General features: G+C 54.6%; 56 protein-coding genes and 1 pseudogene (2 of these 57 running past the window's edge). 36 read left to right on the top strand and 21 right to left on the bottom strand.

What is annotated here, in order from left to right; genetic code table 11:
* Positions 1–890, bottom strand: the 5' portion of a protein-coding gene (locus tag PGR79_RS19105; protein WP_087858016.1) for a Kdo(2)-lipid IV(A) acyltransferase. It extends 31 nt beyond the left edge of the window; the window shows 890 of its 921 coding nt (coding positions 1–890); it begins with the start codon at positions 888–890; its stop codon lies beyond the left edge, outside the window.
* Positions 891–1,097: 207 nt separating this feature from the next.
* Here PGR79_RS19105 and PGR79_RS19100 point away from each other — a divergent pair, with 207 nt between their 5' ends.
* Positions 1,098–2,162: a rhodanese-related sulfurtransferase gene (locus tag PGR79_RS19100; RefSeq protein WP_087858015.1), complete on the top strand. Its 1,065-nt coding sequence runs from the start codon at positions 1,098–1,100 to the stop codon at positions 2,160–2,162.
* On the opposite strand, the gene PGR79_RS19095 is transcribed toward PGR79_RS19100, so the two are convergent.
* From PGR79_RS19095 to mdtH, 7 genes are all read right to left on the bottom strand, one after another.
* Positions 2,148–2,261, bottom strand: coding sequence for a YceO family protein (locus PGR79_RS19095; protein ID WP_015367210.1), 114 nt, complete (start codon positions 2,259–2,261; stop codon positions 2,148–2,150). The genes PGR79_RS19100 and PGR79_RS19095 overlap by 15 nt on opposite strands.
* A 58-nt stretch (positions 2,262–2,319) precedes the next feature.
* On the bottom strand, positions 2,320–3,438 hold the full coding sequence (gene solA, locus PGR79_RS19090) for an N-methyl-L-tryptophan oxidase (protein ID WP_430922280.1): 1,119 nt from the start codon (positions 3,436–3,438) through the stop codon (positions 2,320–2,322).
* 124 nt (positions 3,439–3,562) lie between these two features.
* A complete protein-coding gene (bssS, locus tag PGR79_RS19085; RefSeq protein WP_045393644.1) occupies positions 3,563–3,817 on the bottom strand; it encodes a biofilm formation regulator BssS in 255 nt (84 codons plus the stop codon).
* Between the two features lie 305 nt (positions 3,818–4,122).
* The gene (gene dinI / locus PGR79_RS19080; RefSeq protein WP_087858013.1) at positions 4,123–4,368 is read right to left on the bottom strand and encodes a DNA damage-inducible protein I; all 246 of its coding nucleotides are present in this window, start codon (positions 4,366–4,368) and stop codon (positions 4,123–4,125) included.
* A gap of 73 nt (positions 4,369–4,441) precedes the next feature.
* On the bottom strand, positions 4,442–5,488 hold the full coding sequence (pyrC, locus tag PGR79_RS19075; RefSeq protein WP_113374203.1) for a dihydroorotase: 1,047 nt from the start codon (positions 5,486–5,488) through the stop codon (positions 4,442–4,444).
* Positions 5,489–5,618: 130 nt separating this feature from the next.
* Complete coding sequence (locus PGR79_RS19070; protein ID WP_087858011.1) at positions 5,619–6,179, bottom strand: lipoprotein; 561 nt, start codon at positions 6,177–6,179, stop codon at positions 5,619–5,621.
* A 114-nt stretch (positions 6,180–6,293) separates the two neighbouring features.
* A complete protein-coding gene (gene mdtH, locus PGR79_RS19065) occupies positions 6,294–7,502 on the bottom strand; it encodes a multidrug efflux MFS transporter MdtH (protein ID WP_015367204.1) in 1,209 nt (402 codons plus the stop codon).
* Positions 7,503–7,729: 227 nt separating this feature from the next.
* Here mdtH and rimJ point away from each other — a divergent pair, with 227 nt between their 5' ends.
* The 4 genes from rimJ to murJ all read left to right on the top strand — a co-directional run bounded on the left by rimJ (position 7,730) and on the right by murJ (position 11,546).
* Complete coding sequence (gene rimJ / locus PGR79_RS19060; protein WP_087858010.1) at positions 7,730–8,314, top strand: ribosomal protein S5-alanine N-acetyltransferase; 585 nt, start codon at positions 7,730–7,732, stop codon at positions 8,312–8,314.
* Positions 8,315–8,323: 9 nt separating this feature from the next.
* Positions 8,324–8,971 (top strand): YceH family protein, encoded by a 648-nt coding sequence (locus tag PGR79_RS19055; protein ID WP_042892208.1) that lies wholly within the window; start codon positions 8,324–8,326, stop codon positions 8,969–8,971.
* A 2-nt stretch (positions 8,972–8,973) separates the two neighbouring features.
* Positions 8,974–9,897, top strand: coding sequence for a Gfo/Idh/MocA family protein (locus tag PGR79_RS19050; RefSeq protein WP_113374202.1), 924 nt, complete (start codon positions 8,974–8,976; stop codon positions 9,895–9,897).
* A gap of 113 nt (positions 9,898–10,010) precedes the next feature.
* A complete protein-coding gene (gene murJ / locus PGR79_RS19045; RefSeq protein ID WP_015367200.1) occupies positions 10,011–11,546 on the top strand; it encodes a murein biosynthesis integral membrane protein MurJ in 1,536 nt (511 codons plus the stop codon).
* Positions 11,547–11,601: 55 nt separating this feature from the next.
* On the opposite strand, the gene PGR79_RS19040 is transcribed toward murJ, so the two are convergent.
* A complete protein-coding gene (locus tag PGR79_RS19040; RefSeq protein WP_113374201.1) occupies positions 11,602–12,816 on the bottom strand; it encodes an MFS transporter in 1,215 nt (404 codons plus the stop codon).
* A 109-nt stretch (positions 12,817–12,925) separates the two neighbouring features.
* Between PGR79_RS19040 and PGR79_RS19035 the strand changes: the two genes are divergently transcribed.
* Positions 12,926–13,864: a LysR family transcriptional regulator gene (locus PGR79_RS19035; RefSeq protein WP_113374200.1), complete on the top strand. Its 939-nt coding sequence runs from the start codon at positions 12,926–12,928 to the stop codon at positions 13,862–13,864.
* A gap of 39 nt (positions 13,865–13,903) precedes the next feature.
* Here PGR79_RS19035 and rne read toward each other — a convergent pair whose 3' ends face one another.
* Positions 13,904–17,128: a ribonuclease E gene (gene rne, locus PGR79_RS19030; protein ID WP_430922277.1), complete on the bottom strand. Its 3,225-nt coding sequence runs from the start codon at positions 17,126–17,128 to the stop codon at positions 13,904–13,906.
* Between the two features lie 825 nt (positions 17,129–17,953).
* Between rne and rluC the strand changes: the two genes are divergently transcribed.
* Positions 17,954–18,907 (top strand): 23S rRNA pseudouridine(955/2504/2580) synthase RluC, encoded by a 954-nt coding sequence (gene rluC, locus PGR79_RS19025; RefSeq protein WP_072205245.1) that lies wholly within the window; start codon positions 17,954–17,956, stop codon positions 18,905–18,907.
* A gap of 40 nt (positions 18,908–18,947) precedes the next feature.
* Here the strand turns inward: rluC and PGR79_RS19020 are convergent, their stop codons facing one another.
* Positions 18,948–19,532, bottom strand: coding sequence for a Maf family protein (locus PGR79_RS19020; protein WP_087858005.1), 585 nt, complete (start codon positions 19,530–19,532; stop codon positions 18,948–18,950).
* Positions 19,533–19,673: 141 nt separating this feature from the next.
* Here PGR79_RS19020 and yceD point away from each other — a divergent pair, with 141 nt between their 5' ends.
* From yceD to PGR79_RS18910, 22 genes are all read left to right on the top strand, one after another.
* The gene (gene yceD / locus PGR79_RS19015; protein WP_015705036.1) at positions 19,674–20,195 is read left to right on the top strand and encodes a 23S rRNA accumulation protein YceD; all 522 of its coding nucleotides are present in this window, start codon (positions 19,674–19,676) and stop codon (positions 20,193–20,195) included.
* Between the two features lie 16 nt (positions 20,196–20,211).
* Entirely contained in the window at positions 20,212–20,385 is a 174-nt protein-coding gene (gene rpmF / locus PGR79_RS19010; RefSeq protein WP_000290724.1) for a 50S ribosomal protein L32, read from the top strand.
* A 146-nt stretch (positions 20,386–20,531) separates the two neighbouring features.
* The gene (gene plsX / locus PGR79_RS19005) at positions 20,532–21,632 is read left to right on the top strand and encodes a phosphate acyltransferase PlsX (protein ID WP_087858004.1); all 1,101 of its coding nucleotides are present in this window, start codon (positions 20,532–20,534) and stop codon (positions 21,630–21,632) included.
* Positions 21,633–21,685: 53 nt separating this feature from the next.
* Positions 21,686–22,639: a beta-ketoacyl-ACP synthase III gene (locus tag PGR79_RS19000; protein ID WP_045393676.1), complete on the top strand. Its 954-nt coding sequence runs from the start codon at positions 21,686–21,688 to the stop codon at positions 22,637–22,639.
* Between the two features lie 15 nt (positions 22,640–22,654).
* Complete coding sequence (fabD, locus tag PGR79_RS18995; protein WP_087858003.1) at positions 22,655–23,584, top strand: ACP S-malonyltransferase; 930 nt, start codon at positions 22,655–22,657, stop codon at positions 23,582–23,584.
* Between the two features lie 12 nt (positions 23,585–23,596).
* Positions 23,597–24,331, top strand: coding sequence for a 3-oxoacyl-ACP reductase FabG (fabG, locus tag PGR79_RS18990; protein ID WP_015367190.1), 735 nt, complete (start codon positions 23,597–23,599; stop codon positions 24,329–24,331).
* 210 nt (positions 24,332–24,541) lie between these two features.
* Positions 24,542–24,778: an acyl carrier protein gene (gene acpP / locus PGR79_RS18985; protein ID WP_000103754.1), complete on the top strand. Its 237-nt coding sequence runs from the start codon at positions 24,542–24,544 to the stop codon at positions 24,776–24,778.
* Positions 24,779–24,866: 88 nt separating this feature from the next.
* The gene (gene fabF, locus PGR79_RS18980) at positions 24,867–26,108 is read left to right on the top strand and encodes a beta-ketoacyl-ACP synthase II (RefSeq protein ID WP_015705037.1); all 1,242 of its coding nucleotides are present in this window, start codon (positions 24,867–24,869) and stop codon (positions 26,106–26,108) included.
* Positions 26,109–26,236: 128 nt separating this feature from the next.
* Positions 26,237–27,046, top strand: coding sequence for an aminodeoxychorismate lyase (pabC, locus tag PGR79_RS18975; protein WP_113374198.1), 810 nt, complete (start codon positions 26,237–26,239; stop codon positions 27,044–27,046).
* A gap of 2 nt (positions 27,047–27,048) precedes the next feature.
* The gene (gene yceG, locus PGR79_RS18970) at positions 27,049–28,071 is read left to right on the top strand and encodes a cell division protein YceG (RefSeq protein ID WP_113374197.1); all 1,023 of its coding nucleotides are present in this window, start codon (positions 27,049–27,051) and stop codon (positions 28,069–28,071) included.
* Entirely contained in the window at positions 28,061–28,702 is a 642-nt protein-coding gene (gene tmk / locus PGR79_RS18965; RefSeq protein ID WP_113374196.1) for a dTMP kinase, read from the top strand. The genes yceG and tmk overlap by 11 nt, the downstream gene beginning before the upstream one ends.
* On the top strand, positions 28,699–29,703 hold the full coding sequence (gene holB, locus PGR79_RS18960) for a DNA polymerase III subunit delta' (RefSeq protein ID WP_087857998.1): 1,005 nt from the start codon (positions 28,699–28,701) through the stop codon (positions 29,701–29,703). Before tmk ends, holB begins: the two co-directional genes overlap by 4 nt.
* Before the next feature lie 10 nt (positions 29,704–29,713).
* Positions 29,714–30,508, top strand: coding sequence for a metal-dependent hydrolase (locus PGR79_RS18955; RefSeq protein WP_087857997.1), 795 nt, complete (start codon positions 29,714–29,716; stop codon positions 30,506–30,508).
* 297 nt (positions 30,509–30,805) lie between these two features.
* A complete protein-coding gene (gene ptsG, locus PGR79_RS18950) occupies positions 30,806–32,239 on the top strand; it encodes a PTS glucose transporter subunit IIBC (RefSeq protein WP_045393695.1) in 1,434 nt (477 codons plus the stop codon).
* A gap of 257 nt (positions 32,240–32,496) precedes the next feature.
* A complete protein-coding gene (gene hinT, locus PGR79_RS18945; RefSeq protein WP_087857996.1) occupies positions 32,497–32,853 on the top strand; it encodes a purine nucleoside phosphoramidase in 357 nt (118 codons plus the stop codon).
* Between the two features lie 4 nt (positions 32,854–32,857).
* On the top strand, positions 32,858–33,232 hold the full coding sequence (locus PGR79_RS18940) for a YcfL family protein (RefSeq protein ID WP_087857995.1): 375 nt from the start codon (positions 32,858–32,860) through the stop codon (positions 33,230–33,232).
* A 21-nt stretch (positions 33,233–33,253) separates the two neighbouring features.
* Positions 33,254–33,892: a penicillin-binding protein activator LpoB gene (lpoB, locus tag PGR79_RS18935; protein WP_213316802.1), complete on the top strand. Its 639-nt coding sequence runs from the start codon at positions 33,254–33,256 to the stop codon at positions 33,890–33,892.
* Complete coding sequence (gene thiK, locus PGR79_RS18930) at positions 33,873–34,700, top strand: thiamine kinase (protein WP_113374194.1); 828 nt, start codon at positions 33,873–33,875, stop codon at positions 34,698–34,700. The genes lpoB and thiK overlap by 20 nt, the downstream gene beginning before the upstream one ends.
* Before the next feature lie 23 nt (positions 34,701–34,723).
* A complete protein-coding gene (nagZ, locus tag PGR79_RS18925; protein ID WP_183269023.1) occupies positions 34,724–35,734 on the top strand; it encodes a beta-N-acetylhexosaminidase in 1,011 nt (336 codons plus the stop codon).
* Positions 35,735–35,770: 36 nt separating this feature from the next.
* A complete protein-coding gene (ycfP, locus tag PGR79_RS18920; RefSeq protein WP_087857991.1) occupies positions 35,771–36,313 on the top strand; it encodes an alpha/beta hydrolase YcfP in 543 nt (180 codons plus the stop codon).
* A 244-nt stretch (positions 36,314–36,557) separates the two neighbouring features.
* A complete protein-coding gene (locus tag PGR79_RS18915; RefSeq protein WP_430922274.1) occupies positions 36,558–37,862 on the top strand; it encodes an NAD(P)/FAD-dependent oxidoreductase in 1,305 nt (434 codons plus the stop codon).
* Positions 37,863–38,067: 205 nt separating this feature from the next.
* Positions 38,068–38,607 carry a glycine zipper 2TM domain-containing protein gene (locus tag PGR79_RS18910; protein WP_020079139.1) on the top strand — a complete coding sequence of 180 codons (540 nt, stop codon included), beginning with the start codon at positions 38,068–38,070 and terminating at the stop codon, positions 38,605–38,607.
* Between the two features lie 56 nt (positions 38,608–38,663).
* Here PGR79_RS18910 and PGR79_RS18905 read toward each other — a convergent pair whose 3' ends face one another.
* The 3 genes from PGR79_RS18905 to PGR79_RS18895 form a co-directional block, all read right to left on the bottom strand.
* Positions 38,664–40,853 carry a TonB-dependent siderophore receptor gene (locus PGR79_RS18905; RefSeq protein ID WP_113374193.1) on the bottom strand — a complete coding sequence of 730 codons (2,190 nt, stop codon included), beginning with the start codon at positions 40,851–40,853 and terminating at the stop codon, positions 38,664–38,666.
* A 225-nt stretch (positions 40,854–41,078) separates the two neighbouring features.
* Complete coding sequence (locus PGR79_RS18900) at positions 41,079–41,714, bottom strand: TetR/AcrR family transcriptional regulator (RefSeq protein ID WP_213793799.1); 636 nt, start codon at positions 41,712–41,714, stop codon at positions 41,079–41,081.
* Positions 41,711–41,830, bottom strand: coding sequence for a hypothetical protein (locus PGR79_RS18895; protein ID WP_430922272.1), 120 nt, complete (start codon positions 41,828–41,830; stop codon positions 41,711–41,713). The genes PGR79_RS18900 and PGR79_RS18895 overlap by 4 nt, the downstream gene beginning before the upstream one ends.
* A 133-nt stretch (positions 41,831–41,963) precedes the next feature.
* Between PGR79_RS18895 and bhsA the strand changes: the two genes are divergently transcribed.
* Complete coding sequence (bhsA, locus tag PGR79_RS18890) at positions 41,964–42,221, top strand: multiple stress resistance protein BhsA (RefSeq protein ID WP_045375056.1); 258 nt, start codon at positions 41,964–41,966, stop codon at positions 42,219–42,221.
* A 230-nt stretch (positions 42,222–42,451) separates the two neighbouring features.
* On the opposite strand, the gene ldtC is transcribed toward bhsA, so the two are convergent.
* Together ldtC and mfd are read right to left on the bottom strand one after the other, a co-directional pair.
* On the bottom strand, positions 42,452–43,411 hold the full coding sequence (gene ldtC / locus PGR79_RS18885; protein ID WP_087857987.1) for a L,D-transpeptidase LdtC: 960 nt from the start codon (positions 43,409–43,411) through the stop codon (positions 42,452–42,454).
* Positions 43,412–43,576: 165 nt separating this feature from the next.
* Positions 43,577–47,023, bottom strand: coding sequence for a transcription-repair coupling factor (gene mfd / locus PGR79_RS18880; RefSeq protein ID WP_430922270.1), 3,447 nt, complete (start codon positions 47,021–47,023; stop codon positions 43,577–43,579).
* A gap of 338 nt (positions 47,024–47,361) precedes the next feature.
* On the opposite strand from mfd, the gene lolC reads away from it, so the two are divergent.
* From lolC to PGR79_RS18850, 6 genes and pseudogenes are all read left to right on the top strand, one after another.
* A complete protein-coding gene (gene lolC, locus PGR79_RS18875; protein ID WP_087857985.1) occupies positions 47,362–48,561 on the top strand; it encodes a lipoprotein-releasing ABC transporter permease subunit LolC in 1,200 nt (399 codons plus the stop codon).
* Positions 48,554–49,255 carry a lipoprotein-releasing ABC transporter ATP-binding protein LolD gene (gene lolD / locus PGR79_RS18870; protein ID WP_015367168.1) on the top strand — a complete coding sequence of 234 codons (702 nt, stop codon included), beginning with the start codon at positions 48,554–48,556 and terminating at the stop codon, positions 49,253–49,255. Before lolC ends, lolD begins: the two co-directional genes overlap by 8 nt.
* Positions 49,255–50,499: a lipoprotein-releasing ABC transporter permease subunit LolE gene (gene lolE, locus PGR79_RS18865; RefSeq protein WP_113374189.1), complete on the top strand. Its 1,245-nt coding sequence runs from the start codon at positions 49,255–49,257 to the stop codon at positions 50,497–50,499. Before lolD ends, lolE begins: the two co-directional genes overlap by 1 nt.
* Before the next feature lie 103 nt (positions 50,500–50,602).
* Positions 50,603–51,514: an N-acetylglucosamine kinase gene (gene nagK / locus PGR79_RS18860; protein WP_087857982.1), complete on the top strand. Its 912-nt coding sequence runs from the start codon at positions 50,603–50,605 to the stop codon at positions 51,512–51,514.
* A gap of 14 nt (positions 51,515–51,528) precedes the next feature.
* Positions 51,529–52,359 (top strand): Sir2 family NAD+-dependent deacetylase, encoded by an 831-nt coding sequence (gene cobB, locus PGR79_RS18855; protein WP_087857981.1) that lies wholly within the window; start codon positions 51,529–51,531, stop codon positions 52,357–52,359.
* 91 nt (positions 52,360–52,450) lie between these two features.
* Positions 52,451–52,537: pseudogene (locus PGR79_RS18850) on the top strand (hypothetical protein); the annotation flags it as partial.
* Between the two features lie 142 nt (positions 52,538–52,679).
* On the opposite strand, the gene PGR79_RS18845 reads toward PGR79_RS18850, so the two are convergent.
* The 5 genes from PGR79_RS18845 to potB all read right to left on the bottom strand — a co-directional run.
* Positions 52,680–53,567: a DUF6708 domain-containing protein gene (locus PGR79_RS18845; RefSeq protein ID WP_430922268.1), complete on the bottom strand. Its 888-nt coding sequence runs from the start codon at positions 53,565–53,567 to the stop codon at positions 52,680–52,682.
* 56 nt (positions 53,568–53,623) lie between these two features.
* Positions 53,624–54,487 (bottom strand): DUF6708 domain-containing protein, encoded by an 864-nt coding sequence (locus PGR79_RS18840; protein ID WP_430922266.1) that lies wholly within the window; start codon positions 54,485–54,487, stop codon positions 53,624–53,626.
* A gap of 315 nt (positions 54,488–54,802) precedes the next feature.
* Entirely contained in the window at positions 54,803–55,849 is a 1,047-nt protein-coding gene (gene potD / locus PGR79_RS18835) for a spermidine/putrescine ABC transporter substrate-binding protein PotD (protein ID WP_020079135.1), read from the bottom strand.
* Entirely contained in the window at positions 55,846–56,631 is a 786-nt protein-coding gene (potC, locus tag PGR79_RS18830) for a spermidine/putrescine ABC transporter permease PotC (RefSeq protein WP_012968557.1), read from the bottom strand. Before potC ends, potD begins: the two co-directional genes overlap by 4 nt.
* Positions 56,628–57,105: the 3' portion of a spermidine/putrescine ABC transporter permease PotB gene (gene potB, locus PGR79_RS18825; RefSeq protein ID WP_113374186.1), read on the bottom strand. The gene runs 380 nt beyond the window's last position; 478 of the gene's 858 nt are visible here — the last part of the coding sequence; the start codon falls outside the window, past its right edge; its stop codon occupies positions 56,628–56,630. The genes potC and potB overlap by 4 nt, the downstream gene beginning before the upstream one ends.

The following is a 57,105-nucleotide window of genomic DNA, read 5'->3' as shown; positions in this document are numbered from 1 at the left end:
GTCTTAAAGCGACGATGCAGCCACATATATTGCTCTGGCGCCATCATGATGCATTGTTCGACGATTTTGTTCATCCATGCGGCGGTGGTCTCCGCGTTATCCAACGGCGGATCGCACTCCGGCGGCAGCATGATGAGCTCATAGCCTTTGCCGTTTGGTTTGCGGCGCGGAACAAATGGCACAATGCAGGCTTTGGACATTTTCGCCAGCATCCAGGTACCCGAAGTGGTGGCGGCCTGGTCGACGGCGAACAGCGGCGCGAAGACGCTGGCGGTCGGGCCGTAGTCGTGATCCGGGGCGTACCAGACCACTTCGCCTTTTTTCAGCGCGCGGATCATGCCTTTGAGATCTTTACGGTCAATCATATCTTTGTTGGAACGCAGGCGGCCCCAGGTCTGCAGCCAGTCGATAACCGGATTGTCATTCGGGCGATAGACGCCGATACCGGGCTCGTTCATGCCGAACATGCGCGCGCCCATTTCCAGCGTCAGGAAATGAATACCAATCAACAGAATGCCGCGCTGTTGTGCCTGCACGTCGCGGACATATTGGAAGCCGATGGTGTCTGTCCAGCGCGCAATGCGTCGGGTTGGCCAGAACCATGCCATCCCGGTTTCCATCAGGCCCATGCCGACGGACTCAAAGTTTTGTACTACCAGCTGATGACGCTCTTGCTCGCTCTTCTCAGGAAAGCAGAGCTCAAGATTGCGATAAGCGATTTTTGCGCGGCGTTTCATAAAACGCATTGCCAGGCGACCAATGGCATTACCGAGACGGTAGATAACCGGATAAGGGAGTTGGACAACTAACCACAACAGGCCTATGCCCAGCCAAAGCAGCCAGTAGCGCGGATGGAGCAGCGCGGCGGAAAATTTCGGTAAATGGGTCATTTCATACCTGTCTGATTTAACAACGCGTTCTATTATCGCATTTTTTTGCGCTGCCGCCAAAAGCAGTCTCCTGCTGAAGCAGATTGTTAACGGCTGAAAATTGCGTGGCTGAAATGTAGCGTAAAATGTAGGGATGTAAATTAACGGTGTTTGCTATATGATGCCCGCCGTTTATTTTACTCATTTCCTATGTCGAGCAGGTACACCATGCCAGTGTTACACAACCGCATTTCAAATGAGACGTTAAAGGCGCAGATGCTGGCTGAAACCGAGCCGCGCACGACGATCTCGTTCTATAAATATTTCACTATCGTTGACCCGAAAGCGACCCGCGACGCCCTGTGGCTGGCGCTGACTAAGCTGAATGTCTTTGGCCGCATCTATCTGGCCCATGAAGGTATCAATGCGCAGATCAGCGTGCCGGAAAGCAAGGTCGCGGCGTTACGTGAGTTTCTCGATGGTTTTGACCCGGCGCTGAAAGGGTTACGTCTGAATATCGCGCTGGATGATGACGGTAAATCCTTCTGGGTCCTGCGCCTCAAGGTTCGCGACCGTATTGTGGCCGACGGTATTGATGACCCGACTTTTGATCCCTCTGACGTGGGCGAGTACCTGAAAGCGGCGGAAGTGAACGCGATGCTGGACGATCCGGACGCGGTATTCATCGATATGCGCAACCATTATGAATACGAAGTCGGTCACTTCGAGAACGCGATGGAAATTCCGGCGGATACCTTCCGCGATCAATTGCCGAAAGCGGTTGAGATGATGCAGGAGTACAAAGACAAGAAGATTGTCATGTACTGTACCGGCGGCATTCGCTGTGAGAAAGCTAGCGCCTGGATGAAACATAGCGGTTTCAATAAGGTGTGGCACATTGAAGGCGGGATTATCGAGTACGCGCGCCGCGCCCGTGAACAGGGATTGCCGGTACGCTTTATCGGTAAGAACTTTGTTTTTGACGAAAGAATGGGCGAGCGTATTTCTGATGATGTGATTGCCCACTGCCATCAATGCGGCGCACCGTGCGACAGCCACACCAATTGCCTCAACGACGGCTGCCATTTGCTGTTTATTCAGTGCCCGGCTTGTGCCGAGAAATTTGCCGGTTGCTGCAGCGAAGCCTGTATGGAAGAGCATAAACTGCCGGAAGAGGAGCAGCGCAAATTGCGGGCGGGGCGAGAAAATGGCAATAAGATTTTTAATAAATCCCGCGGCCGTCTTAATACCAAACTAGGTATCCCGGATCCCGACCCGTCAGTAAAACCATAACCAGATGAGGTCGATTACTGCTAGCAGCAGCCACAGCGCGAGATAAATCATAAAGTGCTCGCGTACGTTGTTGACTAACCAGTGGTACAGGCGACGCATACACGCTCTCTGAGATGAAACGGCCTCAATCGAGGCCGTTTTGTTTTATAGCTGGCTATTATTGTGAAAATCGCGCCAGCGAGAAGGGAGTCAGATCAAACTCCGTCGTTTCACCTTGCGCAAATTGCGTCGCAATTTCGCCAAGTACCGGCGCAAACTTGAAACCGTGACCGCTTAAACCGGTAATGAGTAATGTATTGTCGTGACCGGGAAGGGTATCAATGATGAAATCTTCATCTGCCGTATTATCGTAAGTACAGGAGGCGCCGTGCAGGCAGCCGCCGATTCCGGGCAGTACATTGCGCAGGAAGTTGAACGACTCAGAGCCATCGCTGGCGACAGCGCCAAACGGTTTCCGCTCGCCCGGCTCGGAAATCAGCTGGCCGCCATTATGCTTGCCGATCTTCAATTCGTTGTCTTCCGCCGGGAAGCCATAATACTGATCGCCATTCGGCAGCTCGCCGGTGAAAGCCGGGAAGTTATTTTTCGCGCTATAGCGACCATCGGCCTGGAACCAGGCGAAGACTTTACGTACCGGTTGAATGGGCAGTTCCGGCAATAATTTTGTTACCCAGGTTCCGGCGCTGATCAGCAGTTTTTTGCCGCTGTAGCTACCATCGGCGGTATCAATGGTCACGCCGTCGGTGTGATGGTGAATTGCGGTAACCGGGCAGTTGAACAGTTGGGCGCAGCCCGCTTCGCGCGCCAGGCGAATCCAGGTTTCTACCGCCAGCTCGCTGCGTAACACGCCGGAAGCCGGTTCAAAAATAGCCCGGTAATCTTGCGGAATACGAATCTCCGGCCAACGTTTCATGACCGCCTCAGCATCCAACTCTTCCACGTTAAGCTCGAACTGACGCGCGCTGTGAGCCACGTTATTGAGAAAATCGGAGCTCGCGGGGCCAAGGTTAATAACTCCGGTTTTTTCGAATACGGCCTCGCCGCTACTTTGCGCAAATTCGTCCCATAGCTGCTGGGCGCGTAGCACCAACGGCACGTATCTTTCGCCCTCGCCATAGGCGTGACGGATCAGCCGCGTACTGCCATGGTGGCTGCCTTCCTGGTGCGGCGGTTTGTGGGCATCGGTCATCAGGACATTCAGACCGGCGCGACGGGCGTAATAGCCGGCGGCAGCGCCAACGGAGCCACTACCGATAATGATGAGGTCGTATTGCATGGTGAGTTCCGGGTTATTGTTTTATTAGCAGGGTAATTAACATCAGCCGGATGTACAAGCGCGAAAAATAATTCAGGCACCCGCAGGTGCCTGTTCAGTGAATATTTAGACATCATCGGTGATGCTAATGTCTGCGATACTCATTTTCCTGGTAATCGCCAGATTCTATCTTCGCTATTCCTGCTTCCAGAATAGAAATAAACTGACGTGCGACATCCGTCGTTAGCCATAGCGTCTGGCCAATTTCTGCTTCTTTATTGCTTTCTTGCGTGGGGTTTTGGTAGTGCAGGCGCAACATCAGCGCATCGTAGCTATCAACGGTGCTGATGTCCCATCCGACGAGGGGATGGGTCTGGATGACTTCATTATTCTTTTCCATCATAACCCCTTATTCATATGTTAAAAGACAACAATTCTCGAGGTTTAATGCTTGTTTTCTGAAGCACGTTAATTATATCAGCAGTTAAGTACAAACTCGAGAAAATAAATAATTAGAGACAAATTTTGCTCTGATTGGCGGTTTTTTGCGCGAGTTTCGTCCTGGGTCTCATTATTTTTTAAGGAATTTATCAGGATATTAAGGAAAGTCTTAGTTATAAGCGGAGATAAAAAAGCCGGGGCGACCCGGCAAAAAAAAAGCACAATGAGGGAGCAAATTGATTTTGCGTAAGCAAACCCGGAGGCTTAGTCGTGGATAAACCAATCGTCGGCGCTTTCCCAGGTTTCCTGCAGGATTTCGCTAATCCGGTCTTTGTCTTCTTTCAAACCACCGATGACGGACAAATTATTGCCGGCGGCGTAACGTACCGTGACCTGGTTTTCTCGTTCCGGATAATGTTGAGCGATACGCTTAGCGAGTTCGTTATTCAGCGCTTCCAGCGCGCCGCTGGGTAAGGCTGTGGTTTTGGCAATTGACACTTCGATGCGCATAATGGCCCCCTGGGTAATATACTGTTTATTTATACAGTAATGCTTGCGCATTTACAACAGGGGGCAAAAAACTTTATTTTTTCATCGTCCAACGCACGGTTTCACCGGCCAGGAACGGCACCAACGTATCGCCTGGAAGAGCGATACTTTCGGCAACGGTGCTCTCTTCACGTACCAGTTCAACGTAGCTTTCATTCACCGGCAGGCCGTAGAAACGCGGGCCATTCAGCGAGCAGAAAGCCTCAAAATGCTCCAGCGCATTCATCTCTTCAAAGACGGTGGCGTAGCTGCCGAGCGCGGTGGGGGCATTGAAACAGCCCGCACAGCCGCAGCTGGCCTCTTTACGGTGGCGCGCGTGTGGGGCGGAGTCTGTGCCGAGGAAGGCGCGGCTGAACCCGCTGGCGACCAGTTCACGCAGCGCCTGCTGGTGGACGTTTCGCTTGAGGATCGGCAGGCAGTATAGATGCGGACGAATACCGCCAACCAGCATATGATTGCGGTTAAACATCAGATGCTGCGGCGTGATGGTTGCGGCCAGCAGTTCGTTGCCGTCGCGCACGTATTCAGCAGCATCTTTGGTGGTGATATGTTCGAAGACCACTTTTAACCCCGGCAGCCGTTTGCGCAGCGGTTCCATCACCGTCTCGATAAAGCGCGCTTCGCGATCGAAGATATCGATATCAGCATGGGTAACTTCGCCGTGCACCAGTAGCGGCATGCCCAGTTTTTCCATCCGTTCCAGTACCGGCATGATGGCATCGGTGCTGGTTACGCCGTGACTGGAATTGGTAGTGGCGTTTGCCGGGTAGAGCTTGGCTGCGGTGAACACGCCTTCATGGAAACCGCGCTCCAGTTCGTCCGGGTCGAGCGTGTCGGTCAGGTAGCAGGTCATCAGCGGCGTGAAATCATGCCCGGCGGGAATTGCATCGATGATGCGCTGGCGGTAAGCAATGGCAGCAGCGACGGTCGTTACCGGCGGTACCAGATTCGGCATCACGATCGCCCGGCCATAAAACTCACTGGTGTAAGGCACGACGGTTTTCAACATATCATCATCGCGTAAATGAATATGCCAGTCGTCAGGGCGGCGGATTTTCAATACCTGGGGTTGTGCTGTCATGGAAGGCTCCGGCTAATTGGTTCAGTCATCAGGGCTGTTTTTTGCCGGGCACTAAGGATAAGCGTAAACGTTTTCCTTTGCACTCATTTCCGTAAAAAATTAAGGGCGCCATATTCAGCGCCCTTATCGTTTAGTCAGTGAAGGGGATGATGATCTCGCCCGGTTTCACTTCGATGCCTTTAGCGTATTTCTTCGCTAAGGCTTCGCCGGTGCTGGCATCTTCACGCAGAACGTAGGCCGGTTGCTGGTTGAAATAGCTGCGCAGCGACTGATTCAGATAAGGGATCAGCGTCTGTACCACGGAGGTGAGCTTTTCCGGCTTAACTTTCGCATCGACGACTTCCATTTCACGCAGATAAATCGCGCCTTGCTCTTTATTGAACACCGGCAGCGCTTTGAGCTTCAGGTCGATGGTCGCTTTCTGATTGCCAAACAGCGAATTCAGATCCAGATTAGCGGTTCCGCTCAGCGCCACTTTATTCGGCTCTTCACGACCGATGGCGCTGGTCAGGTTTTGCAGTTCAATATGCGCATCCGCTACGCCAGGCAGGCCGATATCTTTGGCGAAGTGATTACGTTTCTGCAGCGCCTGGTTAATCTCCTGCTCGCTAACGGAGTATTGCGTAAGCTGGTTACATCCGCTCAGAAGGCCGCCGACAATCAGCGCGGCCGCGATCAACATCTTTTTCATTGGGTTCCTTAACGTCATGCCATAGCTAATCCTGACACAAAGCAGCATGGTCTGCTAGCCCCGCTTGTACTAGCGGAAAATGCTGAAAAAAAGGATTACCACTTTGGCCGAGCGTCAGGTGCGCGGTTCCAGCATGCCGGAAGCCGATCGTTTTTGGCTGAACTGCCACCACAGCGCAATGAATGTCGCAAAGCCGATAATGCCCAGCATCAGCCACGGCAGTTCGGGCTGATTGAGCACTTTACCGGCGTCAAACAGCCAGCCGCCGCCGGCGTACCCCAGCGCGCCGCCGAAAGCCAGGCCAAGGCGGCTGAAACCCATATAGCTGCCGCGAGCGCGGGCATCGGCCAGTGACGCGCCCAGCGTTTCGCGCGCGGGTTCGGCAATGATTGAGCCGATATAAAAGATACAGATTAGGGTAAACAGCTGCTGCAGTGTGCTGGTTAAGCCAATCGGCAGCATCGCCGCCGTCATCACCAGCAAACCCGCCATCAGACGATGCTCGAGGCGAAAACGTTTCTCGCTCCAGCGGGCGATGGGGTACAGCAGCGTCAAGGAAATTGTCGCTTCAATGGCATACATCCATTTCACCGCCGCCGGAGAGCCTGCAATATCGTTAACCATAATCGGCAGCATGAGCATCACCTGCACGGCCAGCATGTAGTAACCGGTCAGGGTCAGCACATAAGTGACAAAGCGCTTATCGCGTAACACCAGCCCCAGTCCTTCGCGGATTGGCGTTTTGACCGTCGAGAGTTTCCATGCCGGCAGATACCAGGCGTTAAACGCGGCACAGGCAATGAAGAGCGCTGCCCCTGCGCTGCACACCAGACGGAAATCGTACTGTAAGAGCCAACTGCCCAGCAGAGCGCCGATGACCGCGCCGGCGCTATCCTGCATCATCAGGATAGAGAAGAAGCGACCACGTTGATGCGGGCGCACCAGTTTGACCACCAGCGCCGCTCGTGGCGGGTCGAACAGGGTGCCGCCGAGACCGGACAAAATGCATGAAAGCCAGAGCACCCAGGGCTCATGGGCGACGGCCATCGCCGCGAAACCGCCGGCGCGCATCAGCATCCCGGTGACAATCATCGGTTTGGCGCCGAAACGGTCGGCAATCGCGCCACCGAAGATGCCTAAACCTTGTTGCACCAGTTGACGTAGACCGAGGGCAATACCGACCATCAGCGCCGCCCAGCCCATTTGGTCGACAAAACGGATCGATATCAGGGGGAATACGACAAAAAAGCCGAGCACAACCAGCATGTTATCGACCAACAGGAAATATTTACCCAGGCTCCTTGCCTGCGATACGCGGGACATTTCCCCTCCAGGGAAAAAGAAAGATAAGCTTAGATATTCTGCGGTGGCGGCGGTTATTTTCCCAGCATACTGGCGACAATATTTTTTTATCAAAAAGCAAGATCGATTGAGGCTATTCATCGAAAAACGGAGGTGGTGCAGAAAATGGTATGTTGCTGTTTTCCCACCTTCACTCAGGGAAGGTATAGTGAAAGATATCAGTTTGGGGCAGGGAACAGGAGTGAGGAATGTTTGGCTATCGCAGTAACGTACCCAAGGTGCGTTTGACGACGGACCGGCTGGTGGTGCGGCTGGTTCACGATCGTGACGCCTGGCGTCTGGCCGATTACTACGCGGAAAATAAAGGGTTCCTGAAACCCTGGGAGCCGGTGCGCGATGAAAGCCACTGTTATCCCTCCGGCTGGCAGGCGCGGTTATCGATGATTACGGAGTTTCACAAACAGGGTTCGGCATTTTATTTCGCGCTACTCGATCCTGATGAGAAAGAGATTATTGGCGTAGCGAATTTCTCAAACGTGGTGCGTGGTTCATTTCATGCCTGCTATCTCGGCTATTCCATTGGTGAAAAGTGGCAAGGGCAGGGGCTGATGTTTGAAGCGCTGACCGCGGCGATTCGCTATATGCAACGTACGCAGCATGTCCACCGCATCATGGCCAACTATATGCCGCATAACAAACGCAGCGGCGATCTGCTCGCCCGGCTCGGATTCGAAAAAGAGGGTTACGCAAAGGACTACCTCCTCATTGATGGACAATGGCGAGATCACGTATTGACGGCGTTAACGGCCACTGACTGGACCCCAGGGCGCTAAGGAGACAACATGAAATATCAGCTAACCGCGCATGAAGCGCGCATCATTGGTTGCCTGCTGGAGAAGCAGGTAACCACGCCGGAACAGTATCCGCTATCAGTGAATGCGGTGGTTACCGCCTGTAACCAGAAAACCAACCGCGAGCCGGTGATGTCGCTGGCGGAAAGCGATGTCCAGGATTTGCTGGATGAGCTGGTTAAACGCCACTACCTGCGTACGGTAAGCGGTTTTGGCAACCGGGTAACCAAATATGAACAGCGCTTCTGCAATTCCGAATTTGGCGACCTCAAATTAACGGCGGCGGAAGTCGCCATCGTCACGACGCTGCTGCTGCGCGGCGCGCAAACGCCAGGCGAGCTGCGCAGCCGCGCGCAGCGGATGTATGAATTCCGCGATATGGCCGAGGTGGAAAGCACGCTCGACAATTTGGCCAGTCGTGAAGACGGTCCTTACGTCGCGCGCCTTCCGCGCGAGCCGGGTAAACGCGAAAGCCGCTATATGCACCTGTTTTGTGATGACATGGATTCGCTCATTACCGTCGTGGAAGCCGTGTCTCCGCCGAATGACGATTTGCAGGCGCGCGTTGAGGCGCTGGAAAGTGAAGTCGCTGAGCTCAAAATACGCCTTGATTCCCTGCTGGCTCATTTAGGAGAGTAACCGTGACGGCGAAATTACGTGTTGGCGTGGTGGGGCTTGGCGGCATTGCACAAAAGGCATGGCTGCCGGTGCTTGGCGCCGCTGATGGCTGGACGCTGCAGGCCGCCTGGTCGCCGGGGAAAGAGAAAGCGTTACGCATCTGCGAAACCTGGCGTCTGCCTTATGCCGAGTCTCTGGATGCGCTGGCGGCGCAATGTGACGCGGTATTTGTTCATACATCAACCGCTTCACATTATGAAGTGGTTCATCATCTGCTGAATGCAGGCGTTCATGTTTGTGTGGACAAGCCGCTGGCGGACAAGCTCAGCGAAGCCGAATCACTGGTTGAACTGGCGGCACGTCGGCGTTTAACGTTAATGGTGGGATTCAATCGCCGCTTTGCGCCGCTGTATCGTGAATTGAAAGCGCATCTCAATGATGCGGCGTCATTGCGCATGGATAAGCACCGTAGCGATAGCGTCGGCAAAGAACTGCGTTTTACCCTGCTGGATGATTATCTGCATGTTGTTGATACCGCACTGTGGCTGGCAGGAGATAAGACGCGGGTGAATGGCGGGATCCTGCAAACCACTTCTCAAGGGGAAATGCTCTACGCCGAGCATCACTTCAGCGCGGGGCAACTGCAGATAACGACCAGCATGCATCGTCGCGCCGGAAGCCAGCGTGAGTGGGTGCAGGCGGTAACCGATGGCGGGCTGTATGAGGTGAGCGATATGCGCGAGTGGCGCGAAGAGCGGGGCAGCGGAATCTTGCAGCGCCCGGCGCCCGGCTGGCAGACAACGCTTGAGCAGCGCGGATTCGACGGCTGCGCACGGCACTTCATTGAATGCGTGCAAAATCAGACGGTTCCGGAAACCGCCGGCGAGCAGGCGCTTTTAGCCCAGCGGATCGTGGAAAAGCTCTGGCGTGAAGCGATGAGCGAATAACTGGTTGTAACAACTGACAGTAGTAATTCATTGCGAACCCGGTAGACTATCGCCACTTTCCAGCGCCCGCTTTTGCGGGCGTTTTACTCCATGGGTTGTGGAATAAGACAGTAATGAATCTATTAAAATCATTAGCGGCAGTCAGCTCGATGACCATGTTCTCGCGCGTGCTCGGGTTCGCCCGCGATGCTATCGTCGCGCGTATTTTTGGCGCCGGGATGGCGACCGACGCCTTTTTTGTGGCCTTCAAACTGCCAAACCTCTTGCGGCGTATTTTTGCCGAAGGCGCCTTTTCTCAGGCGTTTGTGCCGATTCTCGCTGAATATAAAAGTAAGCAGGGCGAAGACGCGACGCGGGTGTTCGTCTCCTATGTTTCCGGGCTGTTGACGCTGGTTCTGGCGCTGGTCACCGTGGCGGGGATGCTGGCGGCGCCATGGGTGATTACCGTAACCGCTCCGGGCTTTGCCGATACGCCGGATAAATTTGCCTTAACCACCCAGCTGCTGCGCATCACCTTCCCCTACATTTTATTGATCTCGCTGGCGTCGCTGGTGGGGGCGATCCTTAACACCTGGAACCGCTTCTCGGTTCCCGCGTTCGCGCCGACCTTCCTTAACGTCAGCATGATTGGTTTTGCCCTGTTTGCCGCGCCTTATTTTCATCCGCCAATGCTGGCGATGGCCTGGGCGGTCACGGTTGGCGGTATCCTGCAACTGGCGTATCAACTGCCGCATCTGAAAAAAATAGGTATGCTGGTTCTGCCGCGGGTTAACCTGAAAGATGCCGGGGCGATTCGCGTGGTTAAGCAGATGGGGCCGGCGATCCTCGGCGTCTCTGTTAGCCAGATCTCGCTGATTATCAATACCATTTTCGCCTCCTTCCTGGTTTCAGGTTCGGTCTCCTGGATGTATTATGCCGACCGTCTGATGGAGTTCCCCTCCGGCGTGCTGGGCGTGGCGCTGGGCACCATCCTGTTGCCATCGTTATCAAAAAGTTTCGCCAGCGGCAATCACGATGAGTACTGCCGACTGATGGATTGGGGGCTGCGTCTGTGCTTCCTGCTGGCCTTGCCAAGCGCGGTTGCCTTAGGCATTCTCGCCAAACCGCTGACGGTATCGCTATTCCAGTACGGTAAGTTTAACGCTTTCGATGCGGCGATGACGCAACGCGCTCTGGTGGCTTATTCGGTTGGACTGATGGGGCTTATCGTCGTGAAGGTGCTGGCGCCGGGCTTTTACTCGCGCCAGGATATCAAGACGCCGGTTAAAATCGCCATTGTTACTCTGATAATGACCCAGGTGATGAACCTGGCGTTTATTGGCCCGTTGAAGCATGCCGGCTTGTCGCTGTCTATTGGTCTGGCTGCCTGTCTGAACGCCGCGCTGCTTTACTGGCAACTGCGTAAGCAGAAAATCTTCACGCCGCAGCCGGGCTGGTTCGTCTTCCTGCTGCGTCTGGTCATCGCGGTGCTGGTCATGGCCGCAGCGCTCGTCGGCGTGATGTATCTGATGCCGGAATGGTCGCAGGGGACGATGCCGTTCCGCCTGATGCGTCTGATGGTGGTGGTGGTGGCTGGCGTTGTCGCCTATTTCGCGACCTTGCTGCTGCTCGGCTTCCGCCTGAAAGAGTTTGCCCGCCGCACGATTTAAATTCACCGTAACGTCGGGCCTGATTAACCCGTTCCGCTATGCGGAGCGGGTTTTTTTATCTCACGGCGCGTTCTGCGGCCTGTAGACGAGCATTTTCCAGCAGGCGGATAATCAGAGCAATCGCGCCGCTGCTCACCGCCAGAATCACCACGCCATTCCAGCCAGCCAGCACGTACAGTTTACTTCCCAGCACCGATCCCAGAGCCATACCGATGAAGACCACGGTAAACAGCAAGGCGTTAAGCCTGCCGCGGGCCTGGGGCTCCAGGCTGTAAACCAGATTTTGATGCGCTACCAGGCTTGATTGCAGACCAAGGTCAAAACCGATAGCCGATAACGCAATCAGCGCCAGTTGGCCGTGTACCGGCAGGGCGGGCAGCAGCAACATCAGGGCAAAGGAGACGGTGACGAATGCCGCGCCGAGCTGGGTGACTCTCCCCGCGCCAACTTTATCCGCCAGTCCTCCTGCCAGCGGTGCCGCCAGGGCGCCTGCCGCGCCAGCGATACCGAAGCCGCCGGCGACCGCGCTACCCATCTGGTAATGTTCGGCGAGCATCACCGCCAGCGTCGACCAGAACGCGCTAAAGGCGATAGACAAAAAGCCCTGGGCGAATGCCGCGCGGCGCAGCGCGGGATAGCGCTGCCACAAATGGGCCATTGACTTCAGCAACTGCGGATAACTGAGGGTAGAGTGGATCTCAAAACGCGGCACAACACGCCACATTAACAGGCCGATAAAGGCGATACTGACTGCCGCAGCCTGGTACATGACCCGCCAGCCAAATAGCGCGCCGACCAGCCCGCTGACGGTACGTGAAAGCAGGATCCCCAGTAGCAGGCCGGTCATCACCGTACCGACCATCTTCCCCTGTTTGCCCGCCGGCGCCAGAATCGCCGCCGCCGGGACAATATCCTGCGCCATGGTCGCCGCCATGCCAATCAGCAGGCTGACGACCAGTAGCGAGGTAAGCTGACCGGTCAGGCTGCAGAGTAGCAACAGTACCGCCAGCACGGCGCTTTTCAGCAGGATAAGCGTTCGGCGATCGCGGCGATCGCCGAGCGGCAGCAGAAATAATATTCCCAATGCATAGCCAGCCTGGGTTAGGGTGGGCACCAGCCCCATTCCTTCAACGCTGAGATGCAGGTTGGCGCCGATTAACGGCAGCAGCGGCTGGGCGTAGTAGATGGATGCGACGCTGAAGCCAGCGCCGAGCGCGAGAATAAAAATAACCCAGCCGGCCTGGCGGGGGGATAAAGGAAGCGGTGTCATGGTAGTGCCCTCGTAAATGCGTTGGCGCTATTGTTCCCTGAAGCAGACTGGCGCGGAAGATAGGGTAGTGGTAAAACGGTTATACGTAGCACGTATAGGAAAAATATAAATGAAGAAACAAGAGCGTATAGATCGGATTGAGCTGATGCGGACCTTTATTCGCATCGTCGAAGCGGGTTCGCTCTCGGCGGCGGCTCTGCAGATGAGTACGACTCAGGCGACCGTCAGCCGACGTTTGCAGTCGCTGGAGACGTTACTTGGCGCGAGGCTTATTCTGCGCACGACCCATGCGATGAAACTGACCGATGACGGCGAGCGCTGTTATCAACATGCGCGGCGGCTGGTGGAGAGTTGGCTGGCGCTGGAAGATGATTTGCGCATCGAGGAGGACCGGCCGGTTGGCGTGCTGCGGGTGCGGGCGCCGCACGCTTTTGGCCAACAGCAGTTGCTGGGTCCGCTGGTGAGTTTTCTGCAGCGATATCCCGAGCTCTCCGTTGAGTGGATGCTGAATGATAAAACCGTCGATTTTCTTAGCGATAATATTGATTGCGCGATCCGCGTTGGCGCGGAAGTCGATCCATCAACGGTATCGGTACTGTTGGCTGTGGTTCCTCGCAGCCTGGTGGTTGCGCCTGAGCTATTGGCGCGCCATCCGGAACTCAGCGAACCGCAGGCGCTCTCCGCGCTGCCATGGGTCGCTATCAGCACCTTTTATCAGCATGAAGTCACGCTACAGCATCAGGTGGACGGGCAGTTGGTGAGTTTCCCGATTGTCCCTTGTCTGAGTACCGATAGCGTCTACGTTGCGCGTAACACCGCCCTGGCGGGGCTGGGGGCGGCAATTGTTTCCAGTTGGGCGGTGGAGGAGGATATTGCGGCAGGCAGGCTGATTGAGCCGTTTGCGCAGTGGCGGGCTTCGCCGCTGCCGGTGCATCTGGTTTATCCCTGGGCGCGCTATTATCCGACGCGGCTACGCAAGTTTCTCGATTTGATGCGCGAAGTGATGCCACAGGTGGCGGGGATGCAGCGCCCGGACGAGAAGAAATAAAAAAACCGGCCAGTTGGCCGGTTTTTTCGTTGAGCACCGTTACTCTACAGGCTGCGGACGGGTAGCTTCCGCCGTGGCCTGATGAGTGGCGCTATGGCCGCCTGCAGACCCTTTACCCTCAAAGGCAAACGGAGGACGAACCCAATCGCTTTGGCGCGGCGCTTCCGGCACGTATTCCGGAGCCGGTGCGCGGGTCATCGGCGCGGTCGCATGGCGAGTAGCGGTGGTCGCCGGTTGCGCTTTCACCACTGGCGCGGTGCTGATGACCGGCGTCGGTTCAACAACCGGCGCGGCTTCTTCAACGGAGGCAACGGTCGTTTCTTCGACAACAGCGGTTTCTTCTTCGGCAATCGTTGGCTGCGCAGTGACGGTTTCTTCAGTAGCTGGAGCAGGTGCGGTCTCAGTTTCTTCGACTACCGGCTCTGCTGGCTCACTGACTTCTGCCTGCGGCGCAACGCTTTCCGCAACAATTGCGGTCTCTTCAACCACCGCCGTTTCTTCGACGACCGGCGCTTGAGCTACAGTCGCTTCTGGGGTCGGTTCGTTGGCCACTGCCGGTGCGGCAGTTTCAGCCGCGACAGTTTCCGCAACGACAACCGGAGCGATAGTCTCCGCGACGACTGGCGTAATGATAGGCTCAACGCTGGCGGTTTCTTGTACCGGTAACTCTTCCTGCTGCTGATCCTGCACGCGAGCAATCGGATAACGGATCCACGCTTTACCAGATGCCAGCTCAGGCGATGCGCAGGCGATAGCCAACGGCATCGGCGACTGGGTCGGATAACGCTCATCGCGGTAACGGCGACGACGCTGACCGCTTACGCGCAGGTGACGCGGAGAGCGACGTGAACGGCGAGGCATACCGTTAGATTCACGAGCGTCGCCGTTTTCATCCTGCTCAGCGGCAGTTTCAACGACGGCCGGCAGATCGACTTTTGCCAGTTCAGTACGCGGCGTAGTAGATTCCGGCTGCTGCTCGGCTACGGTTTCGATAACCTGCTCGGTTTCCACGGACTCAAAGCGGATTTTCTGCGCCAGCTGACGCGGCTTACGACGCGGCATGCTCTGAACGCGTTCTTCCTGCTCGGTTTCCTGCTGGACTACCGGTTCTTCACGGGTCTGAGCTTTCGCTTCCTGCTGTGCCTGGCGCTTGTCATCATTACGACGACGGTTGCGTTCACGGCGCGGTTGCTGCTGCTCATCACGTGATTTGCCGGTATCAGCCTCATTGCCTGCGGTTTGACGAGATTCGCGCTGTTCAACGTTCTGCGGTTGTTTCTCACGGCGATTACGGCGGTTTTCCTCACGAGACTCACGAGAGTCGCGACCTTCAGCGTTTTCACCACGGTTGTCGCGATTGTCACGATTATCGCGGCTATCGCGGTTATCACGACGGTCATTGCGATCGCGGCGATTATTAGAACGCGGTTTACGACGCTCTTGCTGACGTTCCGGTTTCTCTTCTGTTTTTTGCTCAGTCTTGACTTCCGCCGGTTTGGCTTCTTCTGCGCCAGCAAAAATGTTTTTCAATGCGCCAAAGAAGCGGGACAGCAGGCCAGGTTGGGCAGGCGTTGCTACTTTTGCGGCTGGAGCGGCGGCGGCTTTCGCTGCGACCGGGGCGGCTGAGGTTTCTTCCTGTACCGGTACTGGCGGCGCATCCGGCATCACGAAAGCGGCCAGCGCAGGTTCCTCACGGCGTTTACGCTCAGCAGGTTCCTCGTCGGACGGCATCGCCATCTCTTCTTCGTGCAGTTTCGGCAGCAAATAGCTCAGGGTTGAGGTCTCTTCGCCTTTACGCACGCGCAGTACGGAGTAGTGCGGGGTTTGCATCTCGTCGTTCGGGACGATGATGACGCGAATGTCGCTCTGACGGGTTTCAATCGCGCTGACTGCGGCACGTTTTTCGTTAAGCAGATAAGACGCAATGGGGACCGGAACGATCGCGTGGACTTCTTTGGTGTTCTCTTTCAGCGCTTCTTCTTCAATCAGACGCAGGATAGAGAGCGACAGCGATTCGTTGTCACGCACGGTACCGGTGCCGCTACAGCGTGGGCACACGTGGTGGCTGGATTCACCCAGTGACGGGCTCAGACGCTGGCGGGACATCTCCAGCAGGCCGAAGCGCGAGATATGGCTGATCTGGATACGCGCGCGGTCCTGGCGGACGGCTTCACGCAGGCGGTTTTCAACCGCGCGCTGGTGGCGTACCGGGGTCATATCGATGAAGTCGATAACGATCAGGCCGCCAAGGTCGCGCAGGCGCAGCTGGCGCGCGATTTCGTCAGCCGCTTCGAGGTTAGTATTGAACGCCGTTTCTTCGATATCGCCGCCGCGGGTCGCGCGAGCGGAGTTGATGTCGATAGCGGTCAGCGCTTCGGTACTATCAATAACGATAGAACCACCGGATGGCAGGCGAACTTCACGCTGGAACGCGGATTCAATCTGGGATTCAATCTGGTAGTGGCTGAACAGCGGGATTTCACCGGTGTACAGTTTGATTTTGCTGCTGAAATCCGGACGACCGAGGGCGGCGATATGCTGGCGCGCCAGCTCAAGCACTTTCGGGTTATCGATCAGGATTTCGCCGATGTCCTGGCGCAGGTAGTCGCGGAAGGCACGTACGATAACGTTACTTTCCTGGTGGATCAGGAATGGAGCAGGGCGGCTCTCCGCGGCTTTCTGAATCGCTTCCCAGTGCTTCAGGCGGAAGCTCAGATCCCACTGCAGCGCTTCAGCGGATTTGCCGACGCCCGCGGTACGAACGATAAGACCCATGCCGTCCGGCAACTGCAGGCTCGCCAGCGCTTCTTTCAGCTCGGTACGATCGTCACCTTCGATACGGCGTGAAATACCGCCGGCGCGAGGGTTATTCGGCATCAGTACCAGGTAGCTGCCTGCCAGGCTGATAAAGGTGGTCAGCGCAGCGCCTTTATTACCGCGCTCTTCTTTATCAATCTGAACAATGACTTCCTGACCTTCGCGCAGAACGTCCTTAATGTTAGGGCGGCCATGAGAGCTGTAATTGGCTGGGAAGTATTCGCGGGCAATTTCTTTGAGGGGGAGGAAACCATGACGCTCAGCGCCGTAATCGACAAACGCGGCTTCAAGGCTAGGTTCAATACGTGTGATTTTGCCTTTGTAGATGTTCGCTTTTTTCTGCTCGTGCCCGGGGCTTTCGATATCCAGGTCGTACAGGCGCTGCCCATCAACAAGAGCGACGCGCAACTCTTCCTGCTGAGTTGCGTTGATTAACATTCTTTTCATCGTAACTTACTCATTATTCTTACATTGACGACTAAGCTACGGGCAGAGTAACGCCTTACCGGGTGAAAACCGATGGCCTCGAGTCTGGTTCACGTCGCCAACCTCACGGTTGTCGCGCGCTTAAGAGGCGCAGAGTGTCGGTCGCCTGTGTTTCAAACGGAAACACAGCGCAATTATTCAGGGGAACAGCCTGGGATGTATCACCAGAGAATATTCCATTTATACACTTCATCCTTTAAGTGATTTCGCGTTGGCCGCGCTTGTTCACTTCAATCGATTGCTTGTACAACCGACTGAAGATTCTCTCTTTTGCAGCCTTGACGCACCTCAAACGATGTTGCGTATATTCTCATCGTCTCTCACGTCGCAGGGGTAATGGCTTAACCTGTTCACCTCAATCGGAGGATTCAGATGAACTCCCGGTAGTCCCGGAGTCGTCGCCGTCCTGCCACGCAAAAATCTTATAGAGCCTGTGCCGGTAAGGACTGCAACCCGCAGCCCGCTAACTGTCTGAAAGATCAATACGTCTTACGCCATTGCTGCGTGGATGATCGGTCAGACAAAATTGGTCATTCCGCTAATTTCTTGTTCTAACAAGTGTCAACACGGAAAACAGCCTCATTATTCCATTGCTAACCTTGTTATAGCAAGTTCACTTTTACCTTTTATCACCGGGTTACTCACAGTTTTTTCACCAGCGTCTACAGATTGTTCTAATAACAAACAAAACGCCGATGAAGCATGCGATGAAATCCGGATACTGATAAATATAAGCATATAAAAATGAGTGGCGCTAATGCCCTCGGCTATTTAGAATCGCCGACCATGAAAACTGAGACTCCAACCGTAAAAATGGTTGCCATTTCCGCCGATGAAGCGGGGCAACGTATCGACAACTTTTTGCGTACGCAACTTAAGGGCGTACCGAAGAGCATGATTTATCGCATCCTGCGTAAAGGCGAGGTGCGGGTAAACAAAAAACGCGTCAAGCCGGAATATAAACTGGAAGATGGCGATGAAGTGCGTATCCCGCCGGTGCGTGTCGCCGAGCGCGAAGAAGAGGCCGTTTCGCCGCACCTGCAAAAAGTGGCGGCGCTGTCGGATGTGATTCTCTATGAAGACGATCATATCCTGGTGCTGAATAAACCTTCCGGCACCGCAGTGCACGGCGGTAGCGGTCTGAGCTTCGGCGTGATTGAAGGGCTGCGCGCGCTGCGCCCGGAGGCCCGTTTCCTTGAACTGGTCCACCGTCTCGATCGCGATACTTCCGGCGTGCTGTTGGTGGCGAAAAAACGTTCGGCGCTTCGTTCGCTCCACGAGCAGCTGCGTGAGAAAGGGATGCAGAAGGATTATCTGGCGCTGGTGCGCGGTCAGTGGCAGTCGCACACGAAGGTGGTACAAGCGCCTCTGCTGAAAAATATTCTGCAGAGCGGCGAGCGTATCGTGCGCGTGAGCCAGGAAGGTAAGCCGTCCGAAACGCGCTTTAAAGTAGAAGAGCGTTACGCATTTGCCACGCTGGTGCGCTGTAGTCCGGTTACCGGGCGTACGCACCAGATTCGCGTTCATACGCAGTATGCGGGACATCCGATTGCTTTTGACGATCGCTATGGCGATCGCGAGTTTGACAAGCAGCTTTCAGGGACTGGCTTAAACCGCCTGTTTTTGCATGCGGCGGCGTTGAAATTCACCCATCCTGGCACCGGAGAGGTGATGCGTATTGAAGCGCCGTTGGATAACCAACTGAAACACTGCTTACAGGTTTTACGTAATAGCAAATAGGTAAAGCGGCGGATTGATACTCCGCCGCTTTCTTTTCTGACTAACTGAGTAACGGGTTGTAGCCTTCCCGGCGCAACATCTGGCATAGCGCTATTAGCGGTAACCCAACCAGCGAATTAGGGTCGCGTCCTTCCAGTCGTTCAAATAGCGTAATACCTAATCCTTCGCTTTTAAAACTCCCGGCGCACTGCAGAGGGTTCTCTTTACGGATATAGGCCTCGATCTCCTGATCGCTTAAATGCCGAAAATGGACGTCGAAAGGTTCGCATTCCGTTTGCAGGTGTCCGTTGGCGGAATTATAGAGCGCCAGTCCGGTATAAAAAGTGACAATCGTGCCGCTGGCTTTGCGTAGCTGACGGTGGGCGTTTTCTTCAGTGTGTGGTTTACCGGTAATTTCGCCGTCTAAGACGCAAACCTGATCGGAACCTATAATAAGGTGCTGAGGGAAGCGGGATGCCAGCGCCTGGGCTTTGGCTTGCGCCAGACGCACAACCAACTGGCGGGCGGATTCGCCGGGCAGAGGCGTTTCATCAACCTCAGGCGCTGCGCATTCGAACGGCAGCGAGAGTTTTTCCAGCAGCATCCGCCGCCACGGCGAGGTTGAGGCCAGGAGAAGATTAGACATATTTTTTCATCCACATATAGCGCTTCGCAGAGCATCATTTTAAACTATGCGCCGCAATGTGTGCGAATAAATGGCAAAAGGCAACCTGAGGCTGCCTTTTTCTTTGACTCTATGACATTACAAAGTTAATATGCGCGCCCTATGCAAAAGGTAAAATTACCCCTGACTCTCGATCCGGTTCGCACGGCTCAAAAACGCCTTGATTACGAGGGTATCTACGCCCGTGATCAGGTCGGCCGTGTCGCCGATTCAGTCGTCAGCGTGGACAGTGATGTGGAATGCAGCATGTCGTTCGCTATCGATAACCAGCGTCTCGCCGTTATTACCGGTGATGCGAAGGTATCGGTAACCCTCGAATGTCAGCGTTGCGGGAAACCGTTCCCTCATCATGTTCACACAACGTATTGTTTCAGCCCTGTCAGAAATGACGAACAGGCAGAAGCACTACCGGAAGCGTATGAGCCGATTGAGGTTAACGAATTCGGTGAAATCGATCTGCAGGCGATGGTTGAGGATGAAATCATTCTTTCCTTGCCGGTAGTTCCGGTGCATGATTCTGAACACTGTGAAGTGTCCGACGCGGACATGGTCTTTGGCGAACTGCCTGAAGAGGCACAAAAACCAAACCCATTTGCCGTATTAGCCAGCTTAAAGCATAAGTAATTGAGGAGTAAGGTCCATGGCCGTACAACAGAATAAACCAACCCGTTCCAAACGTGGCATGCGTCGTTCCCATGACGCTCTGACCGCAGTCACCAGCCTGTCTGTAGACAAAACTTCTGGTGAGAAACACCTGCGTCACCACATCACTGCCGACGGTTTCTACCGCGGTCGCAAGGTAATCGCTAAGTAATCACGCCTTACTCCGTGGATTTCACGTTGCAAGAAAACGTAATTAACGTCCTTGTAACGTGAAAGACAAGAGTAAAAGCGTGGTGAAGCTTAGTGAGGATCTCCCCAGGTAACTGGGGAATAACCGAACCGGGCAGCGACGATACCTTGACACGTCTAACCCTGGCGTTAGATGTCATGGGGGGCGATTTTGGCCCATCCGTGACAGTGCCTGCAGCACTGCAGGCACTGAACTCTAATTCGCAACTCACACTTCTTTTAGTCGGCGACCCCGACGCCATCACGCCATTACTTGCCAAAGCTGATTTCGAACAACGTTCGCGATTGCAGATTATTCCTGCACAGTCAGTTATTGCCAGTGATGCGCGGCCCGCTCAGGCTATCCGCAATAGTCGCGGTAGCTCGATGCGCCTGGCGCTGGAGCTGGTAAAAGAAGGCCGGGCCGAGGCCTGTGTTAGCGCGGGAAATACCGGCGCGCTGATGGGACTGGCGAAATTATTGCTCAAACCCATTGAGGGAATTGAGCGCCCGGCGCTGGTGACGGTGCTACCGCATCAGCAAAAGGGCAAAACGGTGGTGCTGGATTTAGGCGCCAACGTCGATTGTGATAGCACGATGCTGGTACAGTTCGCGGTGATGGGCGCGGTGTTAGCTGAAGAAGTCGTAGGGATTAAAAATCCACGCATTGCGCTGTTGAATATCGGCGAAGAAGAGATGAAAGGTCTCAATAGCATCCGTGATGCGTCGGCGATTCTCAAAAAGCTGCCGTCCTTCAACTATATTGGTTACCTTGAAGCTAACGAGTTGCTGACGGGTAAAACGGATGTTCTGGTTTGTGATGGATTCACGGGCAACGTCACATTAAAGACGATGGAAGGTGTTGTCAGAATGTTCCTTTCGCTGCTGAAATCACAGGGAGAGGGAAAAAAACGGTCGTGGTGGCTGATTTTATTAAAGCGTTGGTTACAAAAAAGCCTGAGCAGGCGATTCAGTCACCTCAACCCCGACCAGTATAATGGCGCCTGTCTGTTAGGATTGCGCGGTTCTGTGATCAAAAGTCATGGCGCTGCCAACCAGCGCGCATTTTGCGTCGCAATAGAGCAGGCAGTGCAGGCGGTGCAGCGGCAGGTTCCACAGCGGATCGCCGCTCGCCTGGAATCGTTATACCCAGCAGGCTTTGAACTGCCAGGGAGCAGCAGCGGTAACGGGAATGCCCGACGGCACAACGGGACCAACGGATACGACTGACGCCCTGCGGTTTGAACAACGCGGGTATATTACCCAAGAGTGACTGAGCGTACATGTATACAAAGATTATTGGCACCGGCAGCTATCTGCCTGAGCAAGTGCGTACTAACGCCGACCTGGAAAAAATGGTTGAAACGACTGACGAGTGGATTGTCACGCGTACAGGTATTCGTGAACGCCGTATTGCCGCAGCGAACGAAACAGTTGCTACGATGGGCTTCGAAGCCGCAAAGAAAGCGCTTGAAATGGCGAATGTCAACCCGGAGCAAATTGGTCTGATCGTTGTTGCGACCACCTCGGGCACTCATGCCTTCCCGAGCTCTGCGTGCCAGATTCAATCTATGCTGGGCGTAAAAGGTTGCCCGGCGTTCGACGTCGCAGCCGCCTGCGCGGGCTTTACCTATGCCCTGAGCATCGCCGATCAGTACGTGAAAAACGGCGCCGTTGATTATGCGCTGGTGATCGGCGCTGACGTGCTGGCGCGCACCTGCGATCCAACCGATCGCGGTACGATCATTATCTTCGGCGACGGTGCGGGCGCGGTAGTGCTCGGCGCTTCTGAAGAGCCGGGGATTATCTCCACGCATCTGCATGCCGATGGCCGCTACGGCGACCTGTTAACGCTGCCGAACGCCGATCGCGTTGAGCCGGAAAACCCGATTTATCTGACGATGGCCGGTAACGAAGTGTTTAAAGTTGCGGTCACCGAACTGGCGCATATCGTTGACGAGACGCTGGCGGCCAACAACCTTGAGCGCTCGGCGCTGGATTGGCTGGTGCCGCATCAGGCTAACCTGCGTATCATCAGCGCGACGGCGAAAAAGCTGGGAATGTCGATGGATAATGTGGTGGTCACGCTCGATCGTCACGGTAATACTTCCGCGGCCTCGGTTCCTTGCGCGCTCGATGAAGCCGTTCGCGATGGCCGTATTCAACGCGGTCAGTTGATTCTGCTGGAAGCCTTCGGTGGTGGTTTCACCTGGGGTTCCGCGCTGGTTCGTTTTTAGTATAAGGATTTAAACATGACGCAATTTGCTTTTGTGTTCCCGGGACAGGGCTCTCAGGCTGTCGGTATGCTGGCAGATATGGCCGCGACCTGGCCAGTTATTGAAGAGACCTTCGGCGAAGCTTCCGCAGCGTTGGGTTACGATCTGTGGGCGCTTGCCCAACAGGGCCCGGCAGAAGAACTGAACAAAACCTGGCAAACGCAACCGGCGCTGCTGACCGCGTCCGTCGCGTTATATCGCGTATGGCAGCAGCAGGGCGGTAAAGCGCCGGCGCTGTTAGCCGGTCATAGCCTGGGCGAATACTCTGCGCTGGTCTGCGCAGGCGTTATCAATTTCGCTGATGCTGTTCGTCTGGTTGAACTGCGTGGTAAATTCATGCAGGAAGCGGTACCGGAAGGTACCGGCGCGATGTCTGCAATTATTGGCCTTGACGACGCGTCCATCGCTAAAGCTTGTGAAGAATCTGCGCAAGGGCAGGTGGTTTCGCCAGTGAACTACAATTCACCGGGCCAGGTGGTTATCGCCGGGCACAAAGAAGCCGTTGAACGCGCGGGCGCCGCGTGTAAAGCCGCAGGCGCCAAACGCGCGCTGCCGCTGCCGGTCAGCGTACCTTCGCACTGCGCGCTGATGAAACCTGCCGCTGAAAAACTGGCGGTAGAGCTGCAGAAAATCACTTTTAACGCGCCGACCGTTGCGGTTGTGAACAACGTCGACGTGAAGTGCGAAACCGCGCCGGACGCTATCCGCGACGCGCTGATTCGCCAGCTGTACAGCCCGGTGCAGTGGACTAAGACCGTTGAGTTTATGGCATCTCAGGGCGTCGAGCACCTGTATGAAATGGGCCCGGGTAAAGTCCTCACCGGCCTGACCAAACGTATTGTTGACACCCTGACTGCTTCTGCGCTCAACGAGCCGGCTGCGATGTCTGCGGCGCTTGAGCAATAAAAGAGGAATACCATGAGTTTTGAAGGAAAAATCGCGCTGGTTACCGGCGCGAGCCGCGGTATCGGCCGCGCTATCGCTGAAACCCTCGCCGCGCGCGGCGCGAAAGTTATCGGTACTGCCACCAGCGAAAGCGGCGCGCAGGCAATCAGCGACTATTTAGGCGCCAACGGTAAAGGTCTGATGTTGAATGTGACCGACCCGGCATCTATTGAATCTGTTCTGGAAAATGTTCGCGCAGAGTTTGGCGAAGTTGACATCCTGGTCAATAATGCCGGGATTACTCGTGATAACCTGTTAATGCGAATGAAAGATGATGAGTGGAACGATATTATCGAAACCAACCTGTCATCGGTATTCCGTCTGTCAAAAGCGGTAATGCGCGCTATGATGAAAAAGCGTCATGGACGTATTATCACTATCGGTTCTGTGGTTGGTACCATGGGAAATGCTGGTCAGGCTAACTACGCTGCGGCGAAAGCGGGTCTGATCGGTTTCAGTAAGTCACTGGCACGTGAAGTTGCGTCTCGCGGTATTACTGTAAACGTTGTTGCTCCGGGCTTTATTGAAACGGACATGACGCGTGCGCTGACCGATGAGCAGCGTGCGGGTACGTTGGCGGCAGTTCCTGCGGGGCGCCTTGGCTCCCCAAATGAAATCGCCAGCGCGGTTGCATTCTTAGCCTCTGACGAAGCGGGTTACATCACTGGTGAAACCCTGCACGTCAATGGCGGGATGTATATGGTCTGACCGAGATTTGCGCAAAATGTTCAGGAAGCGCGCAGTCTGCACGCTTGCGGGTACTGTTTTGTGCGAAATCATTTGCGTTATTAGGGCAAACAGCCGCAAAATAGCGTAAAATCGTGGTAAGACCTGCCGGGATTTAGTTGCAAATTTTTCAACATTTTATACACTACGAAAACCATCGCGAAAGCGAGTTTTGATAGGAAATTTAAGAGTATGAGCACTATCGAAGAACGCGTTAAGAAAATTATCGGCGAACAGCTGGGCGTTAAGCAGGAAGAAGTTACCAACAATGCTTCCTTCGTTGAAGACCTGGGCGCTGATTCTCTTGACACCGTTGAGCTGGTAATGGCTCTGGAAGAAGAGTTTGATACTGAGATTCCGGACGAAGAAGCTGAGAAAATCACCACCGTTCAGGCTGCCATTGATTACATCAACGGTCACCAGGCGTAAGTGAACATCTCCAGGCGGTCATTCGACCGCCTGAGTTTTATCTTTTTTTGTCCCACAAGAATCTATTTTCCCTCCCTGGAGGACAACCGTGTCTAAGCGTCGTGTAGTTGTGACCGGACTGGGCATGTTGTCTCCTGTCGGCAATACCGTAGAGTCTACCTGGAAAGCTCTCCTTGCCGGTCAGAGTGGCATCAGCCTGATCGACCATTTCGATACTAGCGCCTATGCAACGAAATTTGCTGGCTTAGTAAAGGATTTTAACTGTGATGATATCATCTCGCGCAAAGAACAGCGCAAGATGGATGCCTTCATTCAATATGGAATTGTCGCTGGCGTTCAGGCCATGCAGGATTCTGGCCTTGAAGTGACGGAAGAAAACGCAACCCGCATCGGCGCCGCTATCGGTTCCGGTATTGGTGGCCTTGGCTTGATCGAAGAAAACCACAGTTCGCTGGTAAATGGCGGACCGCGGAAGATCAGCCCGTTCTTCGTACCGTCCACAATTGTTAACATGGTGGCCGGTCATCTGACCATCATGTTCGGTCTGCGTGGACCGAGTATTTCCATCGCGACCGCTTGTACTTCAGGCGTACACAATATCGGCCACGCGGCGCGTATTATCGCTTACGGCGATGCCGATGCGATGGTTGCCGGTGGTGCAGAGAAGGCGAGTACGCCGCTGGGCGTAGGCGGCTTTGGCGCTGCGCGCGCGCTGTCTACCCGCAATGACAATCCGCAGGCGGCAAGCCGTCCGTGGGATAAAGAGCGTGATGGCTTCGTGCTGGGCGACGGCGCCGGTATGGTCGTGCTGGAAGAGTACGAGCATGCGAAAAAACGCGGCGCGAAAATCTACGCAGAGATCGTTGGTTTTGGTATGAGCAGCGATGCCTACCATATGACCTCTCCACCGGAAGATGGCGCTGGCGCTGCGCTGGCGATGGTTAACGCCATTCGTGATGCGGCAATTGAACCGGGCCAGATTGGCTACGTCAACGCCCACGGAACTTCTACGCCAGCGGGCGATAAAGCAGAAGCCCAGGCGGTGAAATCCGTGTTTGGCGATGCGGCAAGTCGCGTGATGGTGAGCTCCACCAAATCCATGACCGGCCACCTGTTAGGCGCGGCTGGCGCAGTAGAGTCTATCTACTCTATTCTCGCGCTGCGCGATCAGGCGGTTCCGCCGACCATCAACCTGGATAACCCGGATGAAGGTTGCGACCTGGACTTCGTTCCTCATGAAGCGCGTCAGGTTTCCGGTATGGAATACACCCTGTGTAACTCCTTCGGCTTTGGCGGTACTAACGGTTCGATTATCTTCAAAAAAGTATGATCAACCGCTAATGCTGGTTTAAGCGTTGACGAAAGACCCGCCTGGCGGGTCTTTTTTTATTCGGTTTTCTCCGCTTGTTCTCTGCTTTTTATCCTGAGACACTGTGCCACCGGTGAGAGGAGCCCTCTATGTTCTTGATAAATGGTGTCGAGAAGGATGTGCTGGCAGCAAATGACCGCGCAATTCAATTCGGTGATGGCTGTTTCACCACCTCGCGAATCATCAACGGCCAGATAGCCTTTTTCAATGCCCATTTGGGCCGCTTGCAAGATACTTGCGAAAAACTCTTTATACCTTTTACTGAATGGCGAACGTTGGCCGCAGAGATGCAAGAACTGGCAAAGCCGCACAGTGAAGGCGTCCTCAAAGTGGTCATAACGCGTGGCTCAGGAGGCCGGGGATATAGCGCGACAGGCTGCATGCAGCCGAACCGCATGATGAGCGTTTCTTCTTTCCCCTCGCATTATGCGCGATGGCGAGAAGAGGGAATAACCCTGGCGTTAAGTCCGATCCGCCTGGGGCGCAATCCCTCGCTGGCCGGGCTCAAACATCTTAATCGCCTGGAACAAGTCTTGATTCGTTCTCATCTTGAGCAGACAGACGCCGATGAGGCGCTGGTCCTTGACAGCGACGGGTGGCTTACGGAATGCTGTGCCGCGAATGTGTTCTGGCGTAAAGGAAGTCATGTGTTCACGCCGCGCCTCGATCAGGCGGGCGTCAATGGCATTATGCGCCAGTACTGTATAGCCAAGTTGGCACGTTCGCCTTTTGATGTTGTCGAAGTATCCGTGCGCCCCGATGTGCTGCGCGATGTCGATGAAGTGCTGATTTGCAATGCGCTTATGCCGCTAGTACCGGTTCGTCGTTGGGATGACATCTGTTGGTCCGAACGCGATCTTTACCATTTTTTAGCCCCATTGTGTGAGCTGCCTGGTTAGTCATGAAGAAAATGTTACGTTTTGTCTTGCTGTTAGTGGTGGTGTTCGGTATTGCCGCAGCGGCAGGGATGTGGAAAGTCCGCCAACTGGCAGACAGCAAGTTGCTTATTAAAGAAGAGACCATCTTCACCCTTGAGCCAGGAACCGGACGAGTGGTGCTTGGCCAGCAGCTTTATGGCGATAAAATTATTAATCGTCCGCGCGTATTCCAGTGGTTGCTGCGCGTCGAACCCGAACTTTCTCATTTTAAAGCGGGTACTTACCGCTTCACACCGCAAATGACGGTGCGCGAAATGCTGCAGCTACTGGCAAGCGGCAAAGAGGCGCAGTTCCCGTTACGTTTTGTTGAAGGGATGCGCGTTAGCGACTATCTGCATCAGCTGCGCGATGCGCCGTATGTAAAACACACTTTAGAAGACGATAGTTACGAAACGGTGGCCAAAGCGCTGGGGCTTGAGCATGCCGATTGGGTTGAAGGCTGGTTCTGGCCGGATACCTGGATGTACACCGCCAATACCAGCGATATCGCCATTCTTAAACGCGCGCACCAGAAAATGGTCGCTGCGGTAGCGAAAGCCTGGGAAGGGCGGGCGGATAATCTACCGTATAAAGATCAAAACCAGTTACTGACCATGGCCTCTATTGTTGAGAAAGAGACCGCGGTTCCTGCCGAGCGCGATCGCGTGGCTTCGGTCTTTATCAACCGCCTACGTATTGGCATGCGTTTACAGACCGACCCTACCGTGATTTACGGCATGGGTGAGCGCTATAATGGTAAACTGACGCGCAAAGATCTGGAAACGCCGACCGCCTATAACACCTATGTGATTAGCGGTATGCCGCCAGGGCCCATCGCCGTGCCGGGCGAAGCGTCTCTCAATGCGGCCGCGCATCCGGCGAAGACGCCGTATCTCTATTTTGTTGCCGACGGAAAAGGCGGCCATACGTTCAATACCAATTTGGCCAGCCATAACCGCTCGGTTCAGGACTATTTAAAAGTACTTAAGGAAAAAAATGCGCAGTAACTATATCGTCATCGAAGGCCTGGAAGGGGCGGGGAAAACGACCGCACGCAATCTGGTCGTTGAGACACTCGAACAGCTGGGTATCCGCGATATGGTGTTTACCCGTGAGCCGGGCGGCACCATCCTGGCTGAAAAACTGCGCAGCCTGGTGCTGGATATCCAGTCTACCGGCGATGAAGTCATTAACGACAAGGCGGAAGTACTGATGTTTTACGCCGCCCGCGTACAGTTGGTTGAAACCGTTATCAAGCCGGCGCTGGCCCGCGGTCAGTGGGTCATTGGCGACCGTCACGATCTCTCAACTCAGGCCTACCAGGGCGGCGGGCGCGGTATCGATCAGGGAATGCTGGCGACGCTACGCGATGCGGTGCTCGGCGATTTCCGCCCTGATTTAACGCTCTATCTTGACGTGACGCCGGAGGTCGGCCTCAAGCGCGCGCGCGCGCGCGGCGATCTGGATCGGATTGAACAGGAGTCGATGAACTTCTTTAATCGTACCCGCGCGCGCTACCTTGAACTGGCGGCGCAGGATCCGACTATCCGTACGGTGGATGCAACGCAGCCTCTGGAAGCGGTTGAACGTGATATCCGTTCTGTCATCACACAATGGGTTGCGGAGCAACGCGCATGAAATGGTATCCGTGGTTACGCCCGTCCTTCGAGCAGCTAGTGGCTGGTTATCAGGCAGGACGGGGTCACCATGCGTTATTACTGCAGGCGTTGCCGGGGATGGGCGGCGACGCGCTCATCTACGCGTTATGCCGATTCCTGATGTGCCGCCAGCCGGAAGGGCATAAAAGCTGCGGCCATTGTCATAGCTGCCAGCTTATGCAGGCCGGCACCCATCCTGATTACTACACGCTTGCCCCGGAGAAAGGCAAGAGTGCGCTAGGTATCGATGCGGTGCGCGGCATCACTGAAAAACTCTATGAGCGCGCGCGTCTCGGCGGCGCGAAGGTGGTGTGGATCAACGATGCGACGTTGTTAACCGATGCCGCCGCCAATGCTTTGCTGAAGACGCTGGAAGAGCCGCCGGAACACACCTGGTTTTTCCTGGCCTGTCAGGAGCCGGCGCGGCTGCTCGCTACCTTGCGTAGCCGTTGCTTCTCATATCATCTTGCCCCGCCCTCTGAAGCCTGGGCATTAGGGTGGTTAGAGCGCGAAGTGACAATGTCACAAGATGCTTTGTTGGCCGCTCTGCGCCTCAGCGCTAACGCGCCCGCAGCAGCGCTGGAGTTACTGCAAGAGGCCAACTGGGCGCCGCGTCAACAGCTCTGCCAGGCGCTAGCCAGCGTGTTAACCAGCGGCGATTGGCTGTCATTATTACCGGTTCTGAATCACGAACAGGCTCCGGTGCGTCTGCACTGGCTGGCATCGCTGTTGCTGGATGCGCAAAAAAGGCAACAGGGTATTTCGCTTCTGAGTAATCCGGATGCCTGGACGCTGGTTAACCAGCTGGCGCAAACACTCTCGGGCCCGCGTCTTGAAGCTATCACGCGCGATGTGAGCGCCTGTCGCGAACAGTTACTGAGCGTGGTCGGCGTCAACCGCGAACTACTACTCACCGAGCGCCTCCTGCGCTGGGAACATTACCTGCAACCCGGGGCGGTTCTGCCCGTCTCGCATCTCTGAGAATAAGAATATGTTTTTAGTCGATTCCCACTGCCATCTTGATGGCCTGGATTATCAAACGTTGCATAAAGACGTCGATGATGTTCTGGCGAAAGCCGCCGCGCGTGATGTCAGGTTTTTCCTGGCGGTCGCCACGACGCTGCCGGGATACCGCGGGATGCGTGAATTAATCGGCCAGCGCGATGACGTCGTGTTTTCTTGCGGCGTGCATCCCCTGAACCAGGATGAAGCGTATGACTTTGAGGAACTGCGTACGCTGGCGGCGGAGGAGGGCGTCGTGGCGATGGGGGAAACCGGGCTCGATTACTTCTATACCCCGGAAACCAAACTGCGCCAGCAGGAGTCTTTCCGTCAACACATTCGCATTGGCCGCGAATTAAATAAACCGGTGATTGTGCATACCCGCGATGCGCGCGCCGACACGCTGGCAATTTTGCAGGAAGAAAACGTGACGGATTGCGGTGGCGTACTACACTGTTTCACAGAAGATAGAGAGACTGCGGGTAAACTGCTCGATATGGGATTCTATATTTCGTTTTCCGGTATCGTCACATTCCGTAATGCCGAACAGCTACGAGATGCCGCGCGTTATGTGCCGCTCGATCGTCTGCTGGTGGAGACCGATTCGCCGTATCTGGCGCCGGTGCCGCACCGCGGCAAAGAGAACCAGCCGGCAATGGTTCGTGATGTCGCCGAATACATGGCGGTGTTGAAAGGCGTGCCGTTGGAGCAACTCGCGCAACAAACCACCGAAAACTTTGCCAGCTTGTTCCACATCGACCCTGCCAGACTGCAACCTGCCTGATCTTTCTATTATTTTAAGGCTCGTAATTAATACTTAAAGCGAGTAAAGTTCACCGCCGCGACAGAGGCGGTGAACGCATTTTTGCAACATACAGATACACATTATGTAAATCAGTGTAAATTTTTATATGTTGACTGAATGAAACGTGATAGCCGTCAAACAATCTCCGCGTTAATTATTTTACTCTGTGTAATAAATAAAGGGCGCTTAGATGTCCTGTCCACGGCCCGGTTCTCCCCCCGAGCCAATGCGTGAAAACGTAAAAAAAGTACCAAATACTCAGGAGCACTCTCAATTATGTTTAAGAATGCATTTGCTAACCTGCAGAAGGTCGGTAAATCGCTGATGCTGCCAGTATCCGTACTGCCTATCGCAGGTATCCTGCTGGGCGTCGGTTCTGCCAACTTCAGCTGGCTGCCAGCCGTGGTTTCTCACGTCATGGCAGAAGCAGGCGGTTCAGTATTCGCCAATATGCCGCTGATCTTCGCAATCGGTGTTGCGCTTGGCTTCACCAATAACGACGGTGTATCCGCACTGGCTGCAGTCGTAGCTTACGGCATCATGGTGAAAACCATGGCGGTAGTCGCGCCGCTGGTTCTGCATTTACCTGCTGAGGAAATCGCAGCGAAACACCTGGCTGATACCGGCGTGCTTGGCGGTATTATCTCGGGTGCGATTGCAGCCTACATGTTCAACCGCTTCTACCGTATCAAGCTGCCTGAATATCTGGGCTTCTTCGCGGGCAAGCGCTTTGTGCCGATTATCTCTGGTCTCGCTGCTATCTTCACCGGCGTGATCCTGTCCTTTATCTGGCCGCCTATCGGTTCCGCCATCCAGACCTTCTCTCAATGGGCGGCTTACCAGAACCCAGTTGTGGCGTTCGGTATCTACGGCTTCATTGAGCGCTGCCTGGTACCGTTTGGTCTGCACCATATCTGGAACGTACCTTTCCAGATGCAAATTGGTGAATACACCAACGCTGCAGGCCAGGTGTTCCACGGCGACATCCCGCGTTACATGGCAGGCGACCCGACTGCAGGTAAACTGTCTGGCGGCTTCCTGTTCAAAATGTACGGCCTGCCGGCTGCAGCTATCGCGATTTGGCACTCTGCTAAACCAGAGAACCGCGCCAAAGTCGGCGGTATCATGATCTCCGCTGCGCTGACCTCGTTCCTGACCGGTATTACCGAGCCGATCGAGTTCTCCTTCATGTTCGTAGCGCCGATCCTGTATATCATTCACGCGATTCTCGCAGGGCTGGCATTCCCGATCTGTATCCTGCTGGGTATGCGTGACGGGACTTCGTTCTCTCATGGTCTGATCGACTTTATCGTTCTGTCCGGCAACAGCAGCAAACTGTGGCTGTTCCCGATTGTCGGTATTTGCTACGCGATCGTGTACTACGTCGTCTTCCGCGTGCTGATTAAAGCGCTGGACCTGAAAACGCCGGGTCGTGAAGATGCAACAGAAGACAGCAAAGGCGCCGCTACCAGTGAAATGGCCCCGGCTCTGATTGCTGCTTTCGGCGGTAAAGAGAACATCACTAACCTCGACGCATGTATTACTCGTCTGCGCGTGAGCGTGGCTGATGTAGCGAAAGTTGATCAGGCTGGTCTGAAAAAACTGGGTGCTGCTGGCGTAGTTGTTGCAGGTTCTGGCGTTCAGGCCATTTTCGGTACCAAGTCCGATAACCTGAAAACCGAAATGGATGAATACATCCGCAACAGCTAAGACGTAGTGTGGGGAGACTAAGGCAGCCAACTGGCTGCCTTTTTTACGTCGGTATTCTGGTCATTGTTTGGCAATATCCGGAAAATGGGGAGAAATGCTTATTCCCTCAGCAGCTAAGTCTATAGTTGAATAAGAAAAACTGCATTCAGGTTGAAAGAGAGGGAGGAAGTCGCTCATACTCTTAGCTGATCCTGTGCATTCGTGTTTATCTGCAGAGGCAGGCCGGAGCACGGTATAAAACTAATAAGGAATCAGTCATGGCAGAAGAAACGATTTTCAGCAAAATCATTCGCCGGGAAATCCCGTCGGATATTGTTTATCAGGATGAGCTGGTCACCGCTTTTCGCGATATCTCTCCGCAGGCGCCGACCCATATTCTGATTATCCCGAATATCCTGATTCCGACCGTAAACGACGTCACTACCGAGCACGAATTGACTTTGGGCCGTATGATGACCGTCGCGGCCAGGATTGCCCGTGATGAAGGCCTTGCTGATGACGGCTACCGCCTTATCGTTAACTGCAACCGCCATGGCGGCCAGGAAGTCTACCATATTCATATGCACCTGCTGGGCGGTCGTCCGTTAGGCCCGATGCTGGCGCATAAAGGCTAAACCGATGCGCGCTGCTTATTCAGGCGTTTTGATTCTGACGGCGCTACTGGCCGGATGTAGCTCGCGCCCGGAAATTCCGGTTGGCGAACAGCAGACTTTGGTGATGGAATCCAGCGTTCTGGCGGCGGGTATCAGCGCCGATCCGCCGTCGGTCACCGCCTCGGAAATCCAGGCCACCGCTACCTCAAGATTATTTAATGAACGGCAACAGCCCATAACCGTGCACTACCGTTTCTTCTGGTATGACGCCCATGGGCTGGAGATGCATCCGCTGGAACCTGCGCGAAGCGTGACGGTTCCAGCCCACTCGTCCGTGGTGCTCTACGGCAGTGCCAATATTCTCGGGGCGCACAAAGCCCGTCTTTATCTTTATCTCTAAGAGGTCATCATAATGATTAAAATGTGTCGCTATGCGTTAATCACTGCACTGGCGATATTCCTGGCAGGCTGTGTGGGGCAACGAAATGAACCTGCGCCAGTCGAGGAGGCCAAGCCGAAGCCGGAACAACCTGCGCAGCCGCAACCGACGGTACCTGCCGTGCCGACGGTGCCAACGCAGCCGGGTCCAATCGAACACGGCGGTGAACAGCCTTCGCAGCCGTCCCAGCCCGCGCCGCGCGTTCGCCACTATAACTGGGACGCCGCTGTGCAACCGATGGTCGGTCAGATGCTGCAGGCGGGCGGCGTGAACGCAGGTAGTATTCTGCTGGTGGATAGCGTCAACAACCGTACCAACGGATCGCTGAACGCATCCGAAGCGACCTCCGCGCTGCGCAATGCGTTGGCGGGCAACGGCAAGTTTACGCTGGTCTCCTCGCAGCAGCTCTCCGTAGCGAAACAACAATTAGGTCTTTCGCCGCAGGATAGTCTCGGCAGCCGCAGCAAAGCGATGGGAATTGCGCGCACCGTTGGCGCTCAGTATGTGCTGTATTCGAATGCTACCGGCAACGTCAACGCGCCGGAGCTGAAAATGCAACTGATGCTGGTGCAGTCCGGCGAGATTATCTGGTCAGGCAAAGGTGCGGTTCAGCAACAATAAGCTAACGCGCGACGAGCTCTTGTCGCGCTTTTTTCCCCGCTATTCGCCTGTCGCCGCGCTGACTGAAAACGGTCTTAGCGGCGGCAGCTGCATTATCAGCGATGGCGTTCGTCGGCTGGTGTTGCGCCAGCCACACGATCCGCTGGCGCCGCTCAGCCATTTTCTACGCCAGTACCGCGTGCTTCAGCGCCTTCCCGCGACCCTTTCCCCGGCGCCGGTGTTCTTTTCGCCGTGCTGGATGGTGGTGGAGTATTGCACAGGGGAAGTGAAAAGCGGGCTGCCGGAATGCCCCTCGCTTGCCGGGTTATTGTATCATCTGCATCAACAGCCGCGTTTTGGCTGGCGTATCGAGCTGGCGCCGTTGCTTGAATTGTACTGGCAGCAGTGCGATCCGGCGAGGCGTACGGTTTTCTGGTTACGCTGGCAGAAACGGTTATTACGCCGGCGAGAACCACAGCCGTTGCGTTTGGCGCCTCTACATATGGACGTCCACGCCGGCAATATAATTCACCGCGACGACGGGCTGCGCTTGATTGATTGGGAGTATGCCGGAGACGGCGATATCGCACTGGAACTGGCGGCGGTATGGTGCGATGCCCCTACGCGTCGTCAGCTGCTTAAAGCCTATTCACGGCTCGCGCATCTTGATGAGCGTCAGCTGCGGCGGCAAATACAACGCTGGCGACCGTGGGTGCTCATGCTGATGGCGGGATGGTATGAACGGCGCTGGCAGCAGAGCGGCGACCGGCAATTTATTACGCTGGCGGATGCGACATGGCGTCAGCTAAAAATAGAAAATAAAGGATAAGAGAGGTCTGTGTGGGTCCGGTAATGTTGGATGTCGAAGGTTTTGAACTGGATGCGGAAGAGCGTGAGATTCTGGCTCATCCTTTGGTCGGCGGTTTAATTTTGTTTACCCGCAACTACCACGATCCGGCGCAATTGCGTGAACTGGTACGTCAAATCCGCGAGGCCTCGCGTAATCATCTCGTGGTGGCGGTAGATCAGGAAGGCGGACGCGTGCAGCGTTTTCGCGAAGGTTTTACTCGCCTGCCGGCTGCGCAGTCTTTTGCCGCGCTGCTGGGGGTGGAAGAGGGCGGTAAACTCGCCGCTGAGGCCGGTTGGCTGATGGCCAGCGAAATGATCGCCATGGATATTGATATCAGCTTTGCGCCGGTGCTGGATGTCGGCCATATCAGCGCCGCGATCGGTGAACGCTCCTGGCATGAAGACCCGCAAAAAGCGTTGGCGATGGCGCGTCATTTCATCGACGGTATGCATGCTGCCGGCATGAAATCCACCGGTAAACACTTCCCGGGCCACGGCGCGGTGACGGCGGATTCACACAAAGAGACGCCGTTTGACCCGCGTCCGGCAGCGGAAATTCGCGCCAAAGATATGGCGGTGTTCAAAAGTCTGATCGATGAGCAACGCCTGGATGCGATTATGCCGGCGCACGTGATTTACTCTGACATCGATCCGCGGCCGGCTAGTGGTTCAGAATACTGGCTGAAAACGGTGCTGCGCGGCGAGCTGGGCTTTGACGGCGTCATCTTCTCTGACGACCTGTCGATGGAAGGGGCGGCGATCATGGGCAGCTATGCTGAACGTGGACAGGCATCGCTCGATGCCGGTTGCGATATGATCCTGGTCTGCAATAATCGTAAAGGCGCGGTGAGCGTATTGGATAACCTGTCCCCGATCAAAGCAGAGCGTGTTACAAAATTGTATCATAAAGGTTCATTTACCCGTCAGGAACTGCGAGATTCCGCGCGTTGGCAGACGGTCAGCGCACAGCTGGAGGCGCTCCATGCGCGCTGGCAAGAAGCGAAGTCTGCGTAATTAACCTGAAGGGCGTTGTTGTCTGGTGAGGATACGATGATTATCTATTTACACGGTTTTGACTCTAACAGCCCCGGTAACCATGAAAAGGTGCTGCAGCTGCAGTTTATCGACCCGGACGTGCGGTTGATTAGCTACAGTACGCTCCATCCAAAACATGATATGCAGCATTTGTTGAAGGAAGTCGACAAAATGCTGCAGCTCAATGCCGACGATCGGCCGCTGATATGCGGTGTCGGGTTAGGTGGCTACTGGGCGGAAAGGATTGGTTTCCTGTGCGATATTCGCCAGGCCGTGTTCAACCCGAATCTGTTCCCTCACGAGAACATGGAAGGGAAAATCGACAGGCCGGAGGAGTATCAGGATATCGCCACCAAGTGCGTGAACAACTTCCGTGAAAAAAATCGCGACCGTTGCCTGGTAGTGCTATCACGCCATGATGAGGCGCTGGATAGCCAACGTTCGGCTGACTTGTTGCATCATTATTACGAAATCATCTGGGATGAAGAACAGACTCACAAATTTAAAAGTCTTTCACCGCACCTGCAGCGAATAAAGGCTTTTAAGACCCTCGGCTAATCCTGTTTTGTCATAATCAGCCCGCAGCGTGCAAACGCCGCGGGCTTTTTCTTGTCCATAATTGACGTTGTTCGTTTAAAAAATATGCGGTAAAACTTGATGCACATCAATTTTGGTATGACCAATGTTCCGTTCATGCTATTCTCGGTGCTGCTGAATGGTTTCATCGCTGCAACCTATTGTTAACTAAGAGCTATTTGAATAACTTTTAATTAACAATTGGTTAATAATTTTAGGGGGTCTTGTGACTACGCCATTGAAAAGAATCGTTATTGTAGGTGGTGGTGCCGGCGGACTGGAACTGGCTACTCAGTTGGGTAGAAAGCTGGGCCGCAGCAAAAAAGCGAAAATTACGCTGGTGGACCGCAACCATAGCCACCTGTGGAAGCCGTTGCTGCACGAAGTGGCGACCGGTTCTCTGGATGAAGGCGTTGACGCGCTGAGCTACCTGGCGCATGCGCGCAACCATGGTTTTCAGTTCCAGTTAGGCTCGGTGGTGGATATCAATCGCGAAGGGAAAACCATTACCCTTGCGGAACTGCGTAACGAGAAAGGCGAGCTGTTGGTTGCGGAGCGTAAGCTGCCGTACGACACGCTGGTAATGGCGCTGGGCAGTACCTCCAATGACTTTAACACGCCAGGGGTTAAGGAAAACTGTATTTTCCTGGATAACCCGCACCAGGCGCGCCGTTTCCATCAGGAAATGCTCAACCTGTTCCTCAAGTATTCTGCAAATCTCGGTGCGAACGGTAAGGTCAATATCGCTATCGTCGGCGGCGGGGCCACCGGCGTTGAGCTGTCGGCTGAGCTACATAATGCGGTGAAACAGCTGCATAGTTACGGCTATAAAGGGTTGACCAACGAAGCGCTGAACGTGACGCTGGTCGAAGCCGGCGAACGTATTCTTCCGGCACTGCCGCCGCGTATTTCCGGCGCTGCGCACAATGAACTGACCAAACTCGGCGTTCGTGTCCTGACGCAGACCATGGTGACCAGCGCAGACGTTAACGGCCTGCACACTAAAGATGGGCAGTTTATTGATGCCGATCTGATGGTATGGGCGGCGGGTATCAAAGCGCCTGATTTTATGAAAGAGATTGGCGGCCTGGAGACCAACCGTATTAATCAGCTGGTGGTGGAGCCGACGCTGCAGACCACCCGTGACCCGGATATTTACGCCATCGGCGACTGCGCCTCCTGCGCTCGCCCGGAAGGTGGGTTTGTCCCACCGCGCGCCCAGGCGGCGCACCAGATGGCAACCTGCGCGCTGAATAACATTCTGGCGCAGATGAAAGGCAAAGCGCTGAAACCGTATGTCTATAAAGATCACGGTTCACTGGTCTCGCTGTCGAACTACTCCACCGTTGGCAGCCTGATGGGCAACCTGATGCGCGGGTCGATGATGATTGAAGGGCGAATTGCGCGCTTCGTGTATATCTCGCTGTATCGCATGCATCAGATTGCGTTACACGGCTATTTCAAAACCGGCCTGATGATGTTGGTAGGACGCATTAACCGCATCATTCGTCCGCGTCTCAAGCTGCACTAAGCGGCAGGCAATCAGGATAGCGCCATCGCGGCGCTATCCTGAAAACACAGCATATCCTTCTGCCAGAATCGCTAATTCCTGTTAGGAATCCTCTGAATCCCCTTGATTTGCCGTAGGTTCCCGCATTTTTCATCCGCTTTCTGATTTGCATACCCCCTGAGCAGAACGCAGAATTGCTAGTAACAGCAATGAAGGAGGAACTCCCGTGAATAAATCAATGTTGGCGGGTATTGGGATTGGCGTTGCCGCCGCGTTGGGCGTCGCCGCCGTTGCCGGTCTCAATGTATTAGATCGTGGCCCGCAATATGCGCAAGTGGTGTCCAGTACGCCAATAAAAGAAAGCATAAAAACGCCGCGTCAGGAATGCCGTAACGTGACCGTTACCCATCGTCGCCCGGTTCAGGATGAAAACCGTATTGCCGGTTCCGTTCTCGGCGCGGTCGCCGGCGGCGTGATTGGCCATCAGTTTGGCGGCGGTCGTGGTCGAAGCGTAGCGACCGTTGTCGGCGCGTTGGGCGGCGGCTATGCCGGCAACCAAATTCAGGGCTCAATGCAGGATAACGACACCTATACCACTACCCAGCAGCGCTGTAAGACGGTCTACGATAAGTCGGAAAAAATGCTCGGTTATGACGTCACCTATAAAATCGGCGACCAGCAGGGCAAAATCCGCATGGACCACCAGCCTGGGGCGCAAATCCCGCTGGACAGCAACGGTCAGCTGATTCTGAATAACAAAGCGTAAAACAGCAGTTTTAAGCTATTAGCCCCTCAATCACTCAGGCTGAGGGGCTTTTTTTATCAGAACGTTAACGCGTAGTTCAGGCCGAAGGTCCGGCCGCGGCCTTTATATTCGTACAGCCCGGCGCTGCCATAGGTTGGACTATACAACAGCGGCGCACGCTGTCCCCAGATGGTGACGTAATCCTCATTCAGCAAGTTCTCGATGCTAAAGGTCAGTTTACCCACCGGGAGCAGATAGCTACCGATAAAATCGACGGTGTTGTACCCATCAAGTTTATTCCCGCTGGCATCGCTTAAATCAAATACCTGCTGGCTTTGCACACGCAGCGACCACGGGTCCGGCGCCCAGCCGACCCAGGCAGTAGCTTTCGACGGCGAGGCCAGGGTGACGTCCCACTTCTGCCAACTGCCATCAGTTTTTACTTGCGATTTCAGCACGTTGAAGTTAGCGCCCAGACTCCAGTCGCTATCAGGCACGAAGTAGTCCACCGCGCCTTCCACGCCGTAAATGCGTCGTTTATCCGATTGCACATCAATGGTCATATCGCTGCGGTTAACCACGATGGTTTTGTCTGATGTCGAGTAATAAGCGGCAAGCTGGGTGCGCAGGTTGTCGCCGGTGTAGCGCCAACCCAGCTCCCAGGAGTTAACTTTGATCCCCTGCAGCGGCGAGTCGCCGACGTTAACACTGGAGACCAGCGGCAGATGGCCGTTGACCGCGGCGCCGTAGCTGCCGATACCGTAATATTTACCCGGATCCGGGAGTTCGACGCCCTGAGAGAAGTTAAACCAGGTCTGCTGGCGTTCGGTAATGTGGGCGACGATCCCGGCGTTAAAGAGGAAGTTATCATAATCGGTCTTGCCGCCAGGAATGGCATCAGCCGACCGGTATTTACCTTTGGCGACATCCTGCTGTTGCGCATAGCCGACAAAATCATCAACCCGATTTTCCGTCCACTGATAACGGACGCCGCCGCTAAGGGTGAAGATGTCGTTCAGGTCATAACTGCTTTGCAGGAACGGCGCGAGATTGGTGATGCTGTAGCCAGGGTAACGGCCCGTGGTATAGGCTGACTGGTTATTCAGGCCGCCGGAAGCCATCGCTTTATCCAGATCGAAAAACACCTGGTTGGAATTAAAGGTTTCATGGTCGGCATCAACGCCCCAGGTTAGATCCCATCCCGTTAGCGGCTGGCTGTTGAAGGTAATTTTAGCGCCGTACTGGTCGGTATCCTGCTGTGAGGCGGAAAAACTGCTGATTTTACCTTTGCTCAAGGCCGGGAAGGGGTAGAAGGTCAGCGATTCGTCGCGATAGTAAATCTGGCTGACCAGGTTCTGACCGAAGAAGTCGGCGTCGGAATATTGCAGGCTGATCAAATGACGTTCGGTGCCGGGTACGCGGTCAGAGTTAAGCCCGTTAGAGGTCCAGGCTTTACTTTCGCCAAGTACCGCCGACATATCTTTGCCCAGATTCAGGCCATAATCATCGCCCTGGCTTTTATAGTACTGCGTGACTAGCTGGAGCTGACGCTGGTCATCGATTTCTATGGTACCGCTGCCCATCACGTCGAGTCGGTCTGAATGCTGTAAGCCGGTTTGCGTATTATCGAGGATCAGCGCGTCATTGTTGCCGTCATACCAGCCGCCGAAGCGCTGATAGGCCACCGATAGACGGCCGGAAGCATGATCGGTACCGCCGCTGACGGCCGCCGCCACCCGTTCATCATGGTCGTTGCTATTGGCAAAGCCGGTTTTACCACCCAGCTCCAGATCCACCTGGCGTTCCTGCTGGCCTTTTTTCGTAACGATATTAATCAGACCGCCGGTACTACCGCCGCCGTATAACGACGTCGCGCCGGAAATAACTTCAATATGCTCGATGTTAAACGGATCGATGGCATCAAGCTGGCGGCTATCGGTGCGCGATGAATTGAGGCGCACGCCGTCGATCAGCACGACGATGGCGCGTCCGCGCATGTTCATGCCGTAGTTGGTACGCCCCTGGCTGCTGACATCTATCCCGGGGATCAGCTGCGCGAGGACATCTTTAAACTCTTTACCACCCTGAACCTGTTGCTCGATTTCCTGGCCTTCAATCACCCAGGTGGTTTGCGCCATCTCAGCGACGGTACGGTGGTTACGGTTGGCGCTGACGATAATATCGTCTTCATCGGCAGCCTGCGCAGTAAACGCTGGCAGAGCGGTGGCCAGCAGCAGAGGATTGAGCAGCCAGAGGCGCTTGTTCATTCGCATTCCTTGATATGAGTTAGTCAGTACTGTTGTTATTTTTTTCAGCCACAGGCGCGGCTGTTACAGCGTGAAACATATAGAAAGACAAATGCGAATTTTGCACATATTGATTATCGTTATCAATATCATTTACAACAAATCAACATAATGAAAATATTGAGAAAAGTAAGGGTATTCAGCAGAAGGGGAAAAAACCGGCGAGCGACGGTCGCCGGTAGGGGATTAAGGTTGCAGGATTTGCGGCCACAGGCGCAGCGTAGTGTCGCTTATTTGTTTCAGGGTAGCGAAATCAGCGCCTTCGCGCGCGCTGATTGACATTCCTTGCAGCACGCAGTTTAAAAACTGCGCCAGCTGCAAGACATTGCCCTGCGCAGGGAGCTCGCCGCGCTGCTGGCGTTGCTGTAAAAATTGCGTCAGCGTTTGTTCCTGCACCGCGTGGCGCGACTTAATGGTGTTGGCGATATCGGTTGACGAGGCGGCCAGCGCCGCGGAGGTGTTAATCATAAAACAGCCTGCCGGGGTATCTTTGCTGGTAAAGCAGGTGGCGACGGCGGTGAAATAGTCGCGCAGCGCCTGATCGACGGTTTTAGCGTCATCGAATAGCAGGGCTTCGTGTTTGGCGGCGAAGCGGGAAATGTAGCGATCCAGCACCGCGCGGAATAAGCCTTCTTTGTTCACGAACTCGGCGTACAGCGTCGGGGCTTTCGCACCGGTCGCTTCGACGAGATCGGCCAGCGAAGTTGCTTCATAGCCGTGCTGCCAGAAAAGTGTCATGGCCTTGTCCAGCGCCGCGTCCCTGTCGAACACTTTAGGTCGGCCACGGCTTTTTTTTGCGCAACTTTGAACGTCAGTTGTCATGATGCCGTTGTACCTATGTTGGGTTGTTGAACGGCCATTATAAAAATAAACGCGTCACGCTGCCAGCGGCAGAAGTCCAAAAATAAATAATTCATATATGTATGAAAATTAAGCATTTTATAAATAGTTAAATGATCGTTATAAAAATGAGTTGACCTGTGACGTGGATCACATTATCATTTACCTATCGATCGTTAAGTTAATTCTTACGACCCTACTATAAAAATCATCTGCATAGGTATAATAATCATGAAAAACGTCCAAAAACTGGCGCTTGCCGCCGTACTGAGCTCACTCTCATTCGCAAGTTTCGCCGCTGTTGAGGTGCAATCCACCCCAGCAGGTCAACATAAAATCGGTACCGTTTCCGCATCCGCCGGCACCAATCTGGGTTCGCTTGAAGATCAGCTGGCGCAGAAAGCCGACGAGATGGGGGCGACCTCTTACCGTATTACTTCGGTAACCGGTCCTAACACCCTGCACGGTACCGCGGTTATCTATAAATAAATGTTGTAACCCCTGTCATGCCACTGACAAAACGCGTTCCTGACCCCCTTCAGCAGAACGCGTGTAGTAAGCAGTAAAAGTCGTTCCCTTTGTTATGCCACTCTCGCGACGCGGTCCACACCCCTTCATGGGACCGCGCCCCGCGAAACCTCGTCAGCGACGCTGACGATTGCCACAAAAAAACCCGCCGTGCCTGGCGGGTTTTTTACTTTCTGCAATTCGGAAATGCATTACAAGGCTTGCTCGGCGGAAACCTGATGGCGGGTCACATCGATCGGCATTCCTGAACGCAGCTCCATCGCGCTTTCCATCACCTGCTGATTGGTCTGCGGCGCCTGTTTAAAGTTCTTCATGCTGGCGTTCAGGACGATTGGCAGCGTCTGCGGATCGTCATTGATATGTTCGGACAGTGGCTGGTGGACTTCCACCAGACGGGTACCGTTTGGTTCTACCGAAACTTTGATTGGTTCGTTGATGATATTCACCCTGGTGCCCGGCGTGATTTTGTTATACAGCGACTTGATATCGGCATCGCGCAGGCGGATACAGCCTGAACTGACGCGCATCCCGATACCGAAATCGGCGTTGGTGCCGTGCAGCAGATAGACGCCGCCGTAGGCCGCGAGACGAATCGCGTGATGCCCCATCGGGTTATTCGGCCCGGCTGGAACGACCGCAGGTAAATCGATCCCCATCGCTTTATATCGTGCGCGGATGTTGGCGGTTGGTGTCCAGGTGGGGTTGGCGCGCTTATCGGAAACGGTAGTGACCATCGTCGGGGTCAGAGTATCGCCGCCAAGCTGGCCGATACCGATCGGGTAAACGGTCACGCTATTCTGTCCCGGCGGATAGTAGTACAGGCGCAGCTCGGCGATATTGAGCACCAGACCTTCACGGGGGGCGTCAGGCAGCAGCGTCTGTAGCGGGATAGTCAGCACGCTCCCGGCGCGCGGCACATAAGGATCGACGCCAGGATTAGCCTGCAGCAGCGCGAGAAAACCGACGTTGTATTTTTTAGCAATCGCTTCCAGCGATCCGCCGTTATCCTGCACCACATGAAACTGATTCTGCCCGACCAGCCGGCTACCGCTCGGCGGTAGCGGCCAGGTATTGGCGCGGGCGGGAAGGGCCAGCGTCGCCGCGAGAGCGAATGCCGTAAGCCAGGTTGAAACACGCGAGATATTTATCATTACCATAATTCCACAATAAACAAACGGTTATTTTTATAAGATAATCAATGTCAATTATGGCGCGGGAGAGTGTTGGGAAATCCAGGTGGATTGCAAAATGTTTGTAAAGTTTGCTAACTGTGACAGGTAAAGAGATGCGGTTCTGACAACCGCATCTCTTTTTTATCATGCGCTGGCGTTCTCTTCTAGCTGACGCATAAACTGGTTTACCCAGTCCATGCGCGTTTTACGCTCATCAAGCTCCTGGAAGAATTTGAGCCTTGTCGGCCCATCCAGCCGGTAATGCTGCGGCTGTTTCTGCAGTAGACCGATAAGCCAGACCGGGTTAACGTTATTTTTCTCATTAAACTCGATCACGCCGCCTTTTTCATTGCACTCCAGCTTGCGGATCCCCAGCTTTTGCGCCTGCTGGCGTAGGCGCGCGATATCCAGCAAATTACGCGCCGCATCCGGCAATGTGCCAAAGCGATCGATCAGCTCGACTTTGATTTCATCGAGATCGTGTTCATTTTTGGCGCTGGCGATACGCTTATAGAACGACAGGCGGGTGTTAACGTCGGGAATAAAGTCATCCGGCAGCAGCGCCGGCATGCGCAGCTCCACTTCCGTCTGCTGGCTGGTGAGATCTTCCAGCGACGGCTCGCGACCCTCTTTCAGTGCATCGACAGCGTTCTCCAGCAATTCCATATACAGTGAAAAGCCGATAGTTTCCATCTGCCCGCTCTGACCTTCTCCCAGCAGTTCGCCAGCGCCGCGGATTTCAAGATCGTGGGTCGCGAGGGCAAAGCCGGCGCCAAGGTCTTCTAACGACGCGATAGCTTCCAGGCGTTTCTGCGCGTCGGTGGTCATGGCTTTCGGATGCGGGGTGAGCAGCCAGGCGTAGGCCTGATGGTGCGAACGACCCACGCGGCCGCGCAGCTGGTGCAGCTGGGCAAGGCCGAAGTGATCGGCGCGCTCAATGATGATGGTATTGGCGGTCGGGATATCGATGCCGGTTTCAATGATTGTCGTGCAAACCAGCACATTAAAACGCTGGTGATGGAAATCGTTCATCACCCGTTCCAGTTCACGTTCGCGCATCTGGCCGTGACCGATGGCAATTCGCGCCTCCGGTACCAGTTCAGCCAGACGATCCGCCGCTTTCTGAATATTTTCAACATCGTTATACAGATAGTAGACCTGGCCGCCGCGCAGGACTTCACGCAGAATCGCCTCGCGAACCACCAGCGCGTCGTATTCGCGGACAAAGGTTTTTACCGCCAGACGGCGAGCTGGCGGGGTGGCGATAATGGACAGATCGCGCATTCCGCTCATCGCCATATTCAGCGTACGCGGGATCGGCGTGGCGGTCAGCGTCAGGATATCGACGTCCGCGCGCATCGCCTTGATACGTTCTTTATGACGCACCCCGAAGCGGTGTTCTTCATCGACGATAAGTAGACCCAGGTCGCGCAGCTTGACTTCATTTTGCAGCAGCTTATGGGTACCGATCAAAATATCGATTTTACCCTCAGCCGCCTGTTCGAGGATCTGCGCCTGCTCTTTAGCGCTGCGGAAACGCGATAGCATCTCAATGCGTACCGGCCAGTTGGCGAAGCGGTCGCGGAAGTTATCGTAGTGCTGCTGGGCGAGCAGGGTGGTCGGCACCAGCACGGCCACCTGTTTGTGGTTTTCGACGGCGAGGAAAGCGGCGCGCATCGCCACTTCGGTTTTCCCAAAGCCAACGTCGCCGCAGACCAGACGGTCCATCGCCAGCGGCTGGCACATGTCGCTGAGGACGGCGTTAATCGCCTGTGCCTGATCCGGCGTGGTTTCGAACGGGAAACCGTCGCAGAATAATTGATACTGCTCGCGGTCATGCTTAAAGGCGAAGCCTTCTTTGGCCGCGCGCTGGGCGTAAATATCCAGCAGTTCGGCGGCCACGTCGCGCACTTTCTCCGCCGCTTTTTGCCTTGCCCGCGCCCAGGCGTCGCCGCCGAGTTTATGCAGCGGCGCATTTTCTTCCGCGCCACCGGCGTAGCGGCTGATCAGATGTAGCGATGATACCGGCACATACAGTTTGGCGTCGTTGGCGTAGGTCAGCATCAGGTATTCGCCTTTGATGCCGCCCGCTTCGAGGGTGGTCATCCCGGCATAACGACCCACGCCGTGTTCAAGGTGCACCACCGGCTGGCCGATATGCAGTTCCGCCAGGTTGCGAATGAGCGTATCGGGGTTGATGGTACGGCGGGAATCCTGACGGCGGCGGGCGACGCGTTCGCCCAGCAGATCGCTTTCGCAAATCAGCGCCAGATTGGCCTGACTGTCGATAAATCCGTGCTCGGCGGCGCCGATCATCAGGAAGTGGCCATTTCCGGTGGCTTCCTGCAGGCGCAATATATGTTTTGGCGCAATTTTGATGCGCGCCAGCATTTCGCCCAGCGCCTCGCGGCGGCCTTCGCTTTCAACTGAGAAAATCACCGGGCCGCTGAAGGATTCAAGGAAGCGACGCAGATTGTCCAGCGGCGCTTTATTCTGCGCCTGGATCGCCAGCTCGGGCAGGGGTTGATAGCCGAGGTTAGTATTAGCGGCTTTCTCCGCCAGACGCTCGGTTTTTAACTGGATCCGCGGCCATTTTTTCAGCTCGCTAAAAAGTTCGTCGCTACGAAGCCACAGTTGTTCCGGCGGTAACAGCGGGCGCATCGGATCGACGCCGCGGTTTTCAAAGCGGGCGCGGGTTTCATTCTGGAAACGCTCGGCGCTGTGCTCCAAATCGCCGGTATTCACAATCAGCGTACTGGGCGGGAAATAGCTAAACAGCGGCGGCAGCGGTTCGTTGAAGAACAGCGGTTGCCAGTATTCGATCCCGGCGGGTAGGGTACCTTTGCTCACCTGCTGGTAGATATGTTCCGGATCGCGCTTCACGTCAAAACGATCGCGCCACTGGCTGCGGAACAGCTCGATCGCCGCCTGGTCGGTCGGGAACTCATGCGCCGGCAGCAGATTGATGGCCTCGACTTCTTCCAGGGTACGCTGGCTATCAACATCGAATAACCGCAGGCTGTCTATTTCGTCATCAAAGAAATCGAGGCGATAGGGCTGCTCGCTACCCATCGGGAAAAGGTCGAGCAGCGCGCCGCGGGTCGCGTATTCGCCGTGTTCCATCACCTGATCGACATGGCGGTAACCGGCGCTATCTAACTGCGTGCGTAGCGCATCGCGCGACAGACGCTGCCCTTTTTTCATTACCAGCGCGTGACCGTGCAGATAATTATGCGGGCAGACCTTCTGCATCAGAGTGCTGACCGGAACGATAAGCACGCCGCGCTGCATGGTCGGCAACTGGTATAAAGTGGCAAGGCGCGAAGAGATAATATCCTGATGGGGCGAAAAGCTATCGTAAGGCAGGGTTTCCCAGTCAGCGAGGCCTATCACCATGCTATCGGTAAATTGCCTGATTTCATCATTCAGACGCAGGGCGTTTTGCATGTCGGGCGCAACCAGCACCACCGGGCCGTGATGGCGTTCGGCCATTTCGGCTACCAGCGTGGCGCAGGCGGCGCCGGTGAGTTCGCCAAGCTGGCGCTGATCGCCGGCTTTGACCGGCAGAGTATAGCGATATTGTTCAGGCATAACGGTTGTCAGGATCCCTTAGCGCCTATCCCATCAGGCGATTGTTTGTACTGTTTGGCCGCAGTCGGCCAACTCGCTCTACGATGTAGGGGCAAATTGCTGATATTCAATGTCTCTGATTATCCGCAATTGGTCTGATTTCGCCAACCCGAATGGCCTTCTGCGCCAGGTTTTCTACAGCGCGTGGCGATTGATAAATATATACACTCTAAATTAACTTCCTGATTTAAAACTATTATTTTGTTGTTTTGGCGAAAAAATCTACCGTATCAGCGATTTACGCGTTGGGTTATGCCATATATACTCGAACATCGGCTATCAGCAACCAGATGGATTACATGTACCAACCTGCCGCACTATTTATCGGCCTTCGCTACATGCGCGGGCGCGCAGCCGACCGCTTCGGCCGTTTCGTCTCCTGGCTTTCGACCATCGGCATTACGCTTGGCGTGATGGCGCTGGTGACCGTCCTGTCGGTGATGAACGGTTTTGAGCGCGAGCTGCAAAACAACATCCTGGGGCTGATGCCGCAGGCTATCATTAGCGCCCAACAGGGCTCTATCAACCCGCAAAAAATGCCGGAAAGCGCCGTTAAGCTGCAGGGCGTGACGCGCGTCGCGCCGCTCACCACCGGTGATGTGGTGCTGCAAAGCGCCCGCAGCGTCGCCGTCGGCGTAATGCTGGGCATCGACCCGGCGCAAAAAGATCCGCTGACGCCTTACCTCGTCAACGTCAAACAGAGCGATCTGCAGGCAGGTAAATATAACGTCATTCTCGGCGAACAGCTGGCGGGTCAGTTGGGGGTTAACCGCGGCGATCAAATTCGCGTCATGGTGCCTTCCGCCAGCCAGTTTACGCCGATGGGACGCGTGCCGAGCCAGCGTCTGTTTAACGTCATCGGCACCTTCGCCGCCAACAGCGAAGTTGACGGCTATCAAATGCTGACCAATATCGATGATGCCTCTCGACTGATGCGCTATCCGCTGGGCAATATTACCGGCTGGCGATTGTGGCTTAGCCAGCCGCTGCAGGTTGACACCCTCAGCCAGCAGACGCTGCCGGAAGGTACCAAATGGCAGGACTGGCGCGAGCGTAAAGGCGAGCTGTTCCAGGCCGTGCGGATGGAAAAAAATATGATGGGGCTGCTGCTGAGCCTGATCGTCGCCGTCGCCGCTTTTAACATTATTACCTCGCTTGGCATGATGGTGATGGAGAAGCAGGGCGAGGTGGCTATTCTGCAGACCCAGGGGCTGACGCCGCGGCAGATCATGGCCGTCTTTATGGTACAGGGTGCCAGCGCCGGGATCGTGGGCGCCCTGCTTGGCGCGCTGCTCGGCGTGCTGCTGGCCAGCCAGCTTAATAATTTAATGCCGATTATCGGCGCGTTTTTGGACGGCGCGGCCCTGCCGGTGGCGATTGAGCCGCTGCAGGTGATTATTATCGCTCTGGTGGCGATGGCACTGGCCCTGCTGTCTACGTTGTATCCTTCCTGGCGCGCTGCCGCCACCCAACCCGCTGAGGCTTTACGTTATGAATAAGATCCTGCTGCAATGCGACAACCTGTGCAAACGCTATCAGGAAGGCAACGTGCAAACCGATGTGCTGCACGATGTCAGCTTCAGCATTCAAGAGGGTGAAATGATGGCGATTGTCGGCTCTTCAGGCTCCGGCAAAAGTACGCTACTGCACCTGCTTGGCGGGCTGGATACGCCGACCTCCGGCGATGTTATTTTCTCCGGTCAGCCGATGAGCTCGCTCTCCGCCGCGGCTCGCGCCGATCTGCGTAACCGCGAGCTCGGGTTTATCTATCAGTTCCACCATCTGCTGCCGGATTTTACCGCGCTGGAAAACGTGGCGATGCCGCTGCTGATTGGTAAGAAAAAAGCGGCGGATATCGAACGCCAGGCGAAAGCGATGTTGCAGGCGGTCGGTCTGGAGCACCGTAGCCACCATCGTCCGTCGGAGCTTTCCGGCGGTGAGCGCCAGCGCGTGGCGATTGCTCGCGCGCTGGTGAACAAACCGCGGCTGGTACTGGCGGATGAACCGACCGGCAACCTCGACGCCCGCAATGCCGACAGCATTTTTGAGCTGCTGGGCGAGCTTAACGTGGCGCAGCGTACCGCTTTCCTGGTAGTGACCCATGACTTGCAGCTGGCGAAACGAATGAACCGCCAACTGGAGATGCGCGATGGCCGCCTGACGGCTGACCTGACCCTGATGGGGGCCCAGTAATGGCTTCACCGTTATCGTTACTGATTGCGCTGCGTTTTAGCCGCGGCAGACGCCGCGGCGGTATGGTCTCGCTGATTTCCGTCATCTCTACTATCGGCATCGCATTAGGGGTGGCGGTACTGATCGTCGGCCTGAGCGCGATGAATGGTTTCGAGCGCGAGCTCAACAACCGCATTCTGGCGGTGGTGCCGCACGGCGAAATCGAGCCGGTTAACCAGCCGTGGAATAACTGGAACGAAGCGCTGACGAAAGTTGAAAAAGTGAAAGGCATCGTCGCCGCTGCGCCTTATATCAACTTTACCGGGTTGGTGGAGAGCGGCAGCAATATGCGCGCCATTCAGGTCAAGGGCGTCGATCCGCAGCAGGAGAGCCGCCTGAGTTCATTACCAAACTTTGTGCAGAACAATGCCTGGGCTAGTTTTAAAGCCGGCGAGCAGCAGGTGATTCTGGGTAAAGGTGTCGCCGATGCGCTGCACGTGAAGCAGGGCGATTGGGTGTCTATCATGATCCCCAATTCAGATTCCGAGCACCAGCTGTTGCAGCCGAAACGCGTCAGGCTACACGTGAGCGGCATTCTGCAACTGAGCGGCCAACTGGACCATAGCTTCGCGATGATCCCGATGGCGGACGCCCAGCAGTATCTGGATATGGGCAGCAGCGTGACCGGCATCGCCATTAAAGTCACCGACGTCTTCCACGCCAATACGCTGGTACGCGACGCCGGCGAGGTAACCAACAGCTACGTCTATATAAAGAGCTGGATCGGCACCTACGGCTATATGTATCGTGATATTCAAATGATCCGCGCCATTATGTATCTCGCCATGGTACTGGTGATTGGCGTCGCCTGTTTTAACATTGTCTCGACGTTGGTGATGGCGGTGAAAGATAAAAGCGGCGATATTGCGGTGCTGCGCACGCTTGGCGCGAAAGACGGCTTAATCCGCGCGATTTTCGTATGGTATGGTTTATTGGCCGGTTCGGTCGGGAGCCTGATCGGGGTGGTTATCGGCGTGTTAGCCGCGCTGAAGCTGACATCGATTATCAACGGTATCGAAGCGTTGATCGGGCATAAATTCCTTTCCGGCGACATCTATTTTATTGACTTCCTGCCGTCTGAATTGCACTGGCTGGATGTCGTTTATGTGCTGGTGACAGCACTGTTGCTGAGTTTGCTGGCCAGTTGGTATCCCGCCCGCCGCGCCAGTCGTATTGACCCGGCGAGGGTGCTGAGTGGCCAGTAATTTATCGTCGTGGCCCTTCAACGCTGCATCTATTAAGCCAATTCTGTGACAGCAGAGGCCGCCCAAAGGATGTGGGGTTGGGGCTAATAAGAGGAATGGCTAAATGTATTACGGATTTGACATTGGCGGCAGCAAGATAGCGTTGGGGGTGTTTGATAACGCCCGGCAACTTCAGTGGGAAAAACGCGTTGCCACTCCAACGGAAAGCTATGAGGCTTTCCTGCAGGCGATTGAAGCGCTGGTTCGCGAAGCCGATCGGCGCTTTGGCGTGGAGGGCGCGGTCGGTATCGGTATCCCCGGCATGCCGGAAACCGCGGACGGCAAGCTGTATGCCGCCAACGTACCCGCCGCCAGCGGCCACCCGCTGCGCGTTGATCTCAGCGCGCGCCTGGGGCGCGAAGTACGTCTTGATAATGACGCTAACTGCTTTGCGTTATCTGAAGCGTGGGATGATGAATTTACCCAATATCCGCTGGTGATGGGATTAATCCTCGGCACCGGCGTCGGCGGCGGGATCGTGCTTAACGGCAAATCGATTACCGGTCACAGCTACATCACCGGCGAGTTCGGCCATATTCGTCTACCGGTGGATGCCCTGGAAGTGGTGGGGCGCGATTTTCCGCTGACCCGCTGCGGCTGCGGCCAGCTCGGCTGCATTGAGAACTATCTTTCCGGCCGCGGATTCGCCTGGCTGTATCAGCATTTTTATCACCAATCCTTAACTTCGCCGCAGATCGTCGATCTGTGGCTGCAGGGTGATGCGCAGGCGCGGGAGCACGTCGAGCGTTATCTCGATCTACTGGCCGTTTGTCTGGGCAATATCCTCACCATTGTCGATCCGGATCTGCTGGTGTTGGGTGGCGGATTATCTAATTTTACTGCTATAACCGAAGGGCTGGCGCAGCGCCTGCCGCGTCATTTGCTTCCGGTCGCCCGGGTGCCGCGCATTGAGCGCGCGCGTCATGGCGACGCCGGAGGTATGCGCGGTGCGGCCTTCCTTCATTTGACTCATTAATTACAGGGGTAGCTATGCTGTCGCGCCGCTTACATCGCTTAAGCCGTTTCCGCCGTAAAAAACGCCAGTTGCGCGATCGCTTACGGCAACGTGTCTTCTTCGGCGAAGACAAAACGCCGCCGCAGGCAATAGATAAACCGCGGGTGGTGGTGTTAACCGGCGCCGGTATTTCGGCAGAGTCGGGGATTAAAACCTTCCGCGCCGCCGACGGCCTGTGGGAAGAACACCGGGTGGAGGACGTGGCGACACCGGAAGGTTTTGCCCGCGACCCGGCGCTGGTGCAGGCGTTTTATAACGCCCGCCGCCGCCAGTTGCAGAGTGCGGAAATCGCGCCCAATGCCGCGCATCTGGCGCTGGCGAAGCTGGAAGAGGCGCTTGGCGATCGTTTTCTGCTGGTGACGCAGAATATTGATAATCTGCACGAGCGCGCGGGTAACCGCCGGGTTATCCATATGCACGGCGAGCTGCTGAAAGTACGCTGTTCGTGGAGCGGGCAGGTGCTGGAATGGACCGGCGACGTGACGGCGGATGACAAATGCCACTGCTGCCAGTTCCCGGCGGCGCTGCGCCCGCACGTGGTATGGTTTGGCGAGATGCCGCTGGGAATGGATGAGATCTACAGCGGGCTGGCCGAGGCCGATATCTTTATCGCTATCGGAACCTCCGGTCACGTTTATCCGGCGGCGGGTTTCGTCCATGAAGCCCGTCTGCACGGCGCGCATACCGTCGAGCTAAACCTTGAACCCAGCCAGGTCGGCAGCGAATTCGCTGAGAAACATTACGGGCTGGCAAGCGAAGTAGTGCCCGAGTTCATTGATAAGCTGCTGCAGGAAAACTCGCTATAAACTGAAGCAGCCTGCCAGGTAGCATGGGCACAGCCCATTGCTTCCGGCAGCGCTGTTGACAAGGATGAAACGTCATGACAGGAGTCAGACTATGCATAATCCGCTGGTTATCGAAGCGATCATGTTGATCGCGGCCATTGTCGTCGGCGTATGGAGCCAGAGAGCTTTACCTATATATAGAAACATCTTAACGGTCGGAAGTTTCCGACCGCGATGAGTTATTGCTTAAAAAAATTGAATACCTGTCTGCCTGAATAATATGGACAAATTTTAATGCTCGCAAGAACAGGTCTGTAAGCCACTCTGGCTACTTCTAACTTTTAACTATCCAACGTAGATTCCGTCTGCGCGGAGTCAGACCACGGGGTGTCGGGAAGTCTTCGCATAATCCAGCGCATTGCTAATGCGTCTAGTAAAATGAAGGGAACAATAACTATAGAAAATGTTAAGAAAAATGGGTCCCTGAGAGGAAAGATTGTGGTCCATTTGTCATTCTGATTGGCACGTAGCACTATTCGACTGCTGATTGCCGTGATGCAGTATTTATAGCTGTATTCGTTTTCAGGTGAGACTAAACGCAAGTTGGGCATCGCGCCACTCATATAGTGGTTACACCATTCCCATGATGCTTCATAGCCAGAGATAATCGTAGTCATATCGGCTTTAAGGCGAGAGTAGGGAGACCACATCGGTAAAATATCTTCGCTAATGGTAAAACTGGTTTTGGTACCATTAGATGAAACAGCATGCCAGCGGTACCACGACTGGGGACCATAATAGCGACTGACATGCTGACCAAAATGGGCCTCTATAAGATTCCAGTCATAAATGATTGTTTCAATGGGCCATTTAGCAAAAATATTAAATGTACGCTGATGTTTTTGAATATAAACTTTCTGCTGTTGGCGATTTAACCTGATGGTGAGCGTTTTAGGGTGTTCTAAAGCGCATCGTAATGCGTAGATACAAAAATAAATTAATGCACAACCTGCCAGACCAAGGAAGAGTAAAATGTCATTTTCCTCCAGTAGACTAAAGCAAAGGTATAGGAAAGGTGAAGTGATAATTATCAGTAGTGTCGGTATTGTTACATTTCGCGTCATGCTATTCATGTTCATACCGATATTCATGTTGGTTATTATATCACAATAAATATCATTCGCCGTAGTAACGCCGAACAACGGTGGCATTGCTCTGTTAATTTCCAATGTGGCCACTCCTTGTAATGTTATCAAATGTCGCCGATATACGGAAATGACTATTTTTAATTGTTCGACGTTGATTCCGCCCGTGCTGAATCAGACCACGGGGTGTCGGGTTTTATTCGTAACACCACATACGTTATTAATGCATCAGGTATCATCATTGGCAGCATGAAAAGAGCCAGAATCCAGAAGAAAGGGTTCCGGAAAGGAATAATAGTTGACCATTTATCATTTATATCAGCACGCAGGAAACCCCGACTAACTAATAACATGCAATATTTAAATGAGTGTTGAGGCTCTGGCGGTAAAATATGGACAGGCGTCATCATGCCGCGCATGTAGTTTTCACACCATGCCCATGATTTCGCATAGCTAAAGAGAAAATCTTCGTTTTCAATGGTAAAACGTGAAAATAGCGAAGCACTATGATCGGCGCTAATAACAAATTTTCTTTGGTAACCGCTGGGTTCAGTAACACGCCACTCATACCACGTACAACCGCAGCTTTTCCCGGATCCGGTCTTAAAGTTAGCGACTATCTCTTTCCAGTCATAAGTCAGCGTTTCGATAGGCCATCTGGCAAAGATGTTATAGGAAGTAATATGATGTTGAATATACACCCGCTGTCGCTTGCGATTCAGTCTGATGATTAAGCTTTTAGGCTGTGTTATGGCCACGCGTAGCACATATATACTGTAGTATAATATAAAAATAACGAATAATATGGCGTAAAAGATTTCATCGGAATGGGTTAGTAGAGGCCCCACCAGAAAAAGAGAGTAAATAGTTCCAATTATTAAAAGTAACCATATAGTTACGCCAGTTCCATTTCCTCGGAGGATGTTTCTTTTTATATCGCAGTGAATATCATTAACTTCTGTAATACCGAAGAGTGGAGGGGGGTTAATTTTTATATCATTCATTATTCCATTTCCTTATGTAAGAGCGGCGGTTAATCCTTTAGGTATTTCTGCTGGTTATGTTTTTATCGCTAAATAATGGCGGTAGAGTTGCCTTCTCTTATTTATCCCGGTTAGGGCTACCCGCAAAGCGGCAACATCGATGTAAAGTATCGACGGCGACGGGTGAGATGCAATACATATAATTATTGAATAAATTCGGATGAAATGAATAACCCGCAGTACTTTATAAGCCTGTGTTTTCGCGGGTGATTGACAGTGAATATATTAATTTTTTATATGCTGGATAACATCGCGCTATCCAGCATAGTATGACAATTAGCGACCGGCTTTCAACTTCTGGTAATACTCTTCATAAATGGCGCTGGCGCTGCCGACGTCATTTTGCCATTCGCCTTTTTCGATAGTGGCGGCATCCGGATACAGCGATTTATCGTTGGCGACTTCCGGGCTGAGCATTTTGCGCGCGGCCAGGTTTGGCGTCGGATAACCGATAGTTTCGGCTACCTGTTTCGCGACATCAGGGCGCAGCAGGAAGTTAATCAACTTCAGCGCGCCGTCAACGTTTTTGGCATTCGCCGGAATCGACAGGCTATCCATCCAGAAAATGCCGCCTTCTTTTGGCCAAATCACTTCCAGCGGGGTGCCAGCCTGACGCGCGACATAAGCGGAACCGTTCCAGACCATGCCAAGGTTCACTTCACCTTCCATATACGGGTTTGCCGGGTTATCGGAGTTGAACGCCGCGACGTTTGGCATCAGCTTTTTCAGCTCGTTATAAGCCGCTTCAATCTCTTTTGGATCGGTGGTGTTGCCGGAATAGCCCAGTTTGCGCAGCGCCATCTGGAACACCTCGCGCGCGTCGTCGGTCAGCAGCAGGCTGCTTTTATATTCCGGTTTCCACAGGTCGGCCCAACTGGTTACGGTTTTCGGGTCGATAGCATCGCTATTGACGCCGATTGCCGTCGCGCCCCAGATGTAGGGAATCGAGTAGTCGTTATTCGGGTCGAAAGGTTTGTTCAGCATCTGCGGATCGAGGTTGCTGAAGTTACTCAGCTTGCTCTTGTCAATCTTTTGCAGCATGCCTTCTTTACGCATTTTGTCGACGAAATAGGTCGATGGTACCACCAGATCGTAAGCGCCGTCTTTATAGGTTTTGAGCTTGGCGTACATGGTTTCATTCGACTCGTAGGTCGAATAGATCACCTTGATACCGGTCTCTTTGGTGAACTGTTCCAGCAGGCCTGGCGGCACGTATTCGGTCCAGTTATAGAAGTAGAGCGTTTTGCTATCGTCCGCCTGCGCGGCGCCCATGCCCAAAGCCAGAGCGCCCGCAGCGAGCAGGTGGCGTGACCATTTTTTCATTTTAACGTCCCCTGAGTTTTATCACGTGCAATTAACTGACTGGCGATAACCATCACCAGCGAAAGAACCAACAGAATCGTCGCCAGCGCGTTCACTTCTGGTGAAACGCCGACCTTCACCATGGAGTAGATCTTCAGCGGCAGGATTTCATAACCCGGACCAGTAACGAACGATGAGACCACCACGTCATCCATCGACAGGGTAAAGCTCAATAGCCACCCGGCCGCTACCGCCGGCAGCGCCAGCGGCAGGATGATTTTGCGCAGGATGGTCATCTCGCTGGCGCCGAGATCTTTCGCCGCTTCCAGCATGCGCACATCAAAGCCTTTCAGGCGAGAGAACACGGTCACCACCACGAATGGCAGACAGAAGGTGATATGCGAAAACAGCAGCGACCAGAAGCCCAGCTGAATACCGATCAGCATAAACAGCACCAGCAGGGAGATAGCCATCACGATATCCGGCGACATCATCACGACGAAAAGCATTCCGCTGACGAACGGTTTACCGCGAAAACGGTAGCGATACAGCGCCACGGCGGTGAGTGAGCCGATAAGCGTGGCGAAGGTTGCCGACAGCACCGCCATGGTCAGCGAGTGCTGGGCGGCCTGCAGTAGGCTATCGTTATTCATCAACAGGCTATACCAGTCGGTGGTGAAGCCTTGCCAGTTGATACCAAAGCGTGAACGGTTAAACGAGTTAACGATCAGAATAATAATAGGGATGTAGAGATACGCGTAAATGGCGGTCATAAAGCCGCCGCGCAGCAGTCGACCGATCATTCCAGCTCCACCTTTTTATTCAGCAGGCGCGCCGCGCGCCAGTAAATCAACAACATCAGCCCCATCACCAGCGTTAAGGTAATACTGGTTGCCGCGCCGAATGGCCAGTCGCGGATATTAAGGAACTGACTCTTGATAACGTTGCCGATCAGCAGATTTTTGGCGCCGCCCATCAGGTCTGAGACGTAAAAGAGCCCCATTGCCGGCAGCATCACCAGCAGACAGCCGGCGATAATTCCCGGCATGGTCAGTGGAATAATGATGCGGATAAAAGTCTGCAGCTTGCTGGCACCGAGATCTTTTGCCGCCTCCAGCAGCGGGCGATCCAGTTTCTCAATACTGGAGTAGAGCGGCATCACCATAAACGGCAGCAAAATATAGACCAGGCCGATGATTACCGCTGACGGCGTGTACATAATGCGTACCGGCGTATCGATAATCCCTAACCACAGCAGGAACTCGTTCAGATAGCCT

Source organism: Klebsiella sp. 141161 (genome assembly GCF_050600815.1).
In the GTDB taxonomy this organism is placed as follows: domain Bacteria; phylum Pseudomonadota; class Gammaproteobacteria; order Enterobacterales; family Enterobacteriaceae; genus Klebsiella; species Klebsiella aerogenes.
The sequence above is the reverse complement of the archived record's forward strand: the minus strand, read 5'-3'. Positions and strand labels throughout refer to the sequence as shown.

Bases quoted from the DNA above. Each gene is read 5' to 3' on its own strand.
- PGR79_RS19100 (WP_087858015.1), top strand. From the start codon at position 1,098: ATGCCAGTGTTACACAACCGCATTTCAAATGAGACGTTAAAGGCGCAG.
- PGR79_RS19095 (WP_015367210.1), bottom strand. From the start codon at position 2,261: ATGCGTCGCCTGTACCACTGGTTAGTCAACAACGTACGCGAGCACTTT.
- solA (WP_430922280.1), bottom strand. From the start codon at position 3,438: ATGCAATACGACCTCATCATTATCGGTAGTGGCTCCGTTGGCGCTGCC.
- bssS (WP_045393644.1), bottom strand. From the start codon at position 3,817: ATGGAAAAGAATAATGAAGTCATCCAGACCCATCCCCTCGTCGGATGG.
- dinI (WP_087858013.1), bottom strand. From the start codon at position 4,368: ATGCGCATCGAAGTGTCAATTGCCAAAACCACAGCCTTACCCAGCGGC.
- pyrC (WP_113374203.1), bottom strand. From the start codon at position 5,488: ATGACAGCACAACCCCAGGTATTGAAAATCCGCCGCCCTGACGACTGG.
- PGR79_RS19070 (WP_087858011.1), bottom strand. From the start codon at position 6,179: ATGAAAAAGATGTTGATCGCGGCCGCGCTGATTGTCGGCGGCCTTCTG.
- mdtH (WP_015367204.1), bottom strand. From the start codon at position 7,502: ATGTCCCGCGTATCGCAGGCAAGGAGCCTGGGTAAATATTTCCTGTTG.
- rimJ (WP_087858010.1), top strand. From the start codon at position 7,730: ATGTTTGGCTATCGCAGTAACGTACCCAAGGTGCGTTTGACGACGGAC.
- PGR79_RS19055 (WP_042892208.1), top strand. From the start codon at position 8,324: ATGAAATATCAGCTAACCGCGCATGAAGCGCGCATCATTGGTTGCCTG.
- murJ (WP_015367200.1), top strand. From the start codon at position 10,011: ATGAATCTATTAAAATCATTAGCGGCAGTCAGCTCGATGACCATGTTC.
- PGR79_RS19040 (WP_113374201.1), bottom strand. From the start codon at position 12,816: ATGACACCGCTTCCTTTATCCCCCCGCCAGGCCGGCTGGGTTATTTTT.
- PGR79_RS19035 (WP_113374200.1), top strand. From the start codon at position 12,926: ATGAAGAAACAAGAGCGTATAGATCGGATTGAGCTGATGCGGACCTTT.
- rne (WP_430922277.1), bottom strand. From the start codon at position 17,128: ATGAAAAGAATGTTAATCAACGCAACTCAGCAGGAAGAGTTGCGCGTC.
- rluC (WP_072205245.1), top strand. From the start codon at position 17,954: ATGAAAACTGAGACTCCAACCGTAAAAATGGTTGCCATTTCCGCCGAT.
- PGR79_RS19020 (WP_087858005.1), bottom strand. From the start codon at position 19,532: ATGTCTAATCTTCTCCTGGCCTCAACCTCGCCGTGGCGGCGGATGCTG.
- yceD (WP_015705036.1), top strand. From the start codon at position 19,674: ATGCAAAAGGTAAAATTACCCCTGACTCTCGATCCGGTTCGCACGGCT.
- rpmF (WP_000290724.1), top strand. From the start codon at position 20,212: ATGGCCGTACAACAGAATAAACCAACCCGTTCCAAACGTGGCATGCGT.
- PGR79_RS19000 (WP_045393676.1), top strand. From the start codon at position 21,686: ATGTATACAAAGATTATTGGCACCGGCAGCTATCTGCCTGAGCAAGTG.
- fabD (WP_087858003.1), top strand. From the start codon at position 22,655: ATGACGCAATTTGCTTTTGTGTTCCCGGGACAGGGCTCTCAGGCTGTC.
- fabG (WP_015367190.1), top strand. From the start codon at position 23,597: ATGAGTTTTGAAGGAAAAATCGCGCTGGTTACCGGCGCGAGCCGCGGT.
- acpP (WP_000103754.1), top strand. From the start codon at position 24,542: ATGAGCACTATCGAAGAACGCGTTAAGAAAATTATCGGCGAACAGCTG.
- pabC (WP_113374198.1), top strand. From the start codon at position 26,237: ATGTTCTTGATAAATGGTGTCGAGAAGGATGTGCTGGCAGCAAATGAC.
- yceG (WP_113374197.1), top strand. From the start codon at position 27,049: ATGAAGAAAATGTTACGTTTTGTCTTGCTGTTAGTGGTGGTGTTCGGT.
- tmk (WP_113374196.1), top strand. From the start codon at position 28,061: ATGCGCAGTAACTATATCGTCATCGAAGGCCTGGAAGGGGCGGGGAAA.
- holB (WP_087857998.1), top strand. From the start codon at position 28,699: ATGAAATGGTATCCGTGGTTACGCCCGTCCTTCGAGCAGCTAGTGGCT.
- PGR79_RS18955 (WP_087857997.1), top strand. From the start codon at position 29,714: ATGTTTTTAGTCGATTCCCACTGCCATCTTGATGGCCTGGATTATCAA.
- ptsG (WP_045393695.1), top strand. From the start codon at position 30,806: ATGTTTAAGAATGCATTTGCTAACCTGCAGAAGGTCGGTAAATCGCTG.
- hinT (WP_087857996.1), top strand. From the start codon at position 32,497: ATGGCAGAAGAAACGATTTTCAGCAAAATCATTCGCCGGGAAATCCCG.
- PGR79_RS18940 (WP_087857995.1), top strand. From the start codon at position 32,858: ATGCGCGCTGCTTATTCAGGCGTTTTGATTCTGACGGCGCTACTGGCC.
- lpoB (WP_213316802.1), top strand. From the start codon at position 33,254: ATGTGTCGCTATGCGTTAATCACTGCACTGGCGATATTCCTGGCAGGC.
- nagZ (WP_183269023.1), top strand. From the start codon at position 34,724: ATGTTGGATGTCGAAGGTTTTGAACTGGATGCGGAAGAGCGTGAGATT.
- ycfP (WP_087857991.1), top strand. From the start codon at position 35,771: ATGATTATCTATTTACACGGTTTTGACTCTAACAGCCCCGGTAACCAT.
- PGR79_RS18905 (WP_113374193.1), bottom strand. From the start codon at position 40,853: ATGAACAAGCGCCTCTGGCTGCTCAATCCTCTGCTGCTGGCCACCGCT.
- PGR79_RS18900 (WP_213793799.1), bottom strand. From the start codon at position 41,714: ATGACAACTGACGTTCAAAGTTGCGCAAAAAAAAGCCGTGGCCGACCT.
- PGR79_RS18895 (WP_430922272.1), bottom strand. From the start codon at position 41,830: ATGCTTAATTTTCATACATATATGAATTATTTATTTTTGGACTTCTGC.
- bhsA (WP_045375056.1), top strand. From the start codon at position 41,964: ATGAAAAACGTCCAAAAACTGGCGCTTGCCGCCGTACTGAGCTCACTC.
- ldtC (WP_087857987.1), bottom strand. From the start codon at position 43,411: ATGATAAATATCTCGCGTGTTTCAACCTGGCTTACGGCATTCGCTCTC.
- mfd (WP_430922270.1), bottom strand. From the start codon at position 47,023: ATGCCTGAACAATATCGCTATACTCTGCCGGTCAAAGCCGGCGATCAG.
- lolC (WP_087857985.1), top strand. From the start codon at position 47,362: ATGTACCAACCTGCCGCACTATTTATCGGCCTTCGCTACATGCGCGGG.
- lolD (WP_015367168.1), top strand. From the start codon at position 48,554: ATGAATAAGATCCTGCTGCAATGCGACAACCTGTGCAAACGCTATCAG.
- lolE (WP_113374189.1), top strand. From the start codon at position 49,255: ATGGCTTCACCGTTATCGTTACTGATTGCGCTGCGTTTTAGCCGCGGC.
- nagK (WP_087857982.1), top strand. From the start codon at position 50,603: ATGTATTACGGATTTGACATTGGCGGCAGCAAGATAGCGTTGGGGGTG.
- cobB (WP_087857981.1), top strand. From the start codon at position 51,529: ATGCTGTCGCGCCGCTTACATCGCTTAAGCCGTTTCCGCCGTAAAAAA.
- PGR79_RS18840 (WP_430922266.1), bottom strand. From the start codon at position 54,487: ATGAATGATATAAAAATTAACCCCCCTCCACTCTTCGGTATTACAGAA.
- potD (WP_020079135.1), bottom strand. From the start codon at position 55,849: ATGAAAAAATGGTCACGCCACCTGCTCGCTGCGGGCGCTCTGGCTTTG.
- potC (WP_012968557.1), bottom strand. From the start codon at position 56,631: ATGATCGGTCGACTGCTGCGCGGCGGCTTTATGACCGCCATTTACGCG.